The organism is Paenibacillus cucumis (ex Kampfer et al. 2016) (genome assembly GCF_019748695.1).
GTDB lineage: Bacteria > Bacillota > Bacilli > Paenibacillales > Paenibacillaceae > Paenibacillus > Paenibacillus polysaccharolyticus.
In genome coordinates this window covers 1-57,671 of the sequence record NZ_JACLIC010000040.1, presented here as the reverse complement: position 1 = coordinate 57,671, position 57,671 = coordinate 1, and the positions used below count along the sequence as shown (strand labels likewise).

At 47.0% G+C, this 57,671-nt stretch carries 45 protein-coding genes (1 of these 45 running past the window's edge); 30 read left to right on the top strand and 15 right to left on the bottom strand.

The window, feature by feature from the left end; genetic code table 11:
• From fliD to H7T88_RS22740, 8 genes are all read left to right on the top strand, one after another.
• Positions 1-927: the 3' portion of a flagellar filament capping protein FliD gene (gene fliD, locus H7T88_RS22775; RefSeq protein ID WP_221790472.1), read on the top strand. Its footprint begins 615 nt before the window's first position; only the last 927 of its 1,542 coding nucleotides appear in the window; its start codon lies beyond the left edge, outside the window; its stop codon occupies positions 925-927.
• Positions 928-958: 31 nt separating this feature from the next.
• Entirely contained in the window at positions 959-1,354 is a 396-nt protein-coding gene (gene fliS / locus H7T88_RS22770; protein ID WP_154984721.1) for a flagellar export chaperone FliS, read from the top strand.
• A complete protein-coding gene (gene fliT / locus H7T88_RS22765; RefSeq protein WP_221790471.1) occupies positions 1,347-1,685 on the top strand; it encodes a flagellar protein FliT in 339 nt (112 codons plus the stop codon). Before fliS ends, fliT begins: the two co-directional genes overlap by 8 nt.
• 233 nt (positions 1,686-1,918) lie before the next feature.
• Complete coding sequence (locus H7T88_RS22760) at positions 1,919-2,116, top strand: cold shock domain-containing protein (RefSeq protein ID WP_024631599.1); 198 nt, start codon at positions 1,919-1,921, stop codon at positions 2,114-2,116.
• Between the two features lie 417 nt (positions 2,117-2,533).
• The gene (gene hpf / locus H7T88_RS22755) at positions 2,534-3,094 is read left to right on the top strand and encodes a ribosome hibernation-promoting factor, HPF/YfiA family (protein ID WP_090922954.1); all 561 of its coding nucleotides are present in this window, start codon (positions 2,534-2,536) and stop codon (positions 3,092-3,094) included.
• 742 nt (positions 3,095-3,836) lie between these two features.
• Positions 3,837-6,341, top strand: coding sequence for a preprotein translocase subunit SecA (gene secA, locus H7T88_RS22750; RefSeq protein ID WP_145414176.1), 2,505 nt, complete (start codon positions 3,837-3,839; stop codon positions 6,339-6,341).
• Between the two features lie 288 nt (positions 6,342-6,629).
• Positions 6,630-7,743, top strand: a protein-coding gene (prfB, locus tag H7T88_RS22745; protein WP_221790469.1) for a peptide chain release factor 2 whose coding sequence is annotated in 2 segments (ribosomal slippage) — positions 6,630-6,701 and positions 6,703-7,743 — 1,113 coding nt in all. Because the reading frame shifts where the segments join, the coding sequence is not laid out codon by codon here.
• A gap of 126 nt (positions 7,744-7,869) precedes the next feature.
• Positions 7,870-8,778 carry a YitT family protein gene (locus H7T88_RS22740; RefSeq protein WP_090922958.1) on the top strand — a complete coding sequence of 303 codons (909 nt, stop codon included), beginning with the start codon at positions 7,870-7,872 and terminating at the stop codon, positions 8,776-8,778.
• A gap of 335 nt (positions 8,779-9,113) precedes the next feature.
• Here H7T88_RS22740 and cls read toward each other — a convergent pair whose 3' ends face one another.
• A complete protein-coding gene (cls, locus tag H7T88_RS22735; protein ID WP_090922960.1) occupies positions 9,114-10,562 on the bottom strand; it encodes a cardiolipin synthase in 1,449 nt (482 codons plus the stop codon).
• 334 nt (positions 10,563-10,896) lie between these two features.
• On the opposite strand from cls, the gene argC reads away from it, so the two are divergent.
• From argC to argB, 4 genes are all read left to right on the top strand, one after another.
• Positions 10,897-11,946 (top strand): N-acetyl-gamma-glutamyl-phosphate reductase, encoded by a 1,050-nt coding sequence (gene argC, locus H7T88_RS22730; RefSeq protein ID WP_221790467.1) that lies wholly within the window; start codon positions 10,897-10,899, stop codon positions 11,944-11,946.
• A 1-nt stretch (position 11,947) separates the two neighbouring features.
• The gene (locus H7T88_RS22725) at positions 11,948-12,091 is read left to right on the top strand and encodes a hypothetical protein (RefSeq protein WP_186812344.1); all 144 of its coding nucleotides are present in this window, start codon (positions 11,948-11,950) and stop codon (positions 12,089-12,091) included.
• 1 nt (position 12,092) lies between these two features.
• Positions 12,093-13,331 carry a bifunctional glutamate N-acetyltransferase/amino-acid acetyltransferase ArgJ gene (argJ, locus tag H7T88_RS22720; protein WP_221790464.1) on the top strand — a complete coding sequence of 413 codons (1,239 nt, stop codon included), beginning with the start codon at positions 12,093-12,095 and terminating at the stop codon, positions 13,329-13,331.
• Positions 13,332-13,764: 433 nt separating this feature from the next.
• Positions 13,765-14,592: an acetylglutamate kinase gene (gene argB / locus H7T88_RS22715; protein WP_154959472.1), complete on the top strand. Its 828-nt coding sequence runs from the start codon at positions 13,765-13,767 to the stop codon at positions 14,590-14,592.
• Positions 14,593-14,672: 80 nt separating this feature from the next.
• On the opposite strand, the gene H7T88_RS22710 is transcribed toward argB, so the two are convergent.
• Complete coding sequence (locus H7T88_RS22710; RefSeq protein WP_221790462.1) at positions 14,673-14,984, bottom strand: hypothetical protein; 312 nt, start codon at positions 14,982-14,984, stop codon at positions 14,673-14,675.
• 76 nt (positions 14,985-15,060) lie between these two features.
• Here H7T88_RS22710 and H7T88_RS22705 point away from each other — a divergent pair, with 76 nt between their 5' ends.
• The 4 genes from H7T88_RS22705 to argH all read left to right on the top strand — a co-directional run bounded on the left by H7T88_RS22705 (position 15,061) and on the right by argH (position 20,377).
• On the top strand, positions 15,061-16,314 hold the full coding sequence (locus H7T88_RS22705) for an aspartate aminotransferase family protein (RefSeq protein WP_221790460.1): 1,254 nt from the start codon (positions 15,061-15,063) through the stop codon (positions 16,312-16,314).
• Positions 16,315-16,575: 261 nt separating this feature from the next.
• Positions 16,576-17,541 (top strand): ornithine carbamoyltransferase, encoded by a 966-nt coding sequence (argF, locus tag H7T88_RS22700; RefSeq protein ID WP_090922966.1) that lies wholly within the window; start codon positions 16,576-16,578, stop codon positions 17,539-17,541.
• Between the two features lie 90 nt (positions 17,542-17,631).
• Positions 17,632-18,867, top strand: coding sequence for an argininosuccinate synthase (locus H7T88_RS22695; RefSeq protein WP_090922968.1), 1,236 nt, complete (start codon positions 17,632-17,634; stop codon positions 18,865-18,867).
• A gap of 106 nt (positions 18,868-18,973) precedes the next feature.
• Complete coding sequence (gene argH / locus H7T88_RS22690) at positions 18,974-20,377, top strand: argininosuccinate lyase (protein ID WP_221790459.1); 1,404 nt, start codon at positions 18,974-18,976, stop codon at positions 20,375-20,377.
• 107 nt (positions 20,378-20,484) lie between these two features.
• On the opposite strand, the gene H7T88_RS22685 is transcribed toward argH, so the two are convergent.
• The 7 genes from H7T88_RS22685 to allC form a co-directional block, all read right to left on the bottom strand.
• Positions 20,485-21,840 carry an allantoinase gene (locus H7T88_RS22685; protein ID WP_221790456.1) on the bottom strand — a complete coding sequence of 452 codons (1,356 nt, stop codon included), beginning with the start codon at positions 21,838-21,840 and terminating at the stop codon, positions 20,485-20,487.
• Between the two features lie 65 nt (positions 21,841-21,905).
• Entirely contained in the window at positions 21,906-23,300 is a 1,395-nt protein-coding gene (locus tag H7T88_RS22680) for an NCS1 family transporter (protein ID WP_154984715.1), read from the bottom strand.
• A 309-nt stretch (positions 23,301-23,609) separates the two neighbouring features.
• Positions 23,610-24,482, bottom strand: a complete 873-nt coding sequence (locus tag H7T88_RS22675; RefSeq protein ID WP_221790454.1) for a fumarylacetoacetate hydrolase family protein — start codon at positions 24,480-24,482, stop codon at positions 23,610-23,612.
• The gene (locus tag H7T88_RS22670; RefSeq protein ID WP_221790507.1) at positions 24,479-25,744 is read right to left on the bottom strand and encodes an amidase; all 1,266 of its coding nucleotides are present in this window, start codon (positions 25,742-25,744) and stop codon (positions 24,479-24,481) included. The genes H7T88_RS22675 and H7T88_RS22670 overlap by 4 nt, the downstream gene beginning before the upstream one ends.
• 42 nt (positions 25,745-25,786) lie before the next feature.
• Entirely contained in the window at positions 25,787-27,124 is a 1,338-nt protein-coding gene (locus tag H7T88_RS22665) for a uracil/xanthine transporter (RefSeq protein ID WP_221790452.1), read from the bottom strand.
• Positions 27,125-27,327: 203 nt separating this feature from the next.
• A complete protein-coding gene (gene pucG / locus H7T88_RS22660; protein WP_221790450.1) occupies positions 27,328-28,557 on the bottom strand; it encodes a (S)-ureidoglycine--glyoxylate transaminase in 1,230 nt (409 codons plus the stop codon).
• 32 nt (positions 28,558-28,589) lie between these two features.
• Positions 28,590-29,834, bottom strand: coding sequence for an allantoate deiminase (gene allC, locus H7T88_RS22655; protein WP_221790505.1), 1,245 nt, complete (start codon positions 29,832-29,834; stop codon positions 28,590-28,592).
• A 171-nt stretch (positions 29,835-30,005) separates the two neighbouring features.
• Between allC and H7T88_RS22650 the strand changes: the two genes are divergently transcribed.
• Entirely contained in the window at positions 30,006-31,637 is a 1,632-nt protein-coding gene (locus tag H7T88_RS22650) for a PucR family transcriptional regulator (protein ID WP_221790449.1), read from the top strand.
• Positions 31,638-31,781: 144 nt separating this feature from the next.
• Here the strand turns inward: H7T88_RS22650 and H7T88_RS22645 are convergent, their stop codons facing one another.
• Positions 31,782-32,570 carry an alpha/beta hydrolase gene (locus tag H7T88_RS22645; RefSeq protein WP_090922985.1) on the bottom strand — a complete coding sequence of 263 codons (789 nt, stop codon included), beginning with the start codon at positions 32,568-32,570 and terminating at the stop codon, positions 31,782-31,784.
• A gap of 302 nt (positions 32,571-32,872) precedes the next feature.
• Between H7T88_RS22645 and H7T88_RS22640 the strand changes: the two genes are divergently transcribed.
• The 3 genes from H7T88_RS22640 (at position 32,873) to H7T88_RS22630 (ending at position 36,082) form a co-directional block, all read left to right on the top strand.
• On the top strand, positions 32,873-33,496 hold the full coding sequence (locus tag H7T88_RS22640; protein WP_221790447.1) for a YhbD family protein: 624 nt from the start codon (positions 32,873-32,875) through the stop codon (positions 33,494-33,496).
• 14 nt (positions 33,497-33,510) lie between these two features.
• The gene (locus tag H7T88_RS22635; RefSeq protein WP_090922989.1) at positions 33,511-34,338 is read left to right on the top strand and encodes a polymer-forming cytoskeletal protein; all 828 of its coding nucleotides are present in this window, start codon (positions 33,511-33,513) and stop codon (positions 34,336-34,338) included.
• Between the two features lie 181 nt (positions 34,339-34,519).
• Positions 34,520-36,082: an MDR family MFS transporter gene (locus H7T88_RS22630; protein WP_221790503.1), complete on the top strand. Its 1,563-nt coding sequence runs from the start codon at positions 34,520-34,522 to the stop codon at positions 36,080-36,082.
• A 450-nt stretch (positions 36,083-36,532) separates the two neighbouring features.
• Here the strand turns inward: H7T88_RS22630 and H7T88_RS22625 are convergent, their stop codons facing one another.
• Positions 36,533-37,966: a VanW family protein gene (locus H7T88_RS22625; protein WP_221790445.1), complete on the bottom strand. Its 1,434-nt coding sequence runs from the start codon at positions 37,964-37,966 to the stop codon at positions 36,533-36,535.
• 253 nt (positions 37,967-38,219) lie between these two features.
• Between H7T88_RS22625 and ftsE the strand changes: the two genes are divergently transcribed.
• From ftsE to H7T88_RS22600, 5 genes are all read left to right on the top strand, one after another.
• Positions 38,220-38,906 carry a cell division ATP-binding protein FtsE gene (gene ftsE, locus H7T88_RS22620; RefSeq protein ID WP_221790443.1) on the top strand — a complete coding sequence of 229 codons (687 nt, stop codon included), beginning with the start codon at positions 38,220-38,222 and terminating at the stop codon, positions 38,904-38,906.
• The gene (ftsX, locus tag H7T88_RS22615; protein ID WP_154984706.1) at positions 38,896-39,813 is read left to right on the top strand and encodes a permease-like cell division protein FtsX; all 918 of its coding nucleotides are present in this window, start codon (positions 38,896-38,898) and stop codon (positions 39,811-39,813) included. Before ftsE ends, ftsX begins: the two co-directional genes overlap by 11 nt.
• 163 nt (positions 39,814-39,976) lie before the next feature.
• Positions 39,977-41,257, top strand: a complete 1,281-nt coding sequence (locus H7T88_RS22610; RefSeq protein ID WP_221790441.1) for a murein hydrolase activator EnvC family protein — start codon at positions 39,977-39,979, stop codon at positions 41,255-41,257.
• 256 nt (positions 41,258-41,513) lie between these two features.
• The gene (locus tag H7T88_RS22605; protein WP_154891285.1) at positions 41,514-42,986 is read left to right on the top strand and encodes a S41 family peptidase; all 1,473 of its coding nucleotides are present in this window, start codon (positions 41,514-41,516) and stop codon (positions 42,984-42,986) included.
• 64 nt (positions 42,987-43,050) lie between these two features.
• Positions 43,051-44,382 carry a PDZ domain-containing protein gene (locus H7T88_RS22600; RefSeq protein WP_221790438.1) on the top strand — a complete coding sequence of 444 codons (1,332 nt, stop codon included), beginning with the start codon at positions 43,051-43,053 and terminating at the stop codon, positions 44,380-44,382.
• 51 nt (positions 44,383-44,433) lie between these two features.
• Here the strand turns inward: H7T88_RS22600 and H7T88_RS22595 are convergent, their stop codons facing one another.
• Positions 44,434-45,072, bottom strand: coding sequence for a response regulator (locus H7T88_RS22595; RefSeq protein WP_221790501.1), 639 nt, complete (start codon positions 45,070-45,072; stop codon positions 44,434-44,436).
• 70 nt (positions 45,073-45,142) lie between these two features.
• On the bottom strand, positions 45,143-46,360 hold the full coding sequence (locus H7T88_RS22590) for a sensor histidine kinase (protein ID WP_221790436.1): 1,218 nt from the start codon (positions 46,358-46,360) through the stop codon (positions 45,143-45,145).
• Positions 46,361-46,562: 202 nt separating this feature from the next.
• Between H7T88_RS22590 and H7T88_RS22585 the strand changes: the two genes are divergently transcribed.
• Genes H7T88_RS22585 through H7T88_RS22575 form a run of 3 tightly spaced genes read left to right on the top strand, consistent with a single transcriptional unit; the run spans position 46,563 to position 49,868 of the window.
• Entirely contained in the window at positions 46,563-47,498 is a 936-nt protein-coding gene (locus H7T88_RS22585) for an ABC transporter ATP-binding protein (RefSeq protein WP_260511084.1), read from the top strand.
• An 11-nt stretch (positions 47,499-47,509) separates the two neighbouring features.
• Positions 47,510-48,700, top strand: coding sequence for an ABC transporter permease (locus tag H7T88_RS22580; protein WP_221790434.1), 1,191 nt, complete (start codon positions 47,510-47,512; stop codon positions 48,698-48,700).
• Positions 48,693-49,868 (top strand): ABC transporter permease, encoded by a 1,176-nt coding sequence (locus H7T88_RS22575; protein ID WP_221790433.1) that lies wholly within the window; start codon positions 48,693-48,695, stop codon positions 49,866-49,868. The genes H7T88_RS22580 and H7T88_RS22575 overlap by 8 nt, the downstream gene beginning before the upstream one ends.
• Before the next feature lie 269 nt (positions 49,869-50,137).
• Here the strand turns inward: H7T88_RS22575 and H7T88_RS22570 are convergent, their stop codons facing one another.
• Together H7T88_RS22570 and H7T88_RS22565 are read right to left on the bottom strand one after the other, a co-directional pair.
• On the bottom strand, positions 50,138-50,965 hold the full coding sequence (locus H7T88_RS22570) for a flagellar motor protein MotB (RefSeq protein ID WP_221790431.1): 828 nt from the start codon (positions 50,963-50,965) through the stop codon (positions 50,138-50,140).
• Complete coding sequence (locus H7T88_RS22565; RefSeq protein ID WP_221790429.1) at positions 50,949-51,749, bottom strand: flagellar motor protein; 801 nt, start codon at positions 51,747-51,749, stop codon at positions 50,949-50,951. Before H7T88_RS22565 ends, H7T88_RS22570 begins: the two co-directional genes overlap by 17 nt.
• 185 nt (positions 51,750-51,934) lie before the next feature.
• Between H7T88_RS22565 and uvrB the strand changes: the two genes are divergently transcribed.
• Both uvrB and uvrA read left to right on the top strand, forming a co-directional pair.
• A complete protein-coding gene (gene uvrB / locus H7T88_RS22560) occupies positions 51,935-53,926 on the top strand; it encodes an excinuclease ABC subunit UvrB (protein ID WP_221790428.1) in 1,992 nt (663 codons plus the stop codon).
• A 213-nt stretch (positions 53,927-54,139) separates the two neighbouring features.
• The gene (gene uvrA / locus H7T88_RS22555; RefSeq protein ID WP_221790427.1) at positions 54,140-56,998 is read left to right on the top strand and encodes an excinuclease ABC subunit UvrA; all 2,859 of its coding nucleotides are present in this window, start codon (positions 54,140-54,142) and stop codon (positions 56,996-56,998) included.
• The last annotated feature ends 673 nt before the right edge of the window (positions 56,999-57,671 follow it).

The following is a 57,671-nucleotide window of genomic DNA, read 5'->3' as shown; positions in this document are numbered from 1 at the left end:
GTTCAACCGCCAAGTGCAGGTAATAATTTGCTGGATGTTTTTGGGACGGGTTCAACAGCTGTAATCACCGATATTGCAGCTAAGGATGCTATTGTTAAAATTAATGGAATACTACTTAATCCAGCTCCAACAAGTAATATCATTACTTACAATGGTGTGACAATGAACTTGTTGGCTGAGACAGTCACCAGAGATTCAAGCAATGCCATAACGGGAGACAAACCATTCACTATTACGACACAAAGTGATCCCGATAAAGCGCTCGAAACGATGAAGTCCTTTATTGAGGATTACAACAAAATTTTGGCCCTCTTCAACACAAAGGTGGGGGAAGAGAAATATCGTAGCTTCCAGCCCTTAACGAAAGAACAACGCAGTGCAATGTCTGAAAGTGACATTAAGCTGTGGGAAGAGAAAGCCAAAAGTGGTCTTCTGAAAAATGATGATATTCTCTCGGGTCTGACTTCCACCATGAGAAACATTATGAGTGAGAAAATGGGAGAATTGAGCAATATCGGGATAACAGGTGGTAAGTATTTCGAAAATGGTAAAATTTACTTGGATGAAGAGAAATTTAAAAAAGCAATTCTTAATAATCCGCAACAGGTTTCGGACATCTTCCAAGGGTCAGGGGCGAACACGGATAATTCCATTTTCGGCAAGTTGTACTCAGAGATGGATACAGCGATGAGTAAAATCGCAGAGCGTGCGGGTACGACCAAATTTAGCGGCGACGTTAACAGCATTTATAAAGAAGAAAGCGTAATGGGTAAGACACTCAAAGGATACACCAGAGAGATCACCGCACTTGAAAGACGACTCTCTGATATGGAAAGTCGTTACTATAAACAGTTTACAGCAATGGAAACCGCAATGAGTAAGTATCAGAGTCAAGCCTCGAGTCTTTCCAGTTTCTTCGCTAGATAGATTAATATTTAAAGATTGAAAGGGTGTAAATATGATTAAGTCTCCATATGATCAATATCGCAAGTCGTCTGTTCAGACCTCTTCACCAGGTCAGTTATTGATTATGTTGTATGATGGAGCTATTCGTTTTGTACGGACAGCGCTTGATGGATTGGGTACCAAGGATTATGAGAAGGTAAGTCTGAACCTGGGGAAAGCACAAACCATTGTTAGCGAACTATCTGTTACCTTGGATCAGTCTTCTGATATTGCAGCCAATCTGAATGTTTTGTATGAATATATTAATTACTTGCTTATTGATGCAAATACGAAGAAAAAACCAGAACCTGCAGAAGAAGCGCTGGGGTATTTAAAAGAGTTAAAGGAAACATGGGTTCAGGCGAGTAAAATGGTGTCTTCTTCTGAGCCTGGAGTCGTTCATGGATAATTTGATTGCTCAATTGGAGCAGTTAACAAGTGAAATCATGCTTCAGATTCATGAAGTGAGTTCAGAAGCATTAGAGGCGTTTGTGGATCAGCGTCAGGCAATCATTGATTTGATGATGGAACGCACAGGTGGTCGTGAGGCCACAGTAGCTCAACAAACACGGCTTAAGGCTATTATGGAAAATGACCAGGCGATTCTAAGCCGAATGAACGATCTGAAGATGGAGGCCAAAGATTGGCTCATTCAACGTAATCAGGCTAAAGCGCAAAAAAATGCTTATGAAGTATCTTATGCAGTGGACAGTATTATTGTGGACACAAAAAGGTACTAGTAAGCTATAATAGAATGCAAATATCTGAAATAGATATGTTGCATTCTTTTTTTATTTTAATAAGGATTATTTCCAACTGTTCAACATTTCTCCCTATAAATCTACAAAAAATACCAAGAAAACATTTTCTTTACCAATTGACAATGGATAAGTTTAGGTGATATCATCTGAGTTGTGGGCTAGGGTCTTGGCCAGAGCTTCACTTCATTTGATGACGAAGGGAATGTTAGTGCATGCAAGGTAAAGTAAAATGGTTCAACGCAGAAAAAGGTTACGGTTTCATTGAGACTGAAGATGGCGGCGACGTATTCGTACACTTCTCCGCAATTCAATCCGAAGGCTTCAAAACTTTGGAAGAAGGTCAATCCGTAGAATTCGACATCGTCGAAGGCGCACGTGGACCGCAAGCAGCTAACGTAATCAAATTATAATCATCCGGACAATCCGACCTACATATATGGTTAGATGGTTACCAAATTGAATTATCGCTAGCATCAGACTCCGGTGATCCGGGGTCTTTTTTTGTATTGATAGAGTCTAAAATATAGGAAAGTTGATCCCTTCATTACCGGACAAAACTGGGGTAGCTTAAGAGTCAGGATAAGCTAGTTTTACATAACAGATTGAGTAACCTCAAAAACGGTTAAATACATGATCAAGCGCCAGATATACAATCCGGTTAAATCTGTGATTTTGCTCGAAAATGGCGAAAAATCACGAAATATGGCGTTAAACTTACGTTGGTTGATGTGACTGGAGCAGATGTCATTATTCGGTCACCGGGAGTTTTTACATGGCGCTTACATTCGTGTTATAATGAAGTGGCAAAGATAAAGGAGGAGTGCCCTATGAATTTAAGTATTCGAGGTCAACAAATCGAGGTTACCGAAGCTTTGAAAGATTATGTCGACAAAAAGTTGAGTAGACTCGAGAAGTATTTCGATGCACCCCTTACCTCTGACGGTGCCGTTACACTGAGCACAACTAGAGGCTTGCATACAGTTGAGGTGACGATTCCTTTGAAGGGCTTTGTGCTCCGTGCTGAAGATGAGAGCGATGATATGTACGCATCCATTGACGCCGTTGTGGACAAGTTGGAACGTCAAATTCGCAAACACAAAACGAAAATTAACCGTAAATTCCGTCAGGAAGGTAGCCTGAAGACTCTCTTCGTAGAAGATCCGACAGGCACAGTGGCTACAGCCGAACTGGACACGGATACGGATGATGATTTGGAAGTTGTACGTACGAAACGTTTTATGTTAAAACCAATGGATGTGGAAGAGGCAATCCTCCAGATGAACATGGTTGGTCATAACTTCTTCGTATTTTCCAACATCGAGAATGAGGAAGTAAGCGTGGTCTACAAACGGAACGATGGCAAGTATGGCTTGATTGAGCAAGGTTAAGTATACTTACAGCATCGCTTCAATTGAATAGATAGCCCTTAGTATTGAATATAAGCAGGAGCCTATGCTTCCTGAATCGAACTTAACGAGAGCTTCCATCCTTCTAGGGATGGGGCTCTTTTGTGCGTAGCGAATGAATTGGAACATGGAAATAAAATGATGAAACTATTCGCTATATTGTTGCGTCTAATAGATTAGGAGTCAGCAGGAAATTTAAAATAAAAGTAGAATTATAAAAGTTAAAATGAATTTTGATATTAAATTCCATATTTCCCACAAATGATTGATTGATCCTTGCAACATCTCGGGAAATTAAACAGTCCATTTGCAACTTCCGATAACGACTATGATTTTTTGCACTAAAACTCGGTTTATACGGGGGATGAAGTTCTAAGAAGTCTGCTACGGCGTGTTGCGGCGACCCTTACAAACTGTTACAATTTATGCAAAGAGAATCATTGTCCTGATGAGGAATTGTCAACGAATGATCGCTAATCATAATCAATGACAGACACAGCACCATGAACATGATTCAATAGCTCGAATTCTGGCATGTATTCCATAAACCAGAGCCGGGTGAATACGATCAGCTTCATGAGTAACTGTGGCAAGCCTGGAGTTGATTCATCTCATATGTTTTTTTGTTTGTTACCTCCAGGGGGAAATGGATCAACAATCCATCCGATGGTGTCGTATGGCGGCAGCAGGGGGTCTATTCTGTTTTGCACGAAAGGGGTATACCATGTTAGGACTTGTCAAAAAGATCTTCGGAGACATGAACGAGCGTGATGTGAAACGTCTGATGAAGACGGTCGATGTGATCAATAAACTGGAACCACAATTTCAGGCATTGTCTGATGAGCAGTTGAAAGGCAAAACGGAGGAATTCCGTGCCCGGATTGAAAAGGGAGAAACGACGGATGAACTTCTTCCTGAAGCATTTGCAACCGTACGTGAGGCATCACGCCGCGTATTGGGCAAACGTCATTATGATGTACAAATGCTTGGCGGGATTGCGCTGCACGAAGGCCGTATTTCTGAGATGAAAACGGGTGAAGGTAAAACGCTGGTAGGAACACTGCCGGTATATTTGAATGCATTGATGTCCAAAGGTGTACACGTAGTCACAGTCAATGACTATTTGGCGCAACGGGATAGCCAGGAGATGGGACAAATCTATGAATTCCTGGGCATGACAGTTGGGGTTAACCTCAGCGGTATGGACCATGCACTGAAACAGCATGCGTATGCATGTGACATTACGTATGGTACGAACAATGAATTCGGGTTCGACTACCTTCGTGACAACATGGTGCTGTACAAAGAGCAAATGGTACAACGCCCATTGTTCTTCTGTATCATTGACGAAGTAGACTCGATCCTCGTCGATGAGGCACGTACACCATTGATCATTTCCGGACAAGCTCAGAAATCGACCGATCTGTACTATGCAGCGGACCGCTTTGTGAAACGTCTTGTGCCGGAAGAAGATTTCACGGTGGATATCAAAGTGAAATCCGTAGCGCTGACTGAGGGTGGCGTAGCCAAAGCGGAGAAAGCTTTTGGTATTGAGAACTTGTATGATCATGCCAACGTGACGTTGAACCACCACATTGTACAGGCGCTGAAAGCTAACGTGATTATGCGTCGTGATGTAGATTACGTCGTTACGGATGAAGAAGTCATGATCGTAGATGAGTTCACAGGCCGTCTGATGGCTGGTCGCCGTTACAGTGATGGATTGCACCAGGCGATCGAAGCGAAAGAAGGCATTGAGGTTCAGAACGAGAGCATGACGCTGGCAACAATCACATTCCAGAACTACTTCCGGATGTACCGCAAACTTGCGGGTATGACAGGTACAGCGAAAACGGAAGAAGAAGAGTTCAAGAAAATCTATGGACTTGAAGTTCTACAGATTCCAACAAACCGTCCTAACAAACGGAATGATATGGCGGATGTGGTGTACAAGAGCATTGATGGCAAGTTCAAAGCGGTTGTAGAAGAAATCGTGGAACGTCATAGCAAAAACCAACCGGTTCTGGTGGGTACGGTATCCATCGAGAACTCGGAGCGTCTATCGGACATGCTGAAACGTCGCGGCATCAGACACCAGGTCTTGAACGCGAAGTTCCATGCGGAAGAAGCTGAAATTATCTCTGGCGCGGGTCAAGCGGGTGCAGTAACGATTGCAACCAACATGGCCGGTCGGGGTACGGATATTATTTTGGGTGAAGGCGTGGCTGAAGTTGGCGGCCTTCATATCATCGGTACAGAGCGCCACGAATCACGCCGGATCGATAACCAGTTGCGTGGTCGTGCGGGACGTCAGGGTGACCCGGGTTCCACACAGTTTTACCTGTCGCTGGGCGATGAATTGATGAAACGTTTCGGTGCAGACAACGTGCTCAACATGATGGAACGTCTTGGTTTTGAAGAAGATCAACCGATCGAGAGCCGCATGATTACACGTGCTGTAGAATCTGCGCAGAAGCGGGTTGAAGGGAATAACTTTGACGTACGTAAAGTGGTACTCCAATATGATGATGTCATGAACCAACAACGTGAGATTATCTACAAACAGCGTCGTGAGGTATTGGAGTCTGAAAATATTAAACAAATCGTTATGGATATGATCAAACCTTCCATTGAACGCATCGTTGAAGCGCATTGCAGTGACGAGATTCCAGAGAACTGGGAGCTGCAAGAGGTTGCGGACTTCATGAACAGCAAGTTGCTGGATGAAGGTTCGATTACCAAAGATGATCTGTGGGGCAAAGAAGCCGAAGAGATCATTGAGCAACTGTTCGAGAAAGTACAGAACAAGTACAACGCCCGTGAAGAACGTATCGGTGAAGAGATGGTTCGTGAGTTCGAAAAAGTGGTTGTGCTTCGTGCGGTAGACAGCAAGTGGATGGATCACATTGATGCGATGGATCAATTGCGCCAAGGTATTCACCTCCGTGCATACGGTGGTACAGACCCACTTCGTGAGTACCAATTCGAAGGTTTCGAGATGTTCCATCAGATGATCGCTTCGATTCAGGAAGAAGTTGCGACGTATGTGATGAAAGCACAGATCGAAAGCAACCAGGAGCGTCAAGCCGTAGTGGACGAGAGTCAGATCTCGACAAGCGGTGAACCTGCTGAGAAACGTCCGGTGAAAGTTTCTGACCAAATCGGCCGTAATGATCCATGTCCGTGTGGCAGTGGCAAAAAGTTTAAACACTGTCATGGTCAAGAGTAGTTTTCGTTTCATTCCTTTTATCGCAGTACCCAATGTAAGATAGGTTAGTTTAATCTATATCGTTTCACTTATACGGCTCCTTGCAGCCGGGGGTTCAATAAGATAAAGTGGAGGATGCATATCCGATCATCGGTGCATATGAATAATCATATGATGCTGATTGAGGGGTGACGTGCCTGCTGGTAACAGTATGCGCAAGCCTCACGGTATATTGTATCCGAGACTTGATCTTGATTAGTGAACTTCCCGGATGCGGGGAGCTTATCTTAATGAAAAGAGGAATTGCACATGATCGATCCAAGCGTGAAGCAGGACCTGCGTGAAATAGGCAAGAAATTAACAAACCTTAGGGGGTCTCTTTGACTTAGATCTCAAGCAAGAGATGATTGAGAACTTTGAAGAGAAGATGTCAGCTCCAGACTTCTGGGATGACAATGAGAAAGCGCAAGCCGTCATTGCAGAGATGAACGCAGTGAAAGGTTCGGTAGATCAGTACGCGAAGTTGCAACAGGATTATGATGATGCATTGATGATGGCTGAGCTGGCTGATGAAGAAGGCGACGAAGAGCTCGCTACGGAGATTGGCAACAGTGTCGCTGCAATTGTAGGCAAACTGGAAGAGTTTGAATTACAACTTCTCCTGAACCAGCCGTATGACAAGATGAATGCGATTCTGGAGCTTCATCCAGGCGCTGGTGGTACCGAGTCGCAGGACTGGGGTCAGATGCTGCTCCGTATGTACACACGCTGGGCAGAGAAACGGGGCTTCAAGGTTGAGGTGCTGGATTATCTTCCGGGTGATGAAGCGGGGATCAAGAGTGTGACGTTGTCCATCAAAGGGCATAACGCATACGGTTATCTGAAAGCAGAGAAGGGGGTTCACCGTCTGGTGCGGATCTCTCCTTTTGACTCATCAGGCCGTAGACATACTTCCTTCGTATCCTGTGATGTGGTGCCGGAGATCGACGATACTATCGAGATCGACATTCGTACCGAAGACCTCAAGAGCGATACGTATCGTGCAAGCGGTGCGGGTGGACAGCATATTAACACTACCGATTCCGCTGTACGGATTACACATATACCGACCGGAGTGGTTGTGACCTGTCAGAACGAACGTTCACAGATCAAAAACCGTGAGCGAGCCATGACGATGCTCCGTTCGAAATTGTATGAGCGTAAAATCGAAGAGCAGAAAAAAGAACTGGACGAAATCCGAGGGGATCAGTCGGATATTTCGTGGGGAAGCCAGATTCGCTCCTATGTATTCCATCCCTATAGTATGGTAAAGGATCACCGTACAAGCGTAGAGACAGGTAATACAGGAGCGGTGATGGACGGCGACCTCGATGCATTCATCGACGGTTATTTGCGTAGCCAAATTAAAGTAGAAAACGATTAATTCAAGTTCCTGTATGGACCCGTGCGCTGAGGCGCATGCTGGTGTATACAGGGGCTTTTTTTTGAACAATTTTAAGAAATGTTAAGAAGATTATGGATACGTTATATAAAAGGAGCGCGCGACAACATGCAAGAGCAACAACATTCATATCCTCAACGCAAAAAGAGGTTAACCACATTTATTCCCCTGAATGGACCATGGCGGAATGTCATCGATACCCTGTTTATTATTGTGGGTTCGTTTTTGATTGCCGTAGCCTTTAATTTATTTTTATTGCCCAATCAAATCGCTTCAGGTGGTGTATCGGGTTTATCCATCCTCGGAGACGAGTGGCTCGGTTGGGAACCGGCATATACCCAATGGGCGATTAACATCCCGTTATTAATTGCAGGTTTCCTGTTGATTGGCAAACAATATGGTGTGCGTTCCATCCTTGGAAGCATTGTGTTGCCGCTCTTTGTATATTTGACGAGTCATTGGGAGATTCCGACGGCTAATCCGTTGCTCGGCTCTCTGTATGGGGGCATTGGTGTGGGGCTCGGGATTGGGATCGTGTACCGGGGCAGGGGCTCAACTGGGGGCATGAGTATTCTGGCTCGCATTGTGCAAAAATACAGTGGACTCAGTTACTCGCTATGTGTTGTCATCATGGATGCAACCGTCATTATTTTGGCAGCCTTTGTGCTGTCGCTGGAGCAGTCTCTGTATGCATTAATCGGGTTGTACGTTACGGGTAAAGTCATTGATGCCGTGGAGATGGGACTGGGATACTCGAAGGTGGCGTATATTATCTCTAACCAGACAGAACCGATTACCAAAGTCATTCTGGCTGATCTGGATCGTGGTCTGACCAAGCTGGAGGCGAAGGGTGGATATACGGATGACCAGCGAACTGTGCTGATGGTAGTCGTGGGACAAAATGAAGTGCCGAGACTGAAAGCGCTGATCCGGTCTGTGGACCCGGGAGCGTTTGTCATCATTAGTAATGCGCATGAGGTGCTTGGTGAAGGCTTTAAGCGCGGTGAGCATATTTAAGGTTTAAAAGCATGAGGTAGATATAAAAAAAGCAGATCCTCTCTTTACCCCGATTACGGAGAAGGGAGGTTCTGCTTTTATATTTTTTAGGATATAGGATCTAGACCAGGCAGGCTTTTCTATGTAAGCAAAACAACCAAACTAACTAAAATTTACACATCAACGGAGATGACAGAAAAAATCTGTAGAAGCGAAGCGGTCGCCTTTATCACCGGATTTTCCCCTTTGGTAAAGGGAATTAAAAAATCTGGGGATAACAGAGATTGGAAGATTATTCTGTCATCGTAGTGTCTGTGTAAATTATGTTCTGTTATTTATATAGGTTTCTGCCGAGTTTACAAGATTGGAGACAGCAGACGAGAAATAGCTTCTTTGAAACGTATCATAAAACTGCGATTTTGGTACTCTTCCAGCGATAACTCTCGTGATACATGCAGGTCGTGTTCGAACGTCTGTACAAGCGTCGTTGCAATGGCCTCATCATACATAAAGGCATTAACCTCAAAGTTCAACCGGAAACTACGGTAGTCGATATTGGCAGTTCCGACCGAAGCGACCAAACTATCAATAATCAGTGTTTTGGCATGGATAAACCCATTATCGTAGATAAATACTTTAGCCCCTACTTTTAGCAACTCCCCGATATAAGACAGCGTGGCCCAATACACAAAAGCATGATCCGGTTTATTGGGTATCATAATACGAACATCGATGCCTGACAGGCAGGCAAGGCGTATCGCTTCGAATACACTGGCATCCGGGATAAAATACGGGGTTTGAATGAGAATCGAATGTTTGGCACCGTTAATCATCTTCAGGTAACTGTTCTTGATGTGCTCGATCTCGGCGTCAGGGCCACTGGATACAATCTGCATGGCGGTCTGACCTGAACCCTCAATTTGAGGGAAATGAGAGGGAACATACGGCGTGTCATGTTGTTTGGAAGCTTCGTTCCAGTCGAGCAGGAAACGTGTTTGTAACGCATGCACCGCATTACCTCGAATACGAAGGTGGGTATCGCGCCAGTAGCCGAATTTCGAATTGAGTCCGAGATATTCATCCCCAACGTTGAATCCGCCAGTATAACCGAGATTACCATCGATGATAACGATTTTGCGGTGGTTACGGTAATTCATCCGTAGGTTGATCAGACTGAATTTGGATGGGAAAAAGACTTCCACAAGTCCACCCGCTTCACGCAGTTCTTTGAAAAATCGATTTCTTACCCGTCGCGAGCCCAGCGCGTCGTACAGCAGACGAACCTTCACGCCTTCACGCGCCTTACGGATCAGAGCGTCCCGAATTCGTTTGCCGAGGCTATCCCCACGATAAATGTAATATTGCACATGCACATGATCTTGTGCCGCCTCGATGTCATCGAGAAGCCGTTGGAACTTGTCTGTTCCATCGGTGATGATCTCAACGGCGTTATGCTCTGTCAGGAGTGCCCCATTTTGTTTGAGGTTCATATAAATCATGTCTTGGCTATTTTCTGTTGCCTTGTTGGAGAAAGGCGTGCGATTATCCTGCAGCTGGGCAAGCTGCGCCTCGATTCGTTCCTCCAAGCCAAGCTTCTTGCGCTCTTTCCATTGAAAGAGGCGATACCGAGTCAGATTCTGACCCGTCAATAGATAAAGGATGAACCCGAAGACCGGAATAAAGTTCAATACCAGCAGCCAAGCCCAGGAAGCACTGGCATCCTTGCGTTCAAAGAAAACGACTGCGGCAGCGAAGATAATATTCAGTCCCAGGAGCACAATAAGTAATATGGATTCGATATGCACTGTAGTCCCCCATGTCTCATAATGACCTTCGGAGTCCGGTTCAATGTGACCTTAAATAAAAAGGGTATGTGTATGAACAGGACTCTGTATGTAATGTTTCCTTCTACTATGTATTTTAACAGAAGAATCCTTGTTCGTCCCTAAGGTAAAAAGTTATCGTTCGGATTTGTTGGGAATCCGTGTAAAATTCATGATAGATGGTTGTATTTATATAACTAGAGTCGTATAATAATACACAAATATGCATAGAAGCGACGGAATTGTCTGCTCAAGCTTTGACAAAAACCTTGAGCAAGGCACAAGTAGCGCATACAACAGGATTGGGGGAGCGAGAGTGAATAACAAATTAAGAGTGGCAATCGTCGGTTCCACCGGCTACGGCGGGGTGGAACTGATTCGTTTTTTTCAGAATCATCCGCAAGTTGAAATTACATCGGTAATCTCTTCATCCAGCAGCGGGGAGTCCATCGCCGATGGGTTTCCGCATTTGACGGACGTGATTCGCAGGCCACTCGACGGTGTCGATCCGGCAGAGATCGCAAGTCGTGCAGATCTCGTATTCACCGCGACCCCGTCTGGCGTAAGCGCGAAGCTCGTACCGAGTCTGCTGGAAGCAGGACTGAAAGTGATCGACCTGTCGGGTGATTTCCGTTTGAAAGACGGATCGGTGTATGAGCAATGGTATAAACACCCTGCACCGTCAGCAGAATTGCTGGAGAAGGCCGTATACGGTATGGCTGAGGTGTATGGAGATGAAGTGAAAGGTAAGGATTTTATATCCAATCCTGGCTGTTATCCAACAGCTACGTTGCTGGGTCTGATTCCTGCGGTGGAAGCGGGATGGATTGATCCATCGACCATCATTATTGATGCGAAATCAGGTGTATCGGGTGCAGGGCGCGGAACGAGTCTGACCAACCATTATGCAGAAATGAATGAAAATTTTAAAGCGTACAAATTGAATAAACATCAGCATATCCCTGAGATCGAGCAAGTGCTCGGCAATATCACCGGAAGCCCGGTGACGGTAACTTTTACAACACAGCTCGTGCCGATGACACGCGGCATTATGAGTACGATGTATGCAAAGCTGACGGGTGAGCATAGTGATCAGGAGATTGTGGACTTATATCGTAAATACTATGAAAACAGATCTTTTGTACGTGTACGTGAACCGGGTATTTGGCCTTCGACAAAAGAAGTGTCTGGATCGAACTATTGTGATATCGGATTTTCGGTAGACCCGCGCACAGGACGTTTGACGATCATTTCGGTGATCGACAACTTGGTGAAGGGTGCATCCGGGCAAGCGATTCAAAATATGAACCTGATGATGGGATGGGAGGAAAACCTCGGGCTGAACATGACACCAGTATATCCATAACATGTGGCTTGTGAACATCGCAGGGGGAGCGCGCGAAGAAGCGGTGTTTCATCTAAAAGTCATAAGGCATGGGTATCAGTTGGGGGAGTTTCAGTTGAAGCAGGCGGTTCATCAGCATATGGCTGAACGCATACGGGGGATATGATATGGGAGCAAAAGTGGAGCATCAAACTTTTACCGTAGTTGAAAATGGAACCATTGTTACACCAGGCGGATTCTCGGCAGGAGGACTACACTGTGGTCTGAAAAAAACATCACGCAACGACATCGGAGCGATTCGATGTGATATCCCTGCGACAGCTGCAGCGGTTTACACGACGAACGTGTTTCAGGCTGCTCCGCTCAAAGTCACTCGGGAAAGTCTGAGCAACGGACGGTTGCAAGCAGTGATTGTAAATAGCGGTAATGCCAATGCATGTACAGGGCAGCAGGGTGAAGAGGATGCGTATGCGATGCGTGCGGCAGCGGCTCGTGAACTGGGCGTGGCTGAAGAGGACGTAGCTGTGGCTTCCACAGGTGTCATCGGTGAATTGCTGAAGATGGATGCGGTACATTCGGGCATCAAGGCGCTTCCAGAGCAGCTGGGCAAGGAAACGAACGAAGCAGAACAATTTTCACAAGCGATTCTGACTACCGATTTGGTGAAAAAGGAAGCTTGCGTCTCCGTCGTAGTTGGCGGCAAGACGGTAACAATTGCGGGAGCGGCCAAAGGCTCGGGGATGATCCATCCGAATATGGCGACCATGCTGGCATTTATGACCTCGGACGCGGTCATCGGCGCAGAAGCGTTGCAGCGTCTGCTACGCCAGGCGACGAACCATACATTTAACATGATTACCGTAGACGGTGATACCAGCACAAACGATATGCTCGTAGCAATGTCTAGCGGTTATGCAGGTAATGAAGAACTGACGATGGATCACCCGGATTGGGAGGCCTTTGCTGCCGGGTTCACATATGTTTGCCAAGTGCTTGCCAAAGCGATTGCCCGTGATGGTGAAGGAGCAACCAAGCTGGTGGAAGTGGAAGTGACGGGTGCGGTTAGCGATGAATCTGCACAAGCCATTGCCAAAACGGTAATCGGCTCAAGCTTGGTGAAATCCGCGATGTTTGGGGCTGACGCAAACTGGGGCCGGATTATTGCTGCTGTAGGCCGTGCAGGCCAACCCGTAAACCCGGATACGGTAGATATCCGTCTCGGAGACATTTCTGTGCTCGCACAGTCTCGTCCTGTTGTGTTTGATGAAGAAGCGGCGCTGGCATACTTGCAGACCGATACAGTGCGTATTGTAGTGGACCTGCATCACGGTGAAGGCAACGCTGTAGCGTGGGGATGCGACCTGACATATGACTATGTGCGAATTAATGCAGCATATCGCACGTAAGTAGAAGTTTTGTTATAGATATGATTGTCTTAATTCATGCTCGAGCTCATTGATGTGAGTCCCGTCATAAAATCATATTTACCTGAACATTTGTTAAAGTATCTGAACGTTATTAAAGGTACTGAACTTGCAGCTTCATCTCTTAGAAAGCTGCGTACCATCATAGATGTAAAAATGTTTATAAGGATTAAACTTTTAAATATAAAAAATAAACGAATATAGTGGAAGAGGCGGAATCGATTCTGTAGAAGCGTAGCGTTCGCATTTGTCTCCGGGTTTTCCCTTTGGAAAAGGGGAATCAGAAAAACCTGGAGACAAGGGTGATCGAAAGAACGATCCGAATCTGGAACGGCCAGCGTTTAGCTATATCTTTTATATAGGTGTTAATCCTTTATAACCCCATAAGAAAGGAGTCTTGCCCGTGAATTCAACCATGCCAAACGGCAGTACTGCAACGGAAGCAGGTACGGAAAAACAAATGTTTGTGATGAAATGTGGAGGCAGTACGCTGGCTGCATTGCCAGAGTCTTTCTTTGCAGATCTGCGTGATTTGCAGTCCTCGGGAAACGGCCCGGTCATCGTTCATGGCGGCGGCCCGGCAATCTCTGATAACCTGGCGAAGCTTGGGATCGAAACCGAATTTGTAAATGGTTTGCGTAAGACCACTGAGCCTGTATTGGACGTTGTAGAAATGGTGCTGGCAGGTAGCATTAACAAACAGATCGTCCGTCTGATCCAGCGTGTAGGCGGTCAGGCTTTGGGTGTATCTGGTGTCGATGGCGGTCTCATTCAAGCGAAACCGGTAGCAAACCATGCCGAAATCGGCTGGGTTGGTGATGTAACAAGCGTCAAAGCAGAGATTATTCAAGGCATCGTAAATATGGGTTATATGCCTGTTATTGCACCTGTGGGTGTGGATGCGAGCGGACAGCGATACAACATTAATGCCGATACGGCTGCTGGAGCGGTAGCGTCTCATCTAGGCGTAAGTCGAATGATCGTCGTGACAGACGTACCAGGCATTATGAAGACGATTGGTGGCGAGAAAAAAGTACTGCCATCCGTATCCGTTCAAGAGATCGAGGATATGATTCAAACCGGCGAAATCTACGGCGGCATGATCCCGAAGGTACGCGCAGCAATTGCGTGTATCCACGGCGAGGTGCGCGAAGTTATTATCGTGGACGGTAGCGAACCCCAGATCCTGAGCCGTGTGCTTGGCGGCGAGACGATCGGTACACGAATTATCCGAATGCAGTAGATGTAATACGAAATTCAGACTTTAGGGTTTTATTTATATAAAAAAGAATTTGTACACGGTGTTTTTATGAGAAGTTGAATTTACACGTCAACGAAGAGGATAGAGAAACTTGAGGAGCGAAGCACTCTTTTATCACCGGATTTTTTTCTATATGTCATTGTCGAACAATATGTTACACAGAAACGGAGAAGACAGAAAAAACCTGAAAAAGCGAAGCGGTCGCCTTTATCACCGGATTTTCCCTTTGAGAAAAGGGAATCCAAAAAATCTGGGGATAACAGCGATTGGAAGGTTATTCTGTCTTCGTAGTGGTCGGTGTAAACCATCTTCAGTTCGATTTTGATGATCGAAAAATCAGGGTATAACAGTGATTCGAAAGGTTGTTCTGTCATCGGAGTGACCCCTGTGTAAATAAAGGTTTTCTCATAATGGATCGCAGTGTACAAATCGACAAGGAGTGATATGGTCATGGCAAAAGGCAACGAACAGCCAGGTTCTGGCACAGCCGTAGCAGGAGTAGCAGCAACAGGTGCAACGGCACCGACGGAAAGCTCACTTTTTCAAACGTATGCAAGATATCCGATCAGCTTGGTCAAAGGTAAAGGCAGCTGGTTATGGGACGATCAGGGGAACCGCTATCTCGATTTCATGTGCGGACTTGCTGTGACGAGCCTGGGCCATGCACCGGAGAAAGTCGGAGCGAAGTTGAAAGCTCAGATCGATGAGCTGTGGCACGTATCTAACTTGTTCCAGATTCCAGGACAGGAAAAGGCAGCAGCCTTGCTGACAGCCAACACCTGCGCTGACGCGGTCTTTTTCTGCAACAGCGGCGCTGAAGCGAACGAAGCGGCGATCAAAGTGGCACGTCGTTATCAGCAGAAGGTGAAGGGTAAAGATCGGTACGAAGTGATTACCTTTGCTCAATCGTTCCATGGACGGACATTGGCAACACTGACGGCAACCGGGCAGGATAAGGTGAAAGAAGGATTTTTGCCACTGCCAGCTGGATTTGTAACTGTGCCTTTGCATGATATTTCTGCACTTGAAGCGGCGATTGGACCGAAGACCGCAGCGATTATGCTGGAGATGGTTCAGGCCGAGGGTGGAGTATATCCGGTGGAGCCGGAATTTGTGAAACATGTGCGTAAACTGTGTGACGAACACGGCTTGCTCATGATCGTGGACGAAGTGCAAACAGGTATGGGACGTACAGGCAAGTTGTTTGCTCACGAGCATTATGGTGTTGAACCAGACGTATTCACCGTTGCAAAGGGCATTGGTAGTGGATTCCCTGTTGGCGCAATGTTGGGGAAAGGCTTCCTGCGTGATGCATTTACACCGGGTAGCCATGCAACGACGTTTGGTGGCACACCGCTTGCTTCCTCCGTTGTTATTGCGACGATTGAGACGATGCTGGAAGATCGTTTGCCAGAGCGTGCAGCCGAGATGGGCGACTATTTGATGACGTCCTTGCGCAATCGTTTGGCGGGCAACTCATTCGTGAAAGAAGTGCGCGGTATGGGTTTGCTGGTCGGCATTGAGTGCGCAGAGCCGATCGGTGATATCGTACTCGCAGGACAGAAACGCGGCATTTTGTTTGTCTCGGCTGGGCCAAATGTGATTCGTTTGCTTCCTAACCTGTATGTAAGTAAAGAAGAAATCGACGAGGCTGTGTCCCTGGTGGCGACGTTGATTGAGGAGCATGTAGCGGCGAAAGCTTGATCCCTTGATGATAAAATAATGTACTGAACCGGGGCCATCACGGCCCCCGGCGCAGATTAAAGCGAAAGAATCCCTGTAGCCGCATGGTGCTCAAGCGCAGAAGTAGCAGAGGCTGACGATCCATCCGCGGTATAGATTGAATGGGAATTTGCTCTACCTAAGCTGATATGGAGAGGGTTAATTCAGCCGGGCAAGTCAGCAAAGAATGTAAAACTTCTGCCCGTGCGGGTGCAGGGAACCGGAAATGAGGAGGAACCAATAATGGCAGTACAGCACACAGACAAGGTCCAGAAAATTGATTTGAGAGGCCGGGATTTCATCGAATTCACGGACTATACGGCAGAGGAAATTCGTTACCTGCTTGATCTCGCGATTGAGATTAAAGGCAAGCAAAAAAGCGGTGTACCGTTCCAGCCCCTGAAGGGCAAAACGATCGGACTTATTTTTGAAAAATCATCGACACGTACTCGTGTATCCTTTGAAGTGGGTATGTTCCAGTTGGGTGGACATGCGCTTTTCCTGAGCAAAAACGACATTCAGCTGGGACGCGGCGAAACGACGCATGATACGGCTAAGGTACTGTCTCGTTATCTTGACGGCATCATGATCCGTACGTTTGGACACCATAATGTGATTGAACTGGCAGAACATGCCGATGTTCCGGTGATTAACGGCCTGAGCGATGCAGCGCATCCATGTCAGGTACTGGCGGATTTTCAAACGGTGCTGGAGCATAAAGGCAAACTGGCGGGTCTGAAAATGGCTTATGTCGGCGATGGCAACAACATGGCACACTCTCTGATGCTGGGCGCAGCGAAAATGGGGATGCATGTTGCAGTAGCCACACCGGAAGGGTATGAGCCGGACAGCACGGTGGTCGAGCAAGCTCGTGCGATTGCACAGGAGAGTGGCTCCGAAGTAGTCGTAACCTACAGTGCGCAGGAAGCCGTGAAAGATGCCGATATTGTGTATACGGATGTATGGGCGAGCATGGGCTTTGAAGAAGAGCAAAAGATTCGTGAGCAGGCGTTTGCGGCGTATCAGGTCGATGAGGAATTGATGAAAGGTGCGAAGCCGGACTACATGTTCCTGCACTGCTTGCCAGCACACCGCGGTGAAGAAGTGAGCGCAGGTGTCATTGACGGCCCGAACTCGCTGATCTTTGATCAGGCAGAGAACCGTCTGCATGCACAAAAAGCACTGATGGCCGCTTTGATGAGCGAATAGTCGCGATTTGCGGCGATGGGTTGATTTTACACGCCAATTTGGCGATGATAGATGCAATATAGTAATTGATCTTGGGGAGGACCATATCACATGGCTAAGGAAAAAATCGTACTCGCCTATTCCGGCGGACTAGACACATCTGTAATTTTGAAATGGTTGAAAGAAACGTATGATGCAGAGATTATCGCGTTTACCGCGGATATCGGTCAGAAGGATGAACTCGACGGACTCGAAGAAAAAGCACTCGCTACGGGCGCTTCCAAAGTATACATCGATGATCTGCGCGACGAATTCGCGAAAGATTTCATCTATCCCATGTTCCAGGCAGGTGCCCTTTATGAAGGTCAATACCTGCTCGGTACAAGTATCGCGCGTCCGCTTATTGCTAAACGTATGGTGGATATCGCGCGTGCAGAAGGCGCTACAGCAATTGCTCACGGCGCTACGGGTAAAGGAAATGACCAGGTTCGTTTTGAGTTGAACGCAGCTGCACTGACACCGGACATTCAAGTGATCGCGCCTTGGCGTCTGGAAGAGTTCCGCAATCAGTTCCCGGGACGTGCAGAAATGATCGCTTACGCTGAAAAACATGGCATTCCGGTTACCGCTTCTGCGGCGAAACCTTACTCCACAGACCGCAACCTGCTACATATCAGCTATGAGAGCGGTGTGCTTGAAGATCCTTGGTTCGATCCGAGCGCGGATGAGAACAAAGATATGTTCCTGCTGAGCAGCGCACCTGAGGATGCACCGGACCAACCGGAGTACCTCGAACTGGAGTTTGAACAAGGTGACTGTGTTGCCCTGAACGGCGAGCGTCTGAGCCCGCTGCAAGTGATGGAGCAACTGAATGAACTGGGCGGCAAACACGGTATCGGCCGTGTGGACATGGTAGAGAATCGTTTTGTCGGCATGAAGAGCCGTGGCGTATACGAAACACCGGGTGGAACGATCCTGTTCACGGCACATCGCAAAATGGAATCCATCACCATGGACCGTGAAGTGATGAACCTGCGTGATAGCTTGATTACTCGTTACAGCACACTTGTGTACAACGGGTTCTGGTTCGCACCGGAACGTCTGGCATTGCAAGCTCTGGTAACGGAAAGCCAGAAGAACGTAACCGGTACGGTTCGTGTGAAACTTTACAAAGGAAATGTTATTGGCGCAGGCGTGAAAAGCCCTGTCAGCCTGTACAATCCGGACATTGCTACCATGGAAGCTGATCCATCGGAGGCTTATGACCAAGGCGATGCAACAGGCTTTATCCGCCTGAACGCACTGCGTTTGAAAGTACATTCCGGTGTGGAACAAAACAAAAAATAATTCACGGCGTGTGGTTCACGCTACATCATAATTACTGACAAGGCGGGCCGTTCTTGCACATTCTGGCAGGGGCGGCTTTGTCCATGAGCGAAAGGGGATACTCACTGTGAGCAAGCTGTGGGGAGGACGTTTTACGAAGCAAACCAACCATCTGGTTGAAGAATATACCGCATCCATTAATTTTGACAAAGCATTGGCGGAAGAAGATATTCAAGGCAGTTTGGCCCATGTGACGATGCTGGGCAAATGCGGTATTTTGCCGGCTGAAGATGTGGAAACGATCAAAGAAGGCCTGATTACCGTTTTGCATAAAATCCGTGCAGGTGAAGTGGAATTCTCCGTATCAGATGAAGACATCCACATGAATATTGAGAAAAATCTGATTGAAACGATTGGCCCTGTCGGCGGTAAACTGCATACAGGTCGTAGCCGGAATGACCAGGTGGCAACCGATATGCACTTGTATCTGCGTGAACGTGTCGTAGGTTTTGTTGGCATGTTACATGCTTTGCAGGAAGCGCTAATCGGACAGGCTAAAGACAATCTGGATACGATTGTACCGGGTTATACCCATTTACAACGTGCTCAGCCGATTTTGTTTGCACACCACTTGATGGCCTATGTATCGATGTTCCAGCGTGATGCGGAGCGTCTGATGGATAGTTACAAACGGATTAATGTACTGCCACTTGGTGCAGGGGCACTTGCAGGTACAACGTTCCCGATTGATCGTCATTTTGTAGCAGAACAGCTTGGTTTTGATGGAGTATATGAGAACAGTCTGGACGCGGTAAGTGACCGTGACTTTATCGTGGAGTTTCTGGCAGCCGCTTCCCTGATCATGACTCACTTGTCCCGTCTGAGTGAAGAGCTGGTGCTGTGGAGCAGCACGGAGTTTGGTTTTGTAGAGCTGGATGATGCGTTCTGCACAGGCAGTAGCATTATGCCGCAAAAGAAAAATCCCGATGTTCCCGAACTCGTTCGTGGGAAAACAGGACGTGTATACGGTAATCTGATCGGATTGCTGACCGTGCTGAAATCTCTTCCGCTGGCTTACAACAAGGATATGCAGGAAGACAAAGAAGGTATGTTTGATACGGTAGCAACGCTTGAAGGGGCGCTTCAGTTATTTGCTCCAATGATCGCTACGATGAAAGTAAACAAGGATCGTATGCGTCAAGCGGTAAACCAGGACTTCTCCAATGCAACGGATATTGCGGATTTCCTCGTCGGTGAAGGTCTGCCTTTCCGTCAAGCGCATGAGGTGATTGGTAAAACCGTATTGTACTGCATCCAGAACGGCAAATATTTGCTTGATCTGACGATTGATGAATTCAAACAATTTTCACCGCTGTTCGATGATCGGATCTATGCTGTGTTACAGCCTGAAGCAGTAGTTAACGCTCGTAATGTTTACGGTGGAACAGCGTCGGGTCAAGTGGCAGAGGCTATTGCTCGCAGTGAGAAGATGCTCGGAGCAACCGAGCAGTGGATTGAAAATCGGGGTTAAGGCATAGGCTACAATCCAAGGTTAGGACTCAAAAAGATTAAAAAAGAAGCATGTTCGAGAGACGAATCTCTGACATGCTTCTTTTGTGTGTTTCCTATTGCTTTAAATTAAGGCTTCAGCCAGCTACCTTCGTTTACAGAAGGTAGCACCTTGCCATCCTGCACAACGATATGTCCGCGGACGATTGTACCTGCCAGACTCGACGGGAAAGTATGCCCGATATAGAGGCTCTGTTTATGCTTGGCGTAATAATTCTCTTCCGTCACGGTAAACGCTTCATTCAGATTTACGATGGCAAGGTCTGCATCCATTCCGATGGCGATACTGCCCTTACGACCTGCAAGTTCAAAACGTGTTGCCGGATTCGAAGCTGTCCAAGCAGCGACGTGCTCTAATGGAATGTTGTGGGCTAATGCAAGTTCCAGAGCAGAGAGTAGTGTGAATTGTCCACCACTGATTCCGCCCCATGCCTGAAAGAGATTATAATCTTTCGGATCTTTCATCTCGTAAGGGCATGGTGAATGATCGGAAGATAGCATATCGAATTTACCTTCTGCCAGGAGGGAGATCAGTCGCTGTTGTTCATCCGCCTCACGCAGGGGAGGGGCACATTTGGCGATAGTCCCTTTTTCACGCAGGCTATCGTGGTTAAAGAGCAGGTAATGTGCGCAAGTTTCTACCGTGACATTCATACCACGGGCTTTTGCCGCCTCAATTTTAGCCACGGCTGCTGCGGAACTGATATGAACAAAATGCAGGGCGCAGCCTGTAATTTCGGAGTAGTAGAGTGCGCGTTCAACCGCCTCGACTTCTGCAAGGATGGGCCTTGTCTCCAGATAGTCATCGGCGCTGACGAGTCCTGCCGCTTCCTTTTCAGCTTTCAACCAGTTTGTTATTGCCGCGCTTTCCGAATGCAGAGCCAGAATTTTGCCGAGAGCTGCAATCTTTTTCATGCCCGTCAGCAGTGTAATGTCGTCTACCGCTTCGAACTCTTTATTACCTGTGGTCGACAAGAAGGCTTTAAACCCAATGACGCCAGATTCGGCTAATGGCTGCAAGTCATCTTCGTTGCCAGGTACGAGCCCGCCCCAGAGGCCGAAATCAACGATAGATTTTTCATTGCCGATGCGTGCCTTCTCCAGCAGAGCTTCTTCCGTGACTGTCGAGGGAATTCCGTTTAGTGGCATATCGAAAAAGGTCGTGCAGCCACCTGCGGCCATCATCGCTGATCCGGTAGTGAATCCTTCCCAGTGCTCCCTTCCTGGTTCACTGAAATGCACGTGTACATCAATCATGCCTGGAAGTACATGCTGTCCAGTGGCATTCCACTCATGTGTAACTTCGCCCTCAAGTGTGGCGGTAATCGCCGCAATCTTGCCATCTTTCACGCCGATATCGACTTGTGCGACACCGTCTGGCAACACCACGCTTCCGCCACGTATGATCAGATCATAATGTTCCATATTCATCCCTCTCTCTTTTTATTGATGTTTAAATGGGTTGGCTCTGGCAGTTAAGTCAGGCTCATTTATTCGTAGATGGTACCTTTCTTGAATGAGGAACCCTTAAAGGCGAACTTGCTGAGTAGCAGATAGGATAGACCTGCGGTAATGAAGCCGATAATCCAGCCGATGTCAACGAGCAGGAAGGCTGCTCCAGCTCCGATGAGCATAGCTAACAAGGCGCTTGGGTTATACCCTTTGAAGGAGCCGTTATCCAGATATAACTCTGCTGTATCGACCTTTTGTTTTCGCAAGATGTAATATTCGACTAGCATGATCGCTACAATGGGGCCCAGGAATGCGGAATAGATCAGAATAAATGTATTCAAACCTTGAGCCGAGGAATCCTGTACGAGTACCCATGGGAACGAACAGAGGGCGAGCAAGCCGGTGATGACAACAGATGCTTTGTATTTAAGCTTGGTAACAAGCGAGATGACGTAAGCGGGTGGTACGATGTTAGCGACCATATTAACGGCAACTGCACCAATAACGATGAAGGCTGAGACGAATACGGTGATGTATGGGTTGTCCACAATAACAGCAAATGCTTTGACTGGATTGGAAATGCCTGTTGCTGCTGCCATCATTGCACCAATGGTCAGAACGAATCCATAAGCGATAACGATCGGGAAGAAGTAGAGCATACTACGCTTTTTGTCACTCATGCCGCTCTTCAGCTCACGAGAATAATCACCTGCACTTAGGAAGATGGCTGCGTAGTTGCCGAGGAATACCATGATGAAAGCAAAGAATGGGAGTCCCCATGTCCCTTTGGCATTCACCCAATTTTCGGTAATAGCTGTGCTGTGGGAGTTAAGTAATAAGGTGAATACATAGACGAGTGCAAGCATGATAACGACGGAAGCGAGAGTTTCAACCCACTTGATTGCGTGAAAGCCATAAAGTGACAGGACAATCTGAACGGCCTGTAGCAAGATAAAACAAACAGGAATACTGTCTAAGCTGCCACCGCTTAATACTTTGACAATTTCATTCAAAGCCGTTGCTCCGACCCAGCTCTGGAAGCCGTACCACACGATGGCGGGCACACCACGTAAAAAGGAGGAGATAATCGATCCTTTGATGCCAAAGGACATTCGCAGTTGAACGACATAAGGGATGCCTGTTCGATAACCAAACCGGTCATTGATCGCAAAGATCACGGAAATGATACCAATGGCAATCATCGCAGCTACAAATGTCTGAAACACATTGAGCGTGGCGACACCAGCAACAATGAGGCTCGCTCCGAGGGTCATGTTACCGAGGTTCACGCCATCCCCGATCCACATGAACATGTAGGGTACTGATCCGATTGTTCTCTCGCTCTCCTGTTTCGGTTTTAAGGAGTCGTCGATGCTGATTTCTTCATGTAGCTGCGTCTGTTTCAGTACTTGTCCTGCCAAATTCGTTGACATATCTGCCCCACTCCTCTTTGATATGGGGTGCCGCAAGGCTGGTTGATCTCTGAATTAACGAGTCGTTCCATCCATTCCTGTCTGCACACCACAGATGATATAAAACATGTAAGATAAAATAACTTAATAATGTTATGTATCCTTACTTGTTCTTTGTATCTCTTATTTTATCATCTTGTTTGTACAATTCATTGACAAAAACGTAGATTGTTCTCGTAATTTCTGTTGAATTTGTATGAAAAAATATGACGTGGTATGTGAAGTTAGGATAAAATGGTGTAAAAAACGCATTTTTGTGTTCAAAACATCTTACAATGTTCGGGTTTCGCTCTCTACCCTATTATCTAGTTTCCGAAGCCCATCAATCTGACAGCTAACCACATCGCCTGGTTGAATGGTGACTGATCCCGGGGTGCCTGTTAAGATGACATCTCCCGGATGAAGTGTCATCACGTTCGACAGAAAAGAAATCAGGTACGCAGGAGAAAAGATCATATGATTAACGGTATTGCTGTGGGCAACATGACCATTGTGCACCGTTTGAATCTCAAGTTCGTTCAGATTTTCGTATTCTTCAGGCGTTGAGAGAGAAGAGCCAAGGCTTAGGAACGTGTCAAAACTTTTGGCACGCTGCATAAACCGGGGGTTGCGGGCATGAATATCCTTGGCAGTCATATCAAGTGAGGTCGTGTAACCTGCTATAACGTCCATTGCCTGCTCTTCACCAATGCCTTTGCATGTTTGTCCGATGACAATCGCGAGTTCTGCCTCAGCAGTGATCTGTCCCGCTCCAAACGGTAAACGAATCGTTTCCCCGGAGCCAATCAGGGATGAATCAGGTTTGAGAAAAATAACGGGTTCATCCTCGGGTGGATGTCCAGATAGTTCGATGGCTTTGTCCCAATAGTTCATGCCGACACCGATGATTTTCCCTGGACGTCGATACAGCGCACGATAGGGCGCGTCATTGACTGGCAGAGAAGACAGTGAGGCAAGCTGCTTGTGTTCATTGCGGTACCAGTTACGTAGTGCGTTGAATTGATTATTTTGCAGCAAAGTAAACGGATCTGTATCCCAGCTCGTGCCGAATTGCTCGTTCAGCCAAGCCAGTGGAGTAATGCCTCGATCCGTCCAAAAAGCAACTTGTTCTCGCCCCTCATCTTCAATCGTTACAAGTCTCATCGGCACACCTTTTCCGCAAACTGTTTTGCCGTCCAATGTAATAACTTAAGATCTGTCTTCGTACCACCGATAAAAGATAACCCTATGGGCAGTCCATCGGGACGGAGAACGGGAACCGTAACCTGGGGTAGCCCCGAAAGCCCTGCAATACAGGAGAGTTGCATCGTTTTGGCGCGGTAGGCTTCTGCTTCAGGACCTTTCAATCCCAGAAGGGGAGCCGGGCCCGGTGCGGTTGGAATAGCCAGCAGACCTTCTTCTCCTAACAAGTCAACGAGGTTACGCCGTACGCGAGCGCGCAACTTCACTTCGGCCTCGCTAGCAGACTTTTCGAGAGAGCAAGCCCATTCAAAACGTTCTGCGATTCCTGGGCCAAATGTCGGGCGTTCTTTTGTAAGCCAGTCGTTGTGTTCGTGCGCAATTTCCAGACCTTGAAGAACACGGAACGTCGCTGACCAGTCTGCCAAGCTCTCGCCGGGTTCGGTTAGATTAATGCATTGATAGCCTTCCAGCTGCCAACCCTCAATTCCATGTAATGTTGAGAGCAAAAGCGAACAATCTTCAGCTTCTGGCAGCTCCCATGCTTCTGTCGCTATGAAGAACTGAGTGAACGGCTTCGTATCTAATTCAGTTGTAATTTCTGATCCATTTTCCTTCAAAAGAAGCTTTTCTTTCAGTAGCACGTTGCCTACGTTACGTACAATAGTGATATCCTTACTCATCCAGCCGACAGTATCAAAGCTATGTGCAAGAGGGATGACCCCCTCTGCCGACACGGCACCATGCGTTGGGCGGAAGCCGTACAGTCCGCAATACGAAGAGGGGATGCGTACGGACCCGCCCGTATCCGTTCCGATGGCGAAATCGGCCAGTCCCGCCGCTGCCGCAACGGCAGACCCACTCGAGGAACCGCCTGGAATCCGATCCGAAGCGAGGGGATTGGTTGGTGTGCCGTAGTGAGCATTTTCCCCATTCAGACTGTACATCAGTTCGTCCGTCTGTGTTGTGCCTTCGAGAATTGCGCCATTCTCCAGCAGGGTAAGCAATGCAGGGGCAGTAGAGGTTGCAGGATCATGTGTGCGAAGCCAATCCGGATTGCCTGCTCCGCTTATTTCTCCCTGAATATTGAAAACATCTTTGACTGCAAAGGTTAGTCCACTTAGTGAGCCAGCTTGATTAGCTGGAAGTCTGATGTCTGCATTAACGTATGCCCCCCAGTGATTAGGCTGGAGCGCATCGGTTGTTTTTTTTGGACCCGTTTTCATTGCAGATGTTTCTGTCTGTTCCTGATTTGAATGTTTCATTAGTTATTCCCCTTTCGTTCTTATACTAGGGCTTAGTGCACTCAGGGAGGAGCGGGAGTGGACTTGGTTCAATAACAAAGCCAGTAAAATACCTACCAAAAGCCCGTTTCCGAGCAGTGGACGTAGCAGTGGGGGTAATGTTGTAAAAATTTCCGACGGTAATCCCATAACGATAATACCTATGAATAATGGCGCAGCCGTCCGGTAGAGGTTTGCCGCATCCATATGAAGCTGTCCGAAATACTGGAGTGAAGAACCTAACAGGCGAAGGTATGTCACGAATAGTATAGCGCTTCCGATACTGAGCGGAAGTTGTGTCAGTAAACCGGTGACGGCTGGAATCAGGCCGATAGCTGCAAACATTAGACCCCCAATAACAAACGGAAGTCTTTCTCGCATACGGGTTTGTTGGAGAAAGCCTACAGAACTAACATATGGAGCGTATGGAACGAGTCCGAGCACACCTGATATCACTGCAAGGATGCCACTGATTGTAAAAGAACGTTTATACTGGCTGCTGGCCGCTTCGTGCTCATAGATAGCGTCCGTACCTTTCAGGGCACCAAATGTGTTTGAAGTGTTGATTAAACCGGCAATCACGGCGATCGCGATTACGCCAGTGTTCAATCCACCCGCAGGTTCCCCAAGCGGGAACCAGACTGCATCGAGTGTTCCTGAATTGGATGTTCCCCCAGAGCTGCCGAAGATAAATACATGTAATGCCCAGCCGCCCAAAATACCAATCAGCAAAGCATACTGCGCTATGGCTGGCCGTGCTTTTATGGATAAGACAGCAACCAAAACAGCCACTGCTGCGGCTAGTAGGAAGATGGCAGGTTGGATGACGTTCGCCTTGTCGGAAGAACCTGATGAGATACCAAGCATACCTTCGAGAAAAATGATATTCAGTCGGCAACCAAGTAAGAACATAAATACAGCCATGACTCCTGGCGTAAATAATTTCGATAAAGGCGTAGCCAGACCGCATAAGCCAATCAGGATTGTGATCACACCCGAGATCAGAATGCCGACGGCGAGACTACCCCCGAGTTCCGTCAAGGATATACCAAGGGAGGGGGCGGATGCGCTAAGGCTCAGGATGACACCCCACCATAACCCCGACTGTCCTTCCATGACGGATCTTTGATGTCCAAGCCATGCTTGTACAGCACATGCGATTCCGGTGAGGATGAATGAACACTGGATCAGAAATTGAATTCGTTCCTGTGGCAATGCAAATGCCGCCCCAACTGTAATAGGTATAACTACTGTATTGGTAAATAAGAAAAACAGCCATTGCAGCCCGCCCAGACCTGAGCGGAGCCAGTTGATTTTAAGCATGTGTCACCTTCCGTGTGGATCTTCGTTGAAAATGTTTCTTGTGCATTCAGGCAATCCATGATGCAGTTGATGTATTTTAACGAAGTCTGAATTGTACAAAAGGATTCCGGCAGTTCCCGGAATCCTTTCAATATTAATAAATAGCCTTGATTCTAATTGACCAATAACAGTGCTCCTATGCGATGTTTAAATCCCTCGGCGCTTTATTCTGCTTGCTCGTAAACGTCAAGGGCCTCTTGCACCCCGCGTCCGATCACAATCGGAGCTTTATGCCGGATTAACACAGCTTCCAGAGCGGATAGGACGAATAGTACGTTTTCTTTCCGACAACTGTAACCCATGGTGCCGATTCTCCAGATCTGCCCATGCAACGGTCCGAATGAGCTAGCGATCTCAATGCCGAACTGGGTCAGAAGTGTAGTTCGTACAGACTCGCCATCAATACCTGCAGGAATTTTTACACAGGTGACGACTGGAAGCTTCCATGCTTTATCGTTGAAAAGCTCCAGACCCATGCCTCGTATACCTGCCATCAGTGCTTTTTCATGTAATCGATGACGCTCGAATCGTGTTTCAAGCCCTTCTTCCAGCAGAATACGCAATCCTTCGCGCAGTGCGTACAGCATGGATGTTGCCTCTGTATGATGATTCAGCCGTCGTGGCCCCCAGTAATCTTGCAACTGGCTCAGATCAAAGTAATTACTGCGGATTGGATGTGCGACATCCCGGCGATCACTCTCAAGTGCAACACCACGTTCTACCTTTTTCCGACTTGCCAGAATGCGTTCAACCCGCTCGTTGTAAGTTACAGGAGCCATGCCAGAAGGGACGGATATGCACTTTTGGGTGCCGCCAATCACGGCATCGAGTTGCCATTCATCTACTTTGACGGGGGCGCCGCCAATGGAAGCAACAGCATCAACGACCGTTAATACACCAAGTTCTCGGCAAGCTGGACCGATCTGGTCCAGTGGCTGCATGCAACCTGTTGAAGTCTCGCCATGTACGATGGCTAAAATTTTCGGCTGAACTCGTTTTATCTCATCGATTACTGCTTGTTGGTCGAATACTTCTCCCCATGGGCATTCCATGAGATGGAGTTCTGCGCCGTGACGTTCGGCAATTTCAGTCAGCAGATGTCCGAAGCGTCCGAAGATAGGAACAAGCACTTTGTCCCCTGGCTCGATCAGGCTGCACAGCACGGCTTCCAGACCGGAACGTGAAGTGCCATCAACCGGAAAGGCCCACTGGTTCGTCGTTTGGAATGTCTGCCGCAACATGTCCATCGTTTCGTTCATCATTCGGGTGAATTCCGGATCGAATTGGCCCAGAATGGGTGTTGCCATGGCTCTTAAAACTCTCGGGTCAACCTCGACTGGTCCTGGGGTCATAATGGTTCTCAAAGGTACATGAATTTCCCGGTACTGTGTCATCTCGTCATCGCCTCCTGGTTCTAGTTGTTCATTCAATATGCCAGCTTATATAACAGGTCGATTAACAGGCGAACTCCGCGCTGCAAATCTTCCGTATGGGTGAATTCAGCAGGGGAGTGGCTAATGCCGCCCTGGCTTGGAACGAATAATAATCCTGTTGCACAATACGTGCCGAAAATCTGTGAGTCATGTCCTGCGCCACTTGTCATTCTTTTGTATGAAATACCTTCGCTTTTTAAAATGTCCTCAGCCGTTTGGTTTAACGTGCAATCCATCGCAACGGGAGGTTCATCCATCCACTTATGGCAAGCGACCGTTGTTCCATGTTCAGAGGCGATGGTCTTGAAGTCACTGAAGCATGCCTCACAAAATTGCTCAATGATCTTGGCATCACTGTGACGAACATCCAGGCTAAAGGTGACCTCGCGTGCAATGACATTACCTACATTCGGTTTAACTTCCATGCGTCCGACGGTGGCGACAAGTCCAGACTCATGGGCTTTGGCCCGATGCATCAATATTCGGATCAACTCGGCTGAAGTAAACATCGCATCACGACGCCACTGCATAGGTGTTGTCCCGGCATGGTTGCTCTCACCGTATACCGTAATGTTATAACGGCGTTGCCCCACGATGTGACTGACGATGCCGATTGATTTCTCTTCGCGTTCAAGCACCTGGCCTTGTTCGATGTGCAGTTCAATAAAACATTCCAGGTCTTTGCGTGTTGGCTGCGCATGAAGTCCGAGTCCGAATCCTGCCTCGTGCATGGCCTGTTCGAAGGGGATTCCGTTTACATCGTTGATGTGGTGGATGGCCTCGCGTTCTTTTACTCCCGTTATGTTGCCTGAGCCCCAATAAGTCATTGGGAAACGACTGCCTTCTTCTTCACACAACGATACCACTTCAATAGGTCTGAGTGGCTGACCATAATGTGTGAGCAAATGTTCCACAGCAATGAGTGCTGCAATGATCCCATAGGCTCCGTCATATTTGCCACCGCCGATCACGGTGTCGACATGAGACCCGGTTAACACTACGTTTGCTTCAGGATCGCGTCCAGAGAGCCGACCAAACAAATTGCCGACATCGTCATAGCGTGCGGATAAACCAAGTTGTTCTATTTTAGCTTGAATCGCCTTCTGAGCTGCGCTCCAAGCCGGGTCATAGAGCAAACGGGTTACACCGCCGCTGTTGTCTTTTCCGTACGAAGCCAGCCATTCGACCATCTCTTCGATCTGCTTAGACAAGGCAGATGGTTTTGGTTGTTCAATCATCAAGTGCAGTATCCCCCATTCCGGCAACGCTAGCTTTCCGACCGATGTTAGATTAATTAACTTGGCATTGCGTTTAATTCATCGTAAAATAAAAAAAATTAAAAAGCATTCACGAAAATGTAGAAGAATAGCTGAATTCGTTGTGCATGTTAACCATAGGGGTGGAGAAGGATGAAAATGAGTGACCTGCTGAAGCTGGGTGTATTCAACGGCACAATCGTGGTAGGGGGAAGCGGTGGTTTGAATCGGGAGGTTCATACCGTCAATATGATGGATGCTCCTGATATTATTCCGTACTTGAAAAGAAATGAGTTACTGATTACGACGGCTTTTCACTTCAAGGATGACCTGCCGGCTTTGCTTGAACTGATTCGTGAGATGGGGCAACAGGAATGTGCAGGACTGGGTATCAAAAGCAAAAGATTTCTCGGCAACATTCCTGAATCCGCAGTTCAGCTGGCAAACGAGTTGGATATGCCTCTGGTGGAACTGCCTGTTGATCCTTCGCTAGGTGATATTGTCAACAAATCACTGAGCCATATCCTCGATGTGCGAACAACGGAATTGCATAATGCCATACAGACCCATCGCCAGTTCACCCAACAAATTATGAGCGGTCAAGGTATACCTAAGCTGCTTGATCAATTATCTGCTTTGCTGCGATTTCCTGTATATTTGCTCGGGCCGTATCTGCAGCCAATCTTCGGCCGAGTTCCTGCTAAAACGGCTGCGCAACTGGAGATGTTATTATCTGGCGGCGGTCAAATTCATGTTGCGCCTTCCGTGTTCTCCGCATTTTCCTTGTTAGGTGAGGAACGTGAAACGTTAACATTATTTCCCGTATACACCCATAGACAAGTGCATTTCCTGTGTATTACCGGTTTCATATCACCTGCTGAACGTTCAAGCATTCTGACCATTGAACAGGCAACGAATGTGATTGCGTTTGAATTAATGAAGGATAATGCATTGAAGCAGAATCGGCGCCGGATCCAGAATGAGTTTTTTACTAACTTTATTGGAGGGGTCTTCTCGAGCAACGAGGAGATTGCAAACCGGGCAAGGGAGTTCGGACTGTCCAGTGATCAACGATACCTTTGTGTGGTCGGCAAGCTGAATAGCAAGGATCGAGCGACGTCATTCATGCAATATAAGGCAGAACAGGATCAGATTGCTGAACATCTTCAAGGGGAGTTAGCGCACTTCCGCCATCCCATATATTTGTTCACCCATGACCGATCCTATGTGCTACTCATGCCGCTGGTTGAAGAGTGGGAGATGGTCAAACCTTCCTTTATCGAGTTACTGGAACGTCTGCAACGTAAAATTGCCATGTATTACGAATCGGAGCTGTCATTTGGTCTTAGCAGTTATGCCCAGCCACTTAGCCAGATTCCTTTATCTTTTAAAGAGGCGAATGAAGCTCTCTATTTCGGGAGTATATCGGGAAAAATGCGCTTTATCGAAATGTATCAGCCGAAGGAAGTATCTGAAATTTTGCGTTTGATCCCCCATGATCATCTGAGAAAATTTTATGTGGATACGATGCAAGGATTCGAAGATGAAACACTTAAGGATCACCATATGTTGCTTCATACATTGTCTGTATATCTGGAAACGCATTGTCATCTTGCCGAGACGGCAAAGCGGCTTTATATTCACCGGAATACTGTAATTTATCGACTGGAAAAATGCGAAGAGATTATTGGTCGTAGCCTGAAAGACCCGGAGGAGACATTGCGTCTTCGGATGGCCTTTCGGATCAAAGCGTTGCTACCAGAAGGAGGAAAAGCGGCGTATTGAGAGAGTGACCTAATATGATTACAAGCAGGCTGAGATAAACTGTACCCCCAGGTTAGTTATAGTAACCGAGGAGGCACAGTCCACTTTAAGCCTGCTTTTTTAGTTGGCAATTAATACAGGAGAGGGAGGCCTCTCTTATGTGCCTCAGTCTCTTTTAGACAGTGGTAACCACTTCAACACATTCTGAATTTTCATGTCCCAGTAACCCCATTCATGTTCCCCGGGTTCTTCCTCATAAGTTAACTTGAAGTCTGTCTCGGCGCAGGCTTTACGGAATGTCTGATTATCTTCATACAGAAAATCCTCTGTACCACAGCATTGATAGAGGAGTGGCCGTGGAGCCGGGTTATGTTTACTCTCCTGGAGCAAATGGATTAAATCGTTCTCTGAGCCTGCAAATTGAGGCCCGAAGATACGTAACAGTTCGGCCTGCCGTAAAGCGGATGGGGCGTCGTTGCTCAAATGAGCGGCCATGTCAAGAGCACCCGAAAGACTTGCCGCCGCAGCGTACTGATCCGGTTTTCGCAGAGCCAGCTTGAAGGCACCGTATCCGCCCATGGATAGGCCAGCAACGAAATTATCTTCGCGTTTCGGTGACAGCGGGAAGAAGGAGCGCGCGAGTTTAGGCAATTCCTCACTAATGAATGTCCAGTATTGTCCTCCCTCTGCCATGTCCGTGTAGAAGCTGCGATGAACCTGAGGCATAACGACCGCAATTCCGAGTGAAGCGACATAACGTTCAATCGATGTGCGGCGTAGCCAGATGGAATCGTCATCGGACATCCCGTGAAGCAAATACAGGGTTGGGTGCAGACCAGAACCCGTGACGTTTTCCATTCCGATCTGATTGTGGGTCTGCTGTGGCAGAATCACATGCATGCTTGTACTTAATCCGAGGGCATCCGAGTAGAAATCACATTTAATGAGTGCCATACCAAAAAGTAACCCCTTTCATAGATGGAAGTTTAAAAGGATGTTTCTATGCAATGGAAAAGGTACGAAAGCTGAATAATATCAGCTACTATTCAAGGTTATACTCAAAATAAAGTAAACGCAATGACAGGATATAAAACGTATTCGATATCTGCGTAAATAATCTTTGTATAATCCATTTTCTGGACAAAACAAAGAAATAAATAAACAAAGAATAGATTATTTCATCACATATGACCTCGTATCTTTACAGCGTAACAATGTTTTGTTACACTGACTTTAATGAAAAGGGGGTCCTGAAATTGACGGATGATTTGATCTCCAAAAAAGAGCTACTTGACCTGACAGGCATTTCATACGGTCAATTATATCGTTGGAAACGAAAAAACCTGATTCCTGAGGAGTGGTTTATTCGAAAGTCTTCTTTTACTGGGCAGGAAACATTTTTTCCTAAACAGCAAATTTTACAGCGGATCGACAAGATTGTTCATATGAAAGACGGGTTGTCACTGGATGAGCTGGCAGATGTGTTCTCGCCAACACTTGGTGAGGTGGAGATGTCAAACCAACAACTGCTGGATCGAAACATTGTTTCGTTATCTTCACTTGATCTATTAAACGAGGCGGGGCGCCAGCAGTCATTATATGGTCTCGAACAGATTATGATGCTTTATGTGCTTGAAAAGCTGCTTCTAAACGGGGATATCACTCAACAGGAGGGGTTACTCCTGATTGATGTAATGTCTGAACACTATTACCGGTTCCGTGACCGTGCTAGTGAATTGCTTCTTATTCGCAAGATGGGCGTACCTGCTTTTATGGTAGTGAACTCGGGAGCTGAACTTTATTTTGATCAAGGGGTAAAAGTGGTACTTCGCATTCCGCTTGCAACGTTCATGGAAGAATTAAAACTTAAATTGGGCTGAGGGGGATTTTACGAATGGAAGAACGTCACTTAAGAAATGATTTGAATGTCACAGGCTCTCGCAAAACAACAGGCGGTTCTTATCACCGAGTAAATATTGACGGTATGGCTAAACTGGATGGTGATCTGGATTGTTCCTCCCTAAGCGTTAACGGGACGCTGAAAATCTACGGTTCCCTCGTCTCCGAGAGCACAACGATCAACGGAATGGCCAAAGTGGAGGGAGAACTGCGGACCCAATCTCTAGATGTTAATGGAACATTGGGAGTTCATGGTGCGGCGCGTGCCGAGAGTACGATGGTTAATGGAATGTGTACCATTAATGGTCCACTGGTCAGCAATCGGGTACGTGTGGATGGCATGACCACGATTAATGGAGACTTATCTACGCCTGAGTTTACTGTGAACGGAAAGTGTAATGTGCGCGGTAGAGTGGACAGTGAGCGTATTGATATCGGTGGTATGGCAACGATTGATGGAGATGTGCAGGGTGAAGTGATCAACGTTCAGGGCAATATTAAAGTGGGCGGACTACTTAATGCGGACAGTGTGGAGATTCGTTTATACACGTCCTCTTCAGCAAGAGAAGTAGGCGGTGAGCGTATCGACATTCGGCGCAAGGAACGCAGCGGATTATGGAAAGCACTCGGTTTGGGCGGTGCGCCATCCTTCAGGGCTCAACTGATCGAGGGCGATGAGATTGTACTGGAAGATACCGAAGCGGATACGGTTCGAGGGAGTCGAGTCCATATTGGGCGCGGCTGTAATATCCGGTTTGTGGAGTACTCTGGCGAACTATCCGTTGATCCGGAAGCGAAGGTTGGCAACAGCGAGCGAATTTAGCCAAGAGGCAAGATGCAAGAGACGGCTCGTATAATCTTATAAAAGTAGAACTTATGGTTATCCCCCAAGGTAGAAGGTTTTGCCATAAAGCAATCGGTCCTTGGACTGATTGCTTGTTACTTCTTTTCGGATATACTAATGCAGTCATATGAATAGAACGGGAATGGAGAGATTAACAACAATGGCTGCGCGTAACAATAAAATTGGATTTGTGCTGGCAGGTTTGCTGCTCAGCATCTTAATGGCCTCTATGGATAATACCATTGTGGCTACGGCCATGGGGGATATCGTGGGCAAGCTCGGCGGGCTCGACAAGTTCGTCTGGGTAACTTCTGCCTACATGGTGGCTGAGATGGCAGGTATGCCGATTTTCGGTAAACTGTCGGATATGTATGGACGTAAAAAGTTTTTTGTCTTCGGGATCATCGTATTTATGCTTGGCTCCGCTTTGTGTGGAACTGCGACATCCATCGTGGAACTGACGATGTACAGAGCAATTCAAGGAATTGGTGCAGGAGCACTGGTGCCGATTGCGTTCACGATTATGTTCGACGTCGTTGCGCCTGAATCGCGGGGGAAGCTGGGTGGTCTGTTTGGGGCAGTGTTCGGTCTTTCGAGTGTATTCGGGCCGCTGCTAGGTGCGTACATTACAGAGTATGCCACATGGGAATGGGTGTTTTACATCAATCTGCCGCTCGGTTTGATTGCATTTCTGTTTATCGCATTTTTCTATAAGGAATCTCACCAGCATCAGTCACAGCAGATTGACTGGCTGGGTGCTGTTACCCTGATTGGTGCCGTGGTTTGCCTGATCTTTGCGCTGGAGCTGGGTGGCAAGACGTTTGCTTGGGACTCTGCACAGATCTTGGGGCTGTTTGCCGGATTTATCGTGCTGGCATTGATCTTCTTGTATGCAGAAACGAAGGCCAAAGAGCCGATTATTTCATTCGGTATGTTCCGCAAGCGGGTGTACTGGTCAAGCAATGTTATTGCCATGTTCAGTGGTGCTGCGTTCATCACGGCATCCGTCTATATCCCGATTTTCATCCAGGGCGTACTCGGTGGCAAAGCGACCAACTCGGGTCTTGTCCTTCTGCCTATGATGCTGGGTTCCGTCGTGACGGCTTCTATGGGCGGTGTGCTCATGACCAAAACGAAATACCGCAATATTATGATTCCAACGCTGGCATTGCTTGTAGTGGGTCTGGGGTTGCTCACGACATTGGATGAAGGTTCATCCCTATGGACAATTCGGGTATACATGGTCATGATTGGCCTTGGTGTCGGTGCATCCTTCTCCGTACTTAGCAATGCAGCTATGAACGCCTTCGAACCGCAAAGACGCGGTGCCGCCAGTTCAACGCTGAACTTTCTGCGTTCCCTGGGCATGACGATGGGCATCACGATCTTTGGCATTGTACAGAGTCAAGTGTTTACGCGCAAAATGACAGACAACATGGCTGGTGCCGCTGGAGAAGCTGGTGCAACGACTGGGGCGCCTGCAGGTGGTCTGCCTGCCGGGATGGATCTGACAGATCCGCATGCACTGTTATCACCAGAGCTGCGTCAAGGGATTCCCTCACAGGTGCTGGAGTCCATCACACATGCGTTATCCTCTTCCATTGTACAGCTGTTTGCCTGGGCGGTTATTCCGGCAGCTCTTGCACTTATCGCGTCCTTCTTCATGGGGAAAGAGAAAATGGTTGTTGGAGAAGAGCAACACGAGTATACAGGTGGGCACTAAAGCAGATGAGAACGAAGTTAAGCCATCATCGACCGTGTATTTGAAGCATAGATCCGGTGAGCTTGAGTTATAACGTTTTGCAAGCTTTAAGCTAAGGAAACAAAAGGTTATGCAATAAACGGATTTTACAAATCCGTAAATCTAGTGCACCTGTCTCATATCCCGTACAAGGGTATGAGACAGGTGCATTTTTACTTTTTAAGGATCATTCGTTAGTTGTTTTTAAGGCTTACATTTACTTTAAACTAAAATAAGTTGAACTTTCATTTACACAATAACGGAGAGGACAGAAAAAACCTGAAGAAGCGAAGCGCTCGCCTTTATCCCTGGATTTTCCCCTTTGGAAAAGGGAATCCAAAAAATCCGGGGATAACAGCGATCGGAAGGTTATTCTGTCAGCGAAGTGTCCAGTGTAAAGCTTCCCCGTTTAACTTATATTTCCACCTGAATTTAAGGCTGATTCCCCTCACGAATGCCATCCTCCACCACGGAAGGTTGCTGTGGATCAGGCATGCTAATATGACCTGAGCGGGCAATCAGACGGCTCTGTGCTTTGTAGGTATCGCGTGAGATTGTTTTGGTTTCAACGACTTTGCCATCAACTCGCTTCGTGCGTACCGTCTCAACGATGTACCCGGGCTGTCCATTCTGAAGCACTTGCTGGGCACCGTCAGGTAGCACGTTACTGGATACATACTTTACAGGTGCACTGAGCGTTTCAATCGTACGAGACTCCAGCGCATAACTGACGTTCTCGGGGAATGTGCCGAAAAACTTCACCACCATGCGCCCGCCTTGCACCTTGGCATGGATCAACAGGGATTTCTCGGTGCTGTTTCGAAAACGAAAGTTAATGGCGCCCGAGGCAAAGGTGGCATCTAACCCTTTCGGTATATATTTAACGGGCAACGAGTGATTACGCCGTTCCACAATATCCAGGCCCGTTAGCAGAGCGGCATTATATACGGTGCTGGATACCTGACAGATTCCTCCGCCAATTCCGGGCATCAGCCTGCCATTCACGATGACTGGTGCTTCCCGAAAACCATATTCCTTCTCCGCTTTGCGAATCACCTTTTCATAGTCGAACACACCTTCAGGCGGCAAAATCATCCCGTTGATGGCCTGAGCCGCCGCGCTGACGTTATGTATCCGACCTTGGCTGCTGTTTCCCAGCCCTGTGGAAAATTGAATGATTTTTCGCTCGATGCCTTCCTGCTTTAGTGAATCGATCGTTACCTCTGGTTTCAAGGTGTATAGAGGTAAAAGAATGCGGATGGGTTCTGGTTTTACTCCATCCATCACATCGCTCAGCTCCCTGTGCAACCTGGTCTGCATGAGGGTGCTAAGTGTTTTCCAATCAATCCGGCGCACGCTTTTCTCCGGAATGTACTGCACTTGATCATTTGCGGTGATGCGGCGGACGGCTTCGGTCGGCGTACCGAAGGTTTCTTTTTCCCAGGCAGGGCTAAGCAATTGTTGAAAGGTTTGTTCATTGTAGTTCATATCCAAAGAGAAGGTCTGGGGAAATTGATACCGTGCATACGCGCGTTCCCACAGGTTCCCCTCATCCAGCTGTTGTACTGCGGCCTTGAAGCTGTCTGCACTGTAACTCACTCCTAGTTCGGCGGCAGTATGTGACATCGTTATCGGGTTTGGTTCAGCCACTTCCAGTGTGACAGGCCAGTCCTGTAATTGTTGAATGCGAGTGTGCAGTTCTGCCAGTACCTCTTTGCGATGTTTGCCATCGATGGCCCAGCCGCTAATCTGTACCCCTTTTGGCAAAGTAGGCTGGTTTACGTACATATAGAGCAATCCATAGGACGCGGAGCCGATCAAGAGCAGGGAGAACAGGGCGATGACCGTTACATGTATTTTTTTCATAACCAAACGCTCCTTTTGGCTTCTGTTGTTCCGGAATTCGTAACACTCTCTATCTATATGATCCAAGGGTGGAAAACTTTCGGGTACTCAATAGGTAACAAATTTGTTACAATAAACTTCATATGAATCCATGCTTCACCAGCAAAAGAGGGACAGGATGGATTTTTCCTGATGAATTTCAGGCCTTTTTAAAGGAAATGCCGGGATTGTGTCGAAATCATAATGGCTAACTATGTGAGCAGGAAGTGATGATGTGATAGAAATGCAGGACGTGTGGAAGACCTACGCCAATGGTACCCACGCATTACAAGGGGTGTCGGTGAAGATCGACCGCAATGAATTTGTCTATATCGTTGGTCCATCCGGTGCAGGCAAATCGACATTCATGAAATTAATGTACAGAGAAGAAGTGCCAACCAAAGGGCAAATATCCATTAACGGATTTAATATTGGCAAGTTGAAACCACGAAAAATCCCTTATGTACGTCGTAATATCGGTGTTGTATTTCAGGATTTCCGCCTGCTACCGAAGATGACAGCATATGAGAACGTGGCTTTTGCGATGGAAGTTATTGAAGCGCCGAAGCGTCACATCAAGAAAAGGGTTATGGAAGTGCTCGATCTGGTAGGACTGCGCAGCAAGGCTAATCGCGAACCTTCACAGCTATCAGGCGGGGAACAGCAACGGATTGCAATCGCACGTGCGATTGTGAACAATCCATCTGTTATTATTGCGGACGAGCCTACAGGGAACTTGGACCCTGAGACGTCATGGGGCATTATGCAATTGCTGGACGAAATTAATTTTCGGGGCACAACGATTGTGATGGCTACGCACAACAGAGATATTGTAAATACGATGCGTAAACGGGTTATCGCCATTGAAAGCGGACAGATTGTACGGGATCAGATGAGAGGGGAATACGGTTATGAATTTTAGTACTCTCTTGCGACATCTGCGGGAGGGCTTCAAGAACGTATTCCGCAATGGCTGGATGTCAGTGGCCTCCGTCATGTCGATTATCGTCTCTCTGTTTATTCTTGGCGTGTTTATGTTGCTTGTGCTTAACGTGAATTCTATGGCCAATCAGGTAGACAGCCAGGTAGAGATCAGTACGTTTCTGGAGCTGAATGTGGACGAGAACCTGCGCAATGTCATTGGTCAGGAGATCAGTGCCATGCCTGAAGTCAGCGAGATTCGAATTGTTCCGAAGGATGAAGGATTAAAAGAATTTCGTGATCGTCTAGGCGAAAATGCGGATAATGTTCTCGGTGGTTTCGATGTAGATAACAATCCATTGCCAGATACGATTGAAGTTAAGGTAATTGAACCGGAAACGGTCAATTTTGTCGCGCAGAAGATTGAAGCATTGAACGAGAAACATGCCGAGAAGCCGATCATGAAAGTGAACTACGGCAAGGAAACGGTAGATGTGTTATTCAAATTTACGAAGCTTGTTCGTAATATCGGATTTATTTTTGTAGGGGGACTGGGCCTGATGTCGATGTTCCTGATCTCGAATACGATTCGCGTAACGATTCTGGCGCGCCGCCGGGAGATTGGCATTATGAAACTGGTGGGTGCAACCAACACCTTTATCCGCTGGCCTTTCTTTATTGAAGGGGCGTTAATTGGACTGATCGGTTCCGTCATTACGGTCGCGGTTCTGTTCTTCGGATATAGTCAATTGATGTCAACGATTGGTCAGGATGTCTTCATGCAGATGCTGAATCTAATTCCACTCAGCGAGATCTGGCCACTGATGGGAACGTTGCTGATTGGTCTTGGTGTGCTCGTAGGCATTTTGGGCAGTACACTGTCCATTCGCAAGTCGCTCAAAGTGTAGAAAATGTCGAAAAGAATGAAAAAACAGGTTCATTATTGAACGCTGTTTGACGATATGTAGAAAAGACGCAACTGTTGTTTTGATGAAAGAAAGCAAAGAACATGCTGTTCACCACCTGTGCAGGTTGCTTTCTTGTGAATTCATAGGATGGGGGATCATCATTTTGAAAAAAACCGCTTCGCTGCTGGCCTTTATGTTACTGGCCGGTATGACGTTTCAACCTTCTGACGGATATGCCAAGAATAGCATCAGCGATATTGATCAACAGATTCAGCAACTGGAGAGCAAGGCGGCTTCCGCCAAGCAGGAGCAAAAAAAGGCTGCGGCCAATAAACAGGAAGCGCAACATTACAAGAACAAAACCAATGCTTACCTGAAGGTTGTCTTGGAACAGATCAATGTCGTGAGTGATGAGCTGGCCAGTGTATCGTTGCAGATTGAAAATACGGAGGAAGATCTTCGTACAACGAAAAAAGATCTGCAAGCAGCAGAAGACCGGATCGTCGCAAGAGAAAAACTGCTAGAGTCACGTGTACGCCTGATGTATACGGATGGGGCAGTATCCTACCTTGATGTCCTTTTATCTTCCACCAGCTTTACCGATTTTCTGACCCGTGCGGACTCGCTTAAAACGATTGTGGATCAGGATCAGCATCTCTTGGATGAACATAAAAAGGACAAGCAACTTGTGGTAGAGAAAAAGGCAGATTTGGACCGACAATATGCGGAGGCCAAAAGCCTGTATTCACAGAAGAAACAGCGCAAGTCGCAGCTGAACGATAAAGAGAAAGAAAAGCAGGTGCTCCTGGCTTCATATGATGCTAAAATTGAACAATCCGAAGAGTTGACGGCTGAGCAGGAAGCTGTGTTGATGCAGATTGCTGGCAAACGCTCAGCTCTGTTACAGGAGAAAAATAAATTGCGTGAGCAACAGGCCGCAGCTGCAGCCAAAGCTCGGGCCCAAGCTGCGGCACGTGCCAAAGCAGCAGCCAAGGCGCCAACACGTGTAAGTTCAAGCAGCAACGGTGAGGTAACTTATTCGTCAGGTAGCGGTATTTTTGCAAGACCGGTGTCTGGTGGACGCATTTCTTCACCGTTCGGTCCGCGAATTCACCCGATTACAGGGGAAGTAGGCAAACTACATGCAGGTGTCGATTTTGCCGTTCCAGTAGGCACATCCGTTCATGCGGCTTCCGGCGGGATTGTCATTATGGCTGAATGGTATAGTGGCTATGGCTACACGGTTATTATTGATCATGGCGGAGGTCTGTGGTCATTGTACGGCCATTTGCGTGAAGGTGGATTCAAGGTTAGCAAGGGAGATACGGTAAATAAAGGCGATACGATTGCCGAGTCTGGCAATACAGGGAACTCAACTGGGCCTCACTTGCACTTTGAAGTGCGTGATAATGGAACAGCTGTGAATCCGATGAACTATTTGTAGATTGTCTGATTTAATGCGATGCAACTTATATTAAGTTGAACTATTCATTTACGGAGAGGAATAACAGCGATTGTAAGGTTATTCTGTCATTGGAGTGGGCTGTGTAAACTTTTCAGTTCAAATTATATAGTCTAAACTTCGAATGGAAAAATCATAATCCGTACAAGCTAGACATATACTAAGCTGGCATGTTCAGGGAATGATTCGGGGCAGTTCGAATCGGATGCGCTTCAATACTAAAGGCGGTGACAAACGGATGATGAAAAAAAGATCGGCGCTGCTGTTCGTTATTTTGGGACTGCTTGGCGGGAGTCTGTTAACCATCGTGTTAATGACTTACCCGGGCATTACAAGCCAGGTAAAACCCGGCGAAGGACTGCTGGCAAGTGTAACCGGCAGCTCGCAGCAGAAAAACGATTTAAAGAAGATTGAAACCGCAATGGATTTGATCTCCAGTAACTATTATAAAGATGTCGACCGTACCAAGCTGATTGATGGTGCGATTAACGGCATGATGGAATCTCTCGGTGATCCCTACTCCAACTATATGGGACAGGAAACAGCTGCCCAGTTTGAAGAGTCTATCGAAGGTTCATTTACCGGTATTGGTGCAGAGGTTTCCTCGCAAGACGGTAATGTCGTTGTCGTTTCCCCAATCAAAGGCTCACCTGCTGAAAAAGCAGGTATCCGTGCGAAAGACATCATTATGTCTGTTAACGGCGAATCACTTCAAGGACTTGAGCTCAACAAAGCGGTTAACAAGATTAGAGGTCCAAAGGGTAGCGAAGCTAAAGTACAGGTGAAACGTGCGGGATCAACAGAGCCAATTGAATTCACGATTGTTCGTGATGATATAGATCTGGAAACCGTCTATGCGCATATGGAAGATGGCGGTATTGGTGTCATCAACATTACGCAGTTCTCTCTGAATACAGGTGAACGCTTCAAAGAAGAACTTGCTAAGCTCGAGAAGCAGAATATGAAAGGCCTGATTATCGATGTACGGAATGACCCGGGCGGTGTACTGCAAGTCGTTATCGATATAGCAGAACAGTTTGTACCGAAAGGTAAAGTCATCGTTCAGGTTGAAGATAAAAATGGCAAGAAGGAACAAAGTAAATCGAATGGATCAGCCAAACCTTATCCTATTACCGTCTTGATGAACAAAGGTAGCGCGAGTGCTTCCGAAATCCTGGCAGGAGCTTTGCAACAATCTGCTGGTGCTACACTGGTAGGTGAAAATTCATTTGGTAAAGGAACGGTGCAGACCAGCTACGATAAACAGATGGGCGACGGTAGCCTGCTGAAGATTACGATCGCCAAGTGGTTGACACCAAACGGTACCTGGATTCATGAAAAAGGCATCAAACCGGATATTGCAGTGAACCAGCCAGACTATTTCTCGGTTGCGCCGATTAATAAAGAGAAGTTGCCACTGAAATATGACAGCAATAGCATGGATGTGAAGAGTGCGCAGACGATGCTGAGAGGACTTGACTTCAAGCCGGATCGTGTAGACGGATACTACGACCAAAAGACCGAAGAAGCCGTCAAGGCGTTCCAGAAGAAAAAAGGCATTCAGGTTACTGGCCAAATCGATGAGAAAACGGCAGAGTCTCTGGAAGCATCTCTGATTGAACGTATTGCCAATCCTCAATATGATGCACAGCTGAAACGCGCGATCGAAAATGTCTCAAAGGATATTTCGTCCGCTGTGTCGAAGCCATAAAGAAGGCTGATTTTCAGCCTTCTTTTTTTCTGAACCGGCTGAAGGAGAGGAGTGAAATGCTACAATGGAATGGGTATGGCCTTGGTTAACTGTATTAGGGGAAGCATTGTTACAGTTGTTGATTCAGCCGTTTTATTATATGGCAGTGATTCTGATTGCTTTAATTTATCATCGTCAGTTGCTCCAGGAACGGAAACTCTTCCATGTACGTATGCAGAGTTCGATCACGCAGGCGATTCGAGCGGTTCTTGGGGGAATTGTCATTGGTGTAATTGTGTCCATGATATCTCTTTTCCTGGGCACTTATCTTACGCTGGGAAGTCTGATTAGCATATGGATTGCAGCATTGGTCTTAGCTCTTATTCGTATCCGCTATTTATGTTTCGCCTATGCAGCAGGGGCGCTGGGAATACTGCAATTTGCTTTGAATGTGGCTTCCAGCTGGCAACCTTCCGGTATGCTTGGACAAGCTGTGGAGACGGTGCGTGCATTGGACATGCCTGCATTGCTCGTGCTGGCTGCATTGCTGCATTTTGGCGAAGCTATACTGGCACGAATGCAGGGTGTATCTATGGCCTCACCGTTTCTGATGGAAGGTAAACGCGGGAAGTTGGTAGGCGGATATCAGATGCAACTCTTCTGGGCGGTTCCACTACTAATTCTTGTTCCGACAACCGGAGGTATCACAGAACTGGCGTGGACTCCGCTACTTCATGCAGGTCAGGGCTACACGCTAATGGCACTACCCATCTTGCTGGGATTTAGCGAAAATACACAAAGTATGCTACCTGGGCGTAAACTCCAGGTTTCAGCTAAACGTTTGATGCTGTATAGCTTGGCATTACTTGTATTCAGTCTGCTTGCCGTATGGTGGTCACCATTGACAGTGATTGCAGCCTTGGTAGCTTTTACCGGACATGAACTCCTGGTGTGGTACAGCGCATTGGAAGAGCAGCAACTTAGTCCTGCATTTGTTCACCCTCAGCATGGACTTAAGGTACTTAGTGTGATTCCAGAGAGTCCTGCAGCAGAGCTCGGAATTGAGGCAGGGGAGACATTGTATAAAGTGAACGGTATACTCGTTCATTCTCCCGAAGAGCTACACCGGGCACTGCGGATGAATCCGGCTTTTTGCAAGCTGGAGGTGCGTAATCATCAGGGAGAGAGCAAGTTTATGCAACGAGCGATTTACGAAGGCGAGCACCACCAGCTTGGTGTGATTATGGCACCGGATAAACATGAAGCATGGGCAGTTCAGCCACGTCCGGTGACGTTGTTGCATGTGATTACGCTCAAATTATTCACACGCCGGAAAGAGCAGCAGCGTATCGACGAAGCTCCACTGGCTTTACCACCAGCCCCTGTAGTGAGTGACAAAGGATCAGTCGAAATGTAATAAAAGGTACTTCCAGACGCCTTCGCTGGCGTGAGGAAGTACCTTTTTGCTTTATTTTTTCAAAATAAAAATGGCTATCTGGGTGCGATCACGCAAATGCAGCTTACCCAGGATTTCAGTTACATAGTTTTTGACGGTACCCTCGCTGAGAAACAGTTTAGTGGCAATTTCTTTGTTGGATAGTCCTTCAGATATAGCTTCGGCAACGGAAAGCTCCATGCGTGTAAGCCCATGCGTTTCAAGTGGCTCGTCTACCGGAGGAGAAGCTGGTGTTCGGAGCAAGCCCGCGAGTTTGCGTGCAATATCCGGATGGATCAGCATATCCCCGTTATAGACGGTTTTGATGCCCTGTACGATCCGGTCAGGAGGGACGTTTTTGAGTAGATAACCACTCGCTCCGTTCTGTATAGCTTGAATGATATATTCATCGTCGTCAAAGGTTGTCAGCATCAGTACCTGGATATCGGGGAAACGGGTTTTGATCAGAAGAGTTCCTTCGACCCCATCACATTCGGGCATACGTATATCCATGAGTACAACATCTACAGGTGTTCCTGATTCAAGGCAGACAAGTGCCTCCGTCCCATTGGAAGCCGTATCTGTAATGTGGATATCCGCATCGAGGCCGAGCACCACGTTCAGGCTTTCCCGAATGAAGGGATCGTCATCGACAAGGAGGACTTGAATCATTGAAGGTTGCTCGGACAATGTTTTCTGAGTGCTATTGTTCGGTTCTGGCATGAGCATATTCCTTTCCGTTTTACAGTAAATTCATTTTGTTTGTAATGGGGATTCGAGTGATAACGGTATATGGGGCGGTGGGTTGAACCTCAATGGTACCTCCAATGAACTGTGTACGCTGACGCATACCCTCATGCCCAAGGCCTGTTGTTACACTTGTATCTAAAAGGGAGTGCATGCTGCCATCATTACTGATGCTCATACGAATCTCCTGATGCCCAAAAGCCAGTTGCAAACGAATGGAAGTGGCCTTTCCATGTTTAATGGCATTCGTTACAGCTTCTTTGGCGTTTTTGTACAACACAATCTGCGTACTTGGATAGAGAGTGTGTGGCTGACCAATAATCTCGTAATGAGTCTGTATCCCTGTATCGCGACCGACTTCTTCTAATAGACGATCCAAAGCGTAGGCATCAGATGCATGAAAATCAGGACGAAGTTTATGAAGGGTGTTACGCATATCATCCATACTTGCAGCCAGCTGATCTCGAATCTGCTTGACCATTTCAGTACCCTGTTCGTTATTCAAAGGTAGCGTGAGCAAGGCAGCTTCTGACATCATTTTGGTGCGTATTAGCCGATGTCCGATATCATCATGAAGCTGACGGGATATTCGAATACGCTCTTCTGCCTGAGCCGCATCTTCTAATTGTTTGGAAAATGACAGCAATTGTGCACGCGTCTCTTGTAGCTCATAATGCTTATGCCGTAGCTCGTCATACACATGCTCCAGTTGCTTGCGACCGTTTGCAGCTTTGGCTCCTTGCCAGGAGAGAGCTGCTGTCATCCATAAGAGCAAGTTTACGCCAATGCTCAGCTTCACAGAGTCCGAGAGCCAGCTAATGGTGTTCATTTGAACTTCCATGGCTCTAAGACTGAGCGTAGTTGGAGTTGCAACATGCCAATACAGTGCGAGATTTGTTGTAATCAGCTGAATCCCTAGAATGAACCATCTTACAGATCCACCGAGCCGATACATATAAACATAGAGAACCGATAGAGAGATGAAAATCATAAAGGGGCCGTATAGCGCGATCAACCAGCTGGCCCACATTATTTCTGCCAGAAATAACAGTGATTGCTGTGCGCCTGAACGGGTAAAGCGGTTCGCTACAGCGAGTAAGGTCGAGATGAGGATGTAAAAGGTGTACAATGCTTCGCCATGTAAAGGTAGGGTCAAACTGAAAAACACAGCAGGTACAACCAATAAACCATATTGAAGGAATCCCAAGGGCATATGTAGATGACATCCTTTTTTAACATAATGGAGAATAAGACGATAACGCATCCTTGATTATAACATAGGCCACCGCCACATCAGGAGATGACTTAAGTCACCTTTGAATGATGACTTTATGTACCTTCGCCAAGGGGAGACATTCGATACAATAGACTTAGAAATATCGCGGTAAGAGCTCATATGGGAGGGGCATACGTAGATGAACATATTGGAAATGGATCACGTTGTAAAACGGTATGGGAGCAAGTTATCGGTGGATCACCTCAACTTAAGTGTGCAAAAGGGAGAGATTTTTGGTCTGCTTGGCCCGAATGGAGCGGGAAAAAGCACCACCATTAGCATGATTGCAGGTCTGCTCAGCATGGATCAGGGAGAGATCAGACTGGACGGCATATCGGTGAAGGAGCGCCCACTCGATGTGAAGCGTAAGATTGGGCTGGTTCCGCAAGATTTGGCTTTGTATGAAACGATGAGTGCCGCGGATAATGTTACTTTTTTTGCCCGGCTCTATGGATTACGAGGGAAGAAGCTCAAAGAAAGAGTGCAGGAATCTCTTGAATTTGTCGGTTTGCAAGATAAGGCCAAGGATGCTCCATCCACCTTTTCGGGCGGCATGAAACGCAGACTCAACATCGCATGTGCGCTCAGTCACAGGCCGGATCTGATCATAATGGATGAACCCACCGTGGGCATTGATCCACAATCTCGCAATCACATTCTTGAATCGGTGCGAACGCTCAACAAGATGGGCTCGACCATCATCTATACAAGTCATTATATGGAGGAGGTTGCAGCGATCAGTAATCGGGTGGCTATCATGGATCAAGGCCGGATTATTGCTTGTGGAACCGAGGCTGAGTTAAGGGAACGCGTTGCATCGGAGGAAAAAATTGTACTTACCACCTCCGGCCTGGATGCCGGTGCTGTGGAAGAACTTAAGCTTCACCCGCGGGTACGGGCAGTAGAAGTCACGGAAGACACATTAACGATTATGCTGCCTTCGGCACAGCAGGCGCTGCAAGATATGCTGTTTATTTGCAGCAAGCATGACATGTCCATTCAATCTCTCCGGGTCGAAGAACCGGATCTCGAGACGCTTTTCCTCAATCTGACCGGGCGTACGCTTCGAGACTAGGAGGAGATGGCATGAGTATATGGCATATTTGTATCTTTGAACTCAGACGTATTTTGAAAATTCGTTCTGTAGTGATTAATCTGTTCATTCTGCCTTTATTATTAATTTTTATCTTGGGAACGGCATTATCGAGCGCGATGGGAACAGGAAAAGATACGACGCCTGATACGTTGCGCGTGGGGATTGTGCAATCAAATGAAGCGATATCCTCTCCGGTAGGTGAAGCCCTGAAAGCCTTTGTGGCTGCACCTGAAGTAGCCCAAAAGATAAAAGTGAAAAACATGTCTTCACAGGACGAAACGATGGATGCGTTAAAACAAGGAGATCTTGATTTTGCGGTAATCATTACTTCGGATATGGTGCAACAATGGATGGCAGGAAAAACCGTTAAGCTACAATGGATACTTGGAAAAGACAATACACTTAATGTAGTGGGGCAGACCGTATTCACTAGCTTTACGGATGAGTTGAATCGACAGGCTGCCATTGCAAAAGTCCTTGGGCCAGAAACGGTGATGGCGATTTCAACGCAGGATGGCACTGGATTGCCATCAGCACAGCCAAATATTAAGGTCAGTAGCCCGGGGAATTCCGGTCAATCCTACAGCGCTTCACAATATTACGCAGCAGCCATGCTGGCGATGTTTATGCTGTACTCTGGCATGACCACCGTTAACAGCCTGTTTACGGAGCGCGACAAACAAACGCTCGCGCGTCTTCAGGCAACGCCAGTAGGCAATGGAGTGATCTTTGCTGGCAAAGTTGCAGGTAACAGTTTGCTTGCCTTTTTACAAGCAATCATTATTATCGTCATGACCAACCTATTATTTGGTGTGAATTGGGGTGGTCATCCGTGGTTGATTGTACTAATCTGTATACTTATTACGCTGGCGTCAATGACCTTGGGTATTATTGTAGCCTTGGTTAGTAAAAGTGCTGCTTCAGCTACTGCATTAATGCAGGGGATTATCATCGTGATGACTTTTATTAGCGGCGGGTTTACTCCGATCGCCATCGATTTTGTACAGCGCATTAGCGAATTCACGGTGAATCATTGGGCGCTTCAAAGTTTTCTGAGTATGATGCTGGGTGCAACTTTGCAAGAGGTCATGCACAATATTTTCATGCTTGGGGCCGTGTGTGCAGTGCTAGCAGCAGCTGCTGCAGTGATATACAGAAAGGTTGGATATCGTTATGAATAGTCTGTATATCGCTTGGTTAATGATCCGGAGAACACTGGGACGTAAACGTGGGTTTGTTGCATTTTTACTGCTACCATGCCTTGTTGTGACAGGTGCAGTTGCTCTTTTTGGAAGTGAGCAGGCCAGTCGTGCGGTTGTTTCTTATGTCAATATGGATGAGGGGATCGCTGGATCATGGATGATCAAAGAGCTCGCTCGTACGAAAGACTACAGCTTCAAAGCTGCGAGTAACGAGGCAGAAGTGAAATCGGATATCGTTCGCCAAAAAGCAAGCATGGGAATTGTAATTCCCGCCAATTACACCGAATCGCTGTTACAGGGGAAGCCTGTGGAGATCCAGTGGATTGAAATGCGTGTCAGCGAAAGCTCATACATCCTACGAGCAGCCGCCGAAGGGGTTGCGGATGGGTTGAAACAGTCTGCTGTTGCCGTACAAACATCTGCTACCATGTTGCCTTCTAAAGCTGACGCTAAGAGTCAGGAAGCGAAACTCGAACAGCTCCTGCAAGAGATTGGGAGGCATCATCTATCCGGGGAAGCATTACATCTGCAACTGTATCCCAAGCCAGGTTTAAATAACGTCACCGGATTCACGATTATGTTCATGATGGGACTGTTAACGAGTGCAGTGGCTGTTATTATGGACGATCGAAAACAACATACGATGGCTCGAATGTATACCGCTCCAGTTAGGTCATATGAGATCGCGCTAGGAAACTTTCTGGGTAGTCTGGCGATTGGAGTCATCCAGATTATGCTCGTGCTCGGTATAAGCCGTTGGGTGCTGCATTATGATGCAGGGATTCCGTTTGGTATTCACTTTCTGATTCTTGGAGCGTTTATGCTGGTATCGATGGGATTAGCGAGTGCCGTGAGTGGCCTGATCCGTGAATCGAAAAATGCCAGTATGTTGAACTCGCTCATCATTGTACCAACTTGTATGATTGGGGGTTGTTTCTGGCCGTTATCCATCATGCCGGAGTATATGCAGAAGCTGGCGAACTTCGTACCGCAAAAATGGACGATTCAGGCAGTCGAAACGATCTCCGCCGGAGGCACGCTGGCAGACATCACCCTGCCGCTGCTGATCCTGTTTGCCATGGCCGTGATCCTGCTGGCTGTCGGTTCCGTGATTCTTCGTCCCAATCAACCGGGGATGGATGCGTAAATTGGTTGTGGTGTAAATAGGAAAAGAGATAGAGGGAGTCAGTTAGGAGTTAAGAGTTAAGAGTGAAAGCAAGAGCAAGAGCAAGAGCAAGAGCAAGAGCAAGAGCAAGAGCAAGAGCAAGGGTAATTTAGAATACAGTCAAAAAAGCACGTTTGACGGGATGAATACAGTCAAACGTGCTTTTTACTGAGTTGTTTTTTTGTAACATGACTTCGTAGTCGGTTAATAGAGGCTGAGGTCATGCATGTATTTTTTTGCGGGATAACTGACTATGGCTGTAATTGGCGAAGCACCGTAATTTCAACCCGGCGATTCTTCTGTCTTCCAGTTGCTGTTGTATTGTCTCCGGTTGGCCTGGTATCCGCATACCCTGCATATTGGAAGTGGTCGGGGTCGAGTTTCTCCTGATCGATGAAAAAGCGTAGTACTGATAACGCACGTTCACCGGACAACTCCCAGTTATCCTTGTACGCGGAATTGGCTCCTATTGGGATGTTATCCGTGTGTCCCTCAATACTGACCACCATTTGAAGATTACGAAACAAACTGGCGAGTTTGCTAAGTGTAGGAGCAGCATCTTTTTTCAAGGCAGCTTGTCCTTGATCAAACAGAAAACGATCACTGAGCGTAATGGAGATACCTTGCGGTTTGTCTGCCACGAAAATTTGATTATCCAGTTTATTATCTTCGATATATTGGGTAATCACATTGAACAGATTTTGTAATTCCTGTTCCTGAGTCCTGAATTGTTCTTCCCGCTCCGTGAGCGGACGGTTGCTATCATCCGGGGTATCTTTGTCCGAATCTGATGACGAATCTTGATCATCCTCTGAGCTTCCCTGGGGGGGCTTGGTGATGGTTTGACCTGGTGTCTCGCCGAGTCCGTTCCCCAGTTCAAGTATGGAGTCGGATTTATTAAAAGTGCTTTGAAGGGATTGGGTCACGACGTCGTATTTACCGGTATCCAGATTGCTCATGGCGTACATGATGACGAAAAAAATCAGTAGCAACGTAATGAGATCCGCATAGGTAATCATCCAGCGATCCCGATGGTCAGCAGCTTCGCGTTTGGCACGCCGTTTACTGCGACGACTCATCTAATCCCTCCTTTGCGAGCGGAGATTGCAAGACCTGGCGGTGCGACAGTGTAAAAGACTCTAGCCGTTTGCGAACGAGCTGTGGATTTTCGCCATTTTGAATGGCAAGCACTCCTTCAAGCATCATCTCCATTTCTTGCACCTCGTCAGCACCTCTGGATTTGATTTTGGAAGCGATAGGTAAAAAGATCAGGTTAGCACTGGCAACTCCATATAGAGTGGCTGTAAAAGCAACGGCAATGGCTGGTCCGAGTCCGGTTGGATCGGTTAAGCTTCCGAGTACCTGAATAAGTCCCATTACGGTTCCGATGATCCCCATCGTTGGGGCATAACCACCGGCAGATTCGAATATTTTGGCATAACCCTCATGTTTCTGCTCTACAGAATCAATTTCCATCTCCAGAATCTGCCGAACAACATCCGGGTCTGTACCGTCGACAACCATCTGGATGCCATCTTGTAAAAAGGGATGGGGATGATCCACAACTCTGCGTTCCAGAGCAAGCACACCGGATCTGCGGGCAATGGATGACATCTCGATCAGTTCTTCGACCCATTGTTTGGAATCCTGAGCACGACGTCCAAAGGCCATACGTAAAGCAGCAGGGATCGTTCGCAGACGATGTGCAGGGAAGCTGGCTACAACGGCAGCGATGGTGCCGCCGAACACGATTAGAGCAGCCGTTTTTTGTAACAGGCCGGACATATGGCCGCCTTCCCACAAAAAACCGCTGATAACTGCGGCAATTCCGGCAATTATACCGATAAGTGTCGCAATATCCATAAATTAACCCACTCCTATCTTCATTTCACGTTTGCATCACTAAAACGAACAAGGTATAATTGAACGGGAACAAATATTCCTATTACTATAAGTTTTCCCAACTGGAAATTCGGGGAACTTCGACAATATATAACTTCGACAATATATAGTGACTATTATTTTAGACGATAGGGTGAGATACGGCAATGAGCGATATTATTATGAGCGACAAAACGTTCGAAATCGAGTCAGAGTTTTCTCCCCAAGGTGATCAGCCAGCAGCCATTCTGGAATTGGTGAAGGGTGTTCAGGAAGGGAAGAGATACCAGACGCTTTTGGGTGCAACGGGTACGGGTAAGACGTTTACCATTGCACAGACTATTGCCAAGCTACAGCGACCCACGTTGATTATTGCACACAATAAGACACTGGCAGCACAGTTGGCGAGTGAGTTCAAAGAATTTTTTCCAAATAACATGGTTGAGTATTTTGTCAGTTATTACGACTACTACCAACCAGAAGCCTATATTCCTTCCTCAGATACGTATATCGAGAAGGATTCGAGTATTAATGAAGAGATTGATAAGTTGCGACATGCCGCGACCAGTTCCTTGTTCGAACGTCGTGATGTCATTATCGTAGCAAGTGTATCCTGTATATATGGTTTGGGATCACCTCATGACTACTCCAGTATGTTGTTGTCTCTGCGGGTTGGAATGGAGAAACCACGTAATCAGATTCTGTCCCGTCTTGTAGAGATACAGTATCAGCGGAATGATATTAACTTTGTCCGTGGCACGTTCCGTGTCCGTGGCGATGTTATTGAGATTTTCCCGGCTTCCAAGGGTGAACATGCCATTCGAGTGGAGTTGTTCGGGGATGAGATCGAGAAAATTACCGAGATTGACGTCTTAACCGGAGAATTAATCGGTGAGCGCGAGCATATTGCTATTTTCCCGGCATCTCACTTCGTAACCCAAGAAGAAACGATGCGTGTGGCACTGGTGAACATCGAACGTGAATTGGAAGAACGGCTTGAAGTATTGCGTGAGCAAGGCAAGTTGCTGGAAGCACAGCGACTGGAGCAGCGTACACGTTACGATATCGAGATGATGAAGGAAGTCGGGTTCTGCTCAGGGATCGAGAACTACTCCGGGCCGCTGACCTTCCGTGAACGCGGGGATACGCCATACACCCTGATGGACTACTTCCCGGATGATATGTTGATCGTGGTGGATGAGTCACACGTTACATTGCCGCAGATCCGTGCGATGTACAATGGTGACCAAGCGAGGAAGACGGTGTTGGTGGATCACGGTTTCCGTTTGCCTTCTGCACTGGATAACCGTCCGCTGAAGTTTGAAGAGTTTGAAGGGAAAATGAACCAGATCATCTATGTATCGGCGACGCCAGGACCTTACGAAATTGAGCATACCGATACGATGGTGCAACAGATCATTCGTCCGACTGGCCTGCTTGATCCTGTTATTGAGCTGCGTCCAACAAAAGGACAGATTGATGATCTGATTGCAGAGATTAACGACCGGATTGCCAAAGACGAGCGTGTGCTGATCACTACGCTGACCAAGAAGATGTCGGAAGACCTGACGGATTACCTGAAGGAAGTTGGCATTAAGGTTAGATATCTGCACTCGGAGATCAAAACATTGGAACGGATGTCCATTCTGCGTGATCTGAGGCTGGGTACCTTCCATGTATTGATTGGTATTAACTTGCTACGGGAAGGTCTGGATTTGCCGGAGGTTTCATTGGTAGCTATTCTGGATGCGGATAAGGAAGGTTTCCTGCGTTCCGAGCGTTCCCTGATTCAGACAATCGGGCGTGCCGCAAGGAACAGTGAGGGTAAAGTTATTTTGTATGGTGACAAAGTAACGGATTCCATGGATAAAGCGATAAAAGAGACCGAGAGACGCCGTACCATTCAGATGGAGTACAATGAAAAACACGGCATTACACCGCAGACCATTCGCAAAAAAGTGCGTGATGTCATTGAGGCAACGAAGGTTGCTGAATCCAAAAACGAGTATCTGACTGGCGCCGCCGAGAAGATGTCGAAGAAGGAGCGCCAGTCGCTTATTCAGCGTCTGGAAGCGGAGATGAAAGATGCAGCCAAAAACTTGCAGTTTGAGCGTGCCGCCGAGCTTCGTGATGCATTGCTGGAATTGCGAGCAGAATAGATGTAAATCGATAGAGGAAGCTTCATTGATTGAACATGGATGATAAGAGAACGGCCAGTCTGGCCGTTCTCTTATTGAGTAAATCGAAGTAAATAAATGTATCCATTGACCCGATAATAAGACATGTTGAAATCGCAAAATCAGGTCTATACTGATAAAAATGACGAATTTGGTTAAGAGGTTTATAGAAAAGCAATGAGAGGATGAATACCATTGGCGAGCGAGAACATTGTCATCAAAGGCGCACGAGCGCATAACTTAAAAAACATCGATATTACTATTCCGCGTGACCGCTTTGTCGTATTGACCGGTTTGAGCGGATCAGGCAAGTCCTCGCTGGCGTTTGATACGATATATGCCGAAGGACAACGGCGTTATGTAGAATCATTGTCTGCCTATGCACGTCAGTTTTTAGGTCAGATGGAGAAACCGGATGTCGATTCGATTGAGGGGCTATCGCCTGCGATCTCCATTGATCAGAAAACAACAAGTCGTAACCCGCGTTCCACAGTAGGAACCGTTACTGAAATTTATGATTATCTGCGTCTCCTGTTTGCTCGTGTGGGTCATCCGCATTGTCCGGATCACGGGATCGAAATTACATCCCAAACCGTAGAACAAATGGTGGATCGTATCATGCAATACCCTGAACGTACCCGGTTGCAGATTTTGGCTCCCATTGTTGCGGGACGCAAAGGAGAGCACAAAAGTGTTTTTGCCGATGTATCTAAACAAGGGTTTGTCCGTGTACGGGTTAATGGGGAATTACGAGACCTGTCAGAGGACATCCAGCTAGAGAAAAATAAAAAACATACCATCGATGTTGTCGTTGACCGGATCGTTGTGAAGGATGATGTTCAAGCTCGATTGGCAGATTCCATTGAAACGGCACTTAATCTGTCTGGTGGGCAGCTGCTCGTGGATATTATCGGTGAAGAAGAACTGCGCTTCAGTTCCAACTTTGCTTGTCCGGTGTGTGGATTCAGTATTGATGAGCTGGCGCCTCGGATGTTCTCTTTTAATAGTCCATTTGGTGCATGTCCGGATTGTGACGGTTTGGGTGTCAAAATGATTGTTGACCCGGATCTGCTTGTGCCGGATCGCAGTAAATCGATTGAAGAAGGAGCGTTTGATGCCTGGACAGGAGGAACGTCCACGTATTATCCGCAGTTTCTCAAATCCGTATGCGAACATTTCAACATTCCGCAAGATGTTCCTGTAGAGGATCTTCCTGCTGAACAGATGAACAAGCTGCTGCAAGGAACAGGGTCTGAGAAAATTCGTTTCCGTTATGAAAATGACTTCGGACAGCGTAAAGAAGCATTAGTTACGTTCGAAGGGATCGTTAATAATCTGGAGCGTCGATATCGCGAAACAGGTTCAGAAGGTATCCGTGAGTTCATTGAAGGATACATGAGTGCCAAGCCTTGTGGTACATGTAAAGGGCAACGTCTGAAACGAGAGAGTCTTGCTGTAACCATTAATGACCACAACATGGCTTATGTGACTAGTTTGTCCATCGGTGAAGCGGGACGTTTCTTTGAGTCACTTCAACTGACCGAAAAAGAACAGACCATTGCCAAACTGATTTTAAAAGAAATTAACAGCCGTTTGGGTTTTCTCGTTAACGTAGGTCTGGATTACCTGACGCTAAGCCGTGCTGCGGGAACGTTGTCCGGTGGTGAAGCACAACGGATCAGACTAGCGACTCAAATCGGTTCCAGCCTGATGGGAGTGCTCTACATTCTGGACGAGCCAAGTATCGGACTGCATCAACGGGATAATGATCGTTTGATCTCCACGCTCGCACATATGCGGGATATCGGGAACACGTTGATCGTTGTCGAACATGATGAAGATACGATGATGGCAGCGGACTATATTATCGACATTGGCCCAGGTGCAGGTATTCACGGCGGGACAGTAATGTCACAAGGTACACCTGAAGAGATTATGAATGACGAGAATTCGTTGACAGGTCAGTACCTCAGTGGCAAGAAGTTTATCCCGATTCGTACCGAACGCCGAAGTGTTGGCGATCGCTGGTTGGAAGTGCGCGGAGCCAAAGAGAACAACTTGAAGAATCTGAATGTAAAGATTCCGGTGGGTGTGTTTACCGCTGTAACGGGAGTGTCCGGTTCAGGTAAATCTACACTGATCAACGAAATTTTGTACAAAACGCTGGCACGTGATTTGAATCGTGCACGAGTACGTCCAGGGCAACACAAGGAGATTCGTGGTCTGGAGCATATCGATAAAGTTATTGATATCGATCAGTCCCCGATCGGACGAACTCCACGTTCCAATCCGGCAACCTATACCGGTGTATTTGACGACATTCGTGACCTGTTTGCACAGACCAATGAAGCAAAAGTACGCGGATATAAAAAAGGCCGGTTTAGCTTTAATATCAAAGGTGGACGCTGTGAAGCCTGCCGTGGAGATGGAATTATAAAAATCGAGATGCACTTCTTGCCGGATGTATATGTGCCGTGTGAGGTTTGCAAAGGCAAACGTTACAACCGCGAAACACTTGAAGTGAAGTACAAAAACAAAAATATTGCAGATGTGCTTGAAATGACCGTAGAGGATGCAACTCAGTTTTTCGAGAACATTCCGAAAATTCATCGCAAAATGCAAACGTTGCTTGATGTAGGCCTTGGTTACATCAATCTCGGTCAACCTGCAACAACACTGTCCGGTGGTGAAGCACAGCGTGTGAAGCTTGCTTCCGAGCTGTATCGACGTAGTACTGGCAAGACGATCTATATTCTGGATGAGCCTACGACTGGTCTGCACGTCGATGATATCGACCGACTGCTGAACGTCTTGCATCGCCTCGTCGATTCAGGAGAGTCTGTGCTTGTCATTGAGCATAATCTGGATGTCATCAAAACAGCCGATTATATTGTTGACCTGGGTCCAGAAGGTGGAAGCGGCGGCGGTACAATTGTAGCAACAGGAACACCAGAGGATATTATTAAAGTGCAGGAATCCTATACGGGTAAGTATCTAAAACCTGTACTGGAGCGCGATACAGAGCGGAGCAGAGCTCTGCAACTGGCGGAGTAGTCAGCGTAAGAGTAAGAGCGTAGCAAATCTGTAAATTGAATTACTTATAGTCAATTACGCAGATGCTCTATGGCGTGTGTGACACTCTACACCGTGGAGTTGTGAGATTTTTTGCACGGCACGCGACACCAGAGCGCGGTGCTGTGCTTTAGGACTGCTTAATTAGATACTGAGTTGGAATAAAAATGTAAGCCTTCTTTACCTGGCAAATAGGCTGTGGATGATAGTCCACCACCTTTTCTAGGGTAGGAAGGTTTTTTTGATGTTAAAGAAGAGGATAGTTTGAGGGAAATTGCAATGTGTGTTTAAAAAAATGAAATGATTCCACGAAGTTGTAACTTTATTGGGGAGAAGTGAGAGGCGTTATAAAAATTAAGGGAATTTTGAGAAGTGTTAAGAATCGTTGAGAAGCATTAAGGAGCATTAAGGAGTAAGTTGGTGTATTAATTGTATGAATTATTACGCTAAGTATCTAACGATCACAGGTGAGCTTATTTGAGCAAAATAAGGTGAATCAGAATTCTAACGATCACCATGGACCAATGTCAAGAAAGTAGACACTTACGCGACGGATTTGTCCGTAAACTTCTTCGCAAAACGAGTAGGGGAAAGATAACCTAGCGCACCATGCATTCGCTTGCGGTTGTAATAGAACTCAATGTACTGGTAAATG

Coding starts and splice junctions, on each gene's coding strand:
- fliS (WP_154984721.1), top strand. CDS start 959: ATGATTAAGTCTCCATATGATCAATATCGCAAGTCGTCTGTTCAGACC.
- fliT (WP_221790471.1), top strand. CDS start 1,347: ATGGATAATTTGATTGCTCAATTGGAGCAGTTAACAAGTGAAATCATG.
- H7T88_RS22760 (WP_024631599.1), top strand. CDS start 1,919: ATGCAAGGTAAAGTAAAATGGTTCAACGCAGAAAAAGGTTACGGTTTC.
- hpf (WP_090922954.1), top strand. CDS start 2,534: ATGAATTTAAGTATTCGAGGTCAACAAATCGAGGTTACCGAAGCTTTG.
- secA (WP_145414176.1), top strand. CDS start 3,837: ATGTTAGGACTTGTCAAAAAGATCTTCGGAGACATGAACGAGCGTGAT.
- H7T88_RS22740 (WP_090922958.1), top strand. CDS start 7,870: ATGCAAGAGCAACAACATTCATATCCTCAACGCAAAAAGAGGTTAACC.
- H7T88_RS22725 (WP_186812344.1), top strand. CDS start 11,948: ATGTGGCTTGTGAACATCGCAGGGGGAGCGCGCGAAGAAGCGGTGTTT.
- argJ (WP_221790464.1), top strand. CDS start 12,093: ATGGGAGCAAAAGTGGAGCATCAAACTTTTACCGTAGTTGAAAATGGA.
- argB (WP_154959472.1), top strand. CDS start 13,765: ATGCCAAACGGCAGTACTGCAACGGAAGCAGGTACGGAAAAACAAATG.
- H7T88_RS22710 (WP_221790462.1), bottom strand. CDS start 14,984: ATGACAGAACAACCTTTCGAATCACTGTTATACCCTGATTTTTCGATC.
- H7T88_RS22705 (WP_221790460.1), top strand. CDS start 15,061: ATGGCAAAAGGCAACGAACAGCCAGGTTCTGGCACAGCCGTAGCAGGA.
- argF (WP_090922966.1), top strand. CDS start 16,576: ATGGCAGTACAGCACACAGACAAGGTCCAGAAAATTGATTTGAGAGGC.
- H7T88_RS22695 (WP_090922968.1), top strand. CDS start 17,632: ATGGCTAAGGAAAAAATCGTACTCGCCTATTCCGGCGGACTAGACACA.
- H7T88_RS22685 (WP_221790456.1), bottom strand. CDS start 21,840: ATGGAACATTATGATCTGATCATACGTGGCGGAAGCGTGGTGTTGCCA.
- H7T88_RS22680 (WP_154984715.1), bottom strand. CDS start 23,300: ATGTCAACGAATTTGGCAGGACAAGTACTGAAACAGACGCAGCTACAT.
- H7T88_RS22675 (WP_221790454.1), bottom strand. CDS start 24,482: ATGAGACTTGTAACGATTGAAGATGAGGGGCGAGAACAAGTTGCTTTT.
- H7T88_RS22670 (WP_221790507.1), bottom strand. CDS start 25,744: ATGAAAACGGGTCCAAAAAAAACAACCGATGCGCTCCAGCCTAATCAC.
- H7T88_RS22665 (WP_221790452.1), bottom strand. CDS start 27,124: ATGCTTAAAATCAACTGGCTCCGCTCAGGTCTGGGCGGGCTGCAATGG.
- pucG (WP_221790450.1), bottom strand. CDS start 28,557: ATGACACAGTACCGGGAAATTCATGTACCTTTGAGAACCATTATGACC.
- allC (WP_221790505.1), bottom strand. CDS start 29,834: ATGATTGAACAACCAAAACCATCTGCCTTGTCTAAGCAGATCGAAGAG.
- H7T88_RS22650 (WP_221790449.1), top strand. CDS start 30,006: ATGAAAATGAGTGACCTGCTGAAGCTGGGTGTATTCAACGGCACAATC.
- H7T88_RS22645 (WP_090922985.1), bottom strand. CDS start 32,570: ATGGCACTCATTAAATGTGATTTCTACTCGGATGCCCTCGGATTAAGT.
- H7T88_RS22635 (WP_090922989.1), top strand. CDS start 33,511: ATGGAAGAACGTCACTTAAGAAATGATTTGAATGTCACAGGCTCTCGC.
- H7T88_RS22630 (WP_221790503.1), top strand. CDS start 34,520: ATGGCTGCGCGTAACAATAAAATTGGATTTGTGCTGGCAGGTTTGCTG.
- H7T88_RS22625 (WP_221790445.1), bottom strand. CDS start 37,966: ATGAAAAAAATACATGTAACGGTCATCGCCCTGTTCTCCCTGCTCTTG.
- ftsX (WP_154984706.1), top strand. CDS start 38,896: ATGAATTTTAGTACTCTCTTGCGACATCTGCGGGAGGGCTTCAAGAAC.
- H7T88_RS22605 (WP_154891285.1), top strand. CDS start 41,514: ATGATGAAAAAAAGATCGGCGCTGCTGTTCGTTATTTTGGGACTGCTT.
- H7T88_RS22600 (WP_221790438.1), top strand. CDS start 43,051: ATGGAATGGGTATGGCCTTGGTTAACTGTATTAGGGGAAGCATTGTTA.
- H7T88_RS22595 (WP_221790501.1), bottom strand. CDS start 45,072: ATGATTCAAGTCCTCCTTGTCGATGACGATCCCTTCATTCGGGAAAGC.
- H7T88_RS22590 (WP_221790436.1), bottom strand. CDS start 46,360: ATGCCCTTGGGATTCCTTCAATATGGTTTATTGGTTGTACCTGCTGTG.
- H7T88_RS22585 (WP_260511084.1), top strand. CDS start 46,563: ATGAACATATTGGAAATGGATCACGTTGTAAAACGGTATGGGAGCAAG.
- H7T88_RS22580 (WP_221790434.1), top strand. CDS start 47,510: ATGAGTATATGGCATATTTGTATCTTTGAACTCAGACGTATTTTGAAA.
- H7T88_RS22575 (WP_221790433.1), top strand. CDS start 48,693: ATGAATAGTCTGTATATCGCTTGGTTAATGATCCGGAGAACACTGGGA.
- H7T88_RS22570 (WP_221790431.1), bottom strand. CDS start 50,965: ATGAGTCGTCGCAGTAAACGGCGTGCCAAACGCGAAGCTGCTGACCAT.
- H7T88_RS22565 (WP_221790429.1), bottom strand. CDS start 51,749: ATGGATATTGCGACACTTATCGGTATAATTGCCGGAATTGCCGCAGTT.
- uvrB (WP_221790428.1), top strand. CDS start 51,935: ATGAGCGATATTATTATGAGCGACAAAACGTTCGAAATCGAGTCAGAG.